Annotated in this window: 57 protein-coding genes (2 of these 57 cut by a window edge); 30 read left to right on the forward strand and 27 right to left on the reverse strand. The window is 37.7% G+C overall.

Annotated elements, in window-relative coordinates:
- Together FHR28_RS20540 and FHR28_RS20545 are read left to right on the forward strand one after the other, a co-directional pair.
- Positions 1-907 carry the 3' portion of an alpha/beta hydrolase family protein gene (locus FHR28_RS20540; RefSeq protein WP_166783433.1) on the forward strand. The gene continues 320 nt to the left of window position 1, outside the view, so the window shows 907 of its 1,227 coding nt (coding positions 321-1,227); the start codon falls outside the window, past its left edge; the stop codon is at positions 905-907.
- A gap of 461 nt (positions 908-1,368) precedes the next feature.
- Entirely contained in the window at positions 1,369-2,613 is a 1,245-nt protein-coding gene (locus FHR28_RS20545; protein ID WP_166783434.1) for a lipase family protein, read from the forward strand.
- A 102-nt stretch (positions 2,614-2,715) separates the two neighbouring features.
- Here the strand turns inward: FHR28_RS20545 and FHR28_RS20550 are convergent, their stop codons facing one another.
- The 3 genes from FHR28_RS20550 to FHR28_RS20560 all read right to left on the reverse strand — a co-directional run bounded on the left by FHR28_RS20550 (position 2,716) and on the right by FHR28_RS20560 (position 6,431).
- Positions 2,716-4,074: a nucleobase:cation symporter-2 family protein gene (locus FHR28_RS20550; RefSeq protein ID WP_166783435.1), complete on the reverse strand. Its 1,359-nt coding sequence runs from the start codon at positions 4,072-4,074 to the stop codon at positions 2,716-2,718.
- Between the two features lie 334 nt (positions 4,075-4,408).
- Positions 4,409-5,593: a YbfB/YjiJ family MFS transporter gene (locus FHR28_RS20555; RefSeq protein WP_166783436.1), complete on the reverse strand. Its 1,185-nt coding sequence runs from the start codon at positions 5,591-5,593 to the stop codon at positions 4,409-4,411.
- A 262-nt stretch (positions 5,594-5,855) separates the two neighbouring features.
- Positions 5,856-6,431, reverse strand: a complete 576-nt coding sequence (locus FHR28_RS20560; RefSeq protein WP_166783437.1) for a flavin reductase family protein — start codon at positions 6,429-6,431, stop codon at positions 5,856-5,858.
- A 196-nt stretch (positions 6,432-6,627) separates the two neighbouring features.
- Here FHR28_RS20560 and FHR28_RS20565 point away from each other — a divergent pair, with 196 nt between their 5' ends.
- Positions 6,628-8,019 carry an L-cystine transporter gene (locus FHR28_RS20565; RefSeq protein WP_034612245.1) on the forward strand — a complete coding sequence of 464 codons (1,392 nt, stop codon included), beginning with the start codon at positions 6,628-6,630 and terminating at the stop codon, positions 8,017-8,019.
- Positions 8,020-8,217: 198 nt separating this feature from the next.
- Here the strand turns inward: FHR28_RS20565 and FHR28_RS20570 are convergent, their stop codons facing one another.
- Positions 8,218-8,547: a hypothetical protein gene (locus tag FHR28_RS20570; RefSeq protein WP_004721915.1), complete on the reverse strand. Its 330-nt coding sequence runs from the start codon at positions 8,545-8,547 to the stop codon at positions 8,218-8,220.
- A gap of 187 nt (positions 8,548-8,734) precedes the next feature.
- Between FHR28_RS20570 and FHR28_RS20575 the strand changes: the two genes are divergently transcribed.
- Entirely contained in the window at positions 8,735-9,565 is an 831-nt protein-coding gene (locus FHR28_RS20575; protein WP_166783438.1) for a PhzF family phenazine biosynthesis protein, read from the forward strand.
- Between the two features lie 150 nt (positions 9,566-9,715).
- Positions 9,716-12,490: a M16 family metallopeptidase gene (locus FHR28_RS20580; RefSeq protein ID WP_166783439.1), complete on the forward strand. Its 2,775-nt coding sequence runs from the start codon at positions 9,716-9,718 to the stop codon at positions 12,488-12,490.
- Between the two features lie 174 nt (positions 12,491-12,664).
- Here FHR28_RS20580 and FHR28_RS20585 read toward each other — a convergent pair whose 3' ends face one another.
- Positions 12,665-13,444 (reverse strand): ferredoxin--NADP reductase, encoded by a 780-nt coding sequence (locus FHR28_RS20585; protein WP_004721908.1) that lies wholly within the window; start codon positions 13,442-13,444, stop codon positions 12,665-12,667.
- Positions 13,445-13,543: 99 nt separating this feature from the next.
- Here FHR28_RS20585 and tsaA point away from each other — a divergent pair, with 99 nt between their 5' ends.
- On the forward strand, positions 13,544-14,272 hold the full coding sequence (gene tsaA / locus FHR28_RS20590) for a tRNA (N6-threonylcarbamoyladenosine(37)-N6)-methyltransferase TrmO (protein WP_056516030.1): 729 nt from the start codon (positions 13,544-13,546) through the stop codon (positions 14,270-14,272).
- 91 nt (positions 14,273-14,363) lie between these two features.
- Here tsaA and FHR28_RS20595 read toward each other — a convergent pair whose 3' ends face one another.
- Both FHR28_RS20595 and FHR28_RS20600 read right to left on the reverse strand, forming a co-directional pair.
- Positions 14,364-15,833 carry a CHAD domain-containing protein gene (locus FHR28_RS20595; RefSeq protein WP_166783440.1) on the reverse strand — a complete coding sequence of 490 codons (1,470 nt, stop codon included), beginning with the start codon at positions 15,831-15,833 and terminating at the stop codon, positions 14,364-14,366.
- A 177-nt stretch (positions 15,834-16,010) separates the two neighbouring features.
- A complete protein-coding gene (locus tag FHR28_RS20600; protein WP_166783441.1) occupies positions 16,011-17,471 on the reverse strand; it encodes a CYTH domain-containing protein in 1,461 nt (486 codons plus the stop codon).
- Between the two features lie 310 nt (positions 17,472-17,781).
- Between FHR28_RS20600 and FHR28_RS20605 the strand changes: the two genes are divergently transcribed.
- The 4 genes from FHR28_RS20605 to FHR28_RS20620 all read left to right on the forward strand — a co-directional run bounded on the left by FHR28_RS20605 (position 17,782) and on the right by FHR28_RS20620 (position 20,837).
- Positions 17,782-18,165, forward strand: a complete 384-nt coding sequence (locus tag FHR28_RS20605) for a DUF962 domain-containing protein (RefSeq protein ID WP_004721901.1) — start codon at positions 17,782-17,784, stop codon at positions 18,163-18,165.
- 125 nt (positions 18,166-18,290) lie between these two features.
- Positions 18,291-18,917 carry a thiamine phosphate synthase gene (gene thiE / locus FHR28_RS20610; protein ID WP_056516021.1) on the forward strand — a complete coding sequence of 209 codons (627 nt, stop codon included), beginning with the start codon at positions 18,291-18,293 and terminating at the stop codon, positions 18,915-18,917.
- A 62-nt stretch (positions 18,918-18,979) separates the two neighbouring features.
- Positions 18,980-20,275 carry a glutamate-1-semialdehyde 2,1-aminomutase gene (gene hemL, locus FHR28_RS20615; RefSeq protein WP_166783442.1) on the forward strand — a complete coding sequence of 432 codons (1,296 nt, stop codon included), beginning with the start codon at positions 18,980-18,982 and terminating at the stop codon, positions 20,273-20,275.
- A 145-nt stretch (positions 20,276-20,420) separates the two neighbouring features.
- Entirely contained in the window at positions 20,421-20,837 is a 417-nt protein-coding gene (locus tag FHR28_RS20620) for a GlcG/HbpS family heme-binding protein (protein WP_034612206.1), read from the forward strand.
- Positions 20,838-20,918: 81 nt separating this feature from the next.
- Here FHR28_RS20620 and FHR28_RS20625 read toward each other — a convergent pair whose 3' ends face one another.
- The 3 genes from FHR28_RS20625 to FHR28_RS20635 all read right to left on the reverse strand — a co-directional run bounded on the left by FHR28_RS20625 (position 20,919) and on the right by FHR28_RS20635 (position 23,030).
- Complete coding sequence (locus FHR28_RS20625) at positions 20,919-21,983, reverse strand: amidohydrolase family protein (protein WP_166783443.1); 1,065 nt, start codon at positions 21,981-21,983, stop codon at positions 20,919-20,921.
- A 217-nt stretch (positions 21,984-22,200) separates the two neighbouring features.
- A complete protein-coding gene (locus FHR28_RS20630) occupies positions 22,201-22,605 on the reverse strand; it encodes a DUF3144 domain-containing protein (RefSeq protein ID WP_004721896.1) in 405 nt (134 codons plus the stop codon).
- A gap of 53 nt (positions 22,606-22,658) precedes the next feature.
- A complete protein-coding gene (locus tag FHR28_RS20635; RefSeq protein ID WP_056516013.1) occupies positions 22,659-23,030 on the reverse strand; it encodes a DUF3144 domain-containing protein in 372 nt (123 codons plus the stop codon).
- An 88-nt stretch (positions 23,031-23,118) separates the two neighbouring features.
- On the opposite strand from FHR28_RS20635, the gene FHR28_RS20640 reads away from it, so the two are divergent.
- Positions 23,119-23,751, forward strand: coding sequence for a hypothetical protein (locus tag FHR28_RS20640; RefSeq protein ID WP_166783444.1), 633 nt, complete (start codon positions 23,119-23,121; stop codon positions 23,749-23,751).
- Positions 23,752-23,983: 232 nt separating this feature from the next.
- Here the strand turns inward: FHR28_RS20640 and FHR28_RS20645 are convergent, their stop codons facing one another.
- Complete coding sequence (locus tag FHR28_RS20645; protein ID WP_166783445.1) at positions 23,984-25,243, reverse strand: MgtC/SapB family protein; 1,260 nt, start codon at positions 25,241-25,243, stop codon at positions 23,984-23,986.
- Positions 25,244-25,417: 174 nt separating this feature from the next.
- Between FHR28_RS20645 and FHR28_RS20650 the strand changes: the two genes are divergently transcribed.
- From FHR28_RS20650 to FHR28_RS20665, 4 genes are all read left to right on the forward strand, one after another.
- Positions 25,418-27,175, forward strand: coding sequence for a GspE/PulE family protein (locus tag FHR28_RS20650; RefSeq protein WP_166783446.1), 1,758 nt, complete (start codon positions 25,418-25,420; stop codon positions 27,173-27,175).
- Positions 27,176-27,276: 101 nt separating this feature from the next.
- Complete coding sequence (locus FHR28_RS20655; protein ID WP_004721890.1) at positions 27,277-27,636, forward strand: NirD/YgiW/YdeI family stress tolerance protein; 360 nt, start codon at positions 27,277-27,279, stop codon at positions 27,634-27,636.
- Positions 27,637-27,799: 163 nt separating this feature from the next.
- Positions 27,800-28,465 carry a response regulator transcription factor gene (locus FHR28_RS20660; protein WP_004721888.1) on the forward strand — a complete coding sequence of 222 codons (666 nt, stop codon included), beginning with the start codon at positions 27,800-27,802 and terminating at the stop codon, positions 28,463-28,465.
- Between the two features lie 41 nt (positions 28,466-28,506).
- Positions 28,507-29,841, forward strand: a complete 1,335-nt coding sequence (locus FHR28_RS20665; protein WP_154130670.1) for a sensor histidine kinase — start codon at positions 28,507-28,509, stop codon at positions 29,839-29,841.
- A 189-nt stretch (positions 29,842-30,030) separates the two neighbouring features.
- Here the strand turns inward: FHR28_RS20665 and hemP are convergent, their stop codons facing one another.
- Complete coding sequence (gene hemP, locus FHR28_RS20670) at positions 30,031-30,201, reverse strand: hemin uptake protein HemP (RefSeq protein ID WP_004721884.1); 171 nt, start codon at positions 30,199-30,201, stop codon at positions 30,031-30,033.
- Between the two features lie 140 nt (positions 30,202-30,341).
- Here hemP and FHR28_RS20675 point away from each other — a divergent pair, with 140 nt between their 5' ends.
- Entirely contained in the window at positions 30,342-31,253 is a 912-nt protein-coding gene (locus FHR28_RS20675; protein ID WP_154130671.1) for an NUDIX domain-containing protein, read from the forward strand.
- A gap of 26 nt (positions 31,254-31,279) precedes the next feature.
- Here FHR28_RS20675 and FHR28_RS20680 read toward each other — a convergent pair whose 3' ends face one another.
- Positions 31,280-31,864, reverse strand: coding sequence for a tetratricopeptide repeat protein (locus FHR28_RS20680; RefSeq protein ID WP_004820161.1), 585 nt, complete (start codon positions 31,862-31,864; stop codon positions 31,280-31,282).
- A 51-nt stretch (positions 31,865-31,915) separates the two neighbouring features.
- The gene (gene mrcB, locus FHR28_RS20685) at positions 31,916-34,309 is read right to left on the reverse strand and encodes a penicillin-binding protein 1B (protein ID WP_154130672.1); all 2,394 of its coding nucleotides are present in this window, start codon (positions 34,307-34,309) and stop codon (positions 31,916-31,918) included.
- 195 nt (positions 34,310-34,504) lie between these two features.
- Between mrcB and FHR28_RS20690 the strand changes: the two genes are divergently transcribed.
- The 3 genes from FHR28_RS20690 to FHR28_RS20700 all read left to right on the forward strand — a co-directional run bounded on the left by FHR28_RS20690 (position 34,505) and on the right by FHR28_RS20700 (position 36,326).
- Positions 34,505-35,407 carry an NAD(+) kinase gene (locus tag FHR28_RS20690; RefSeq protein WP_004721877.1) on the forward strand — a complete coding sequence of 301 codons (903 nt, stop codon included), beginning with the start codon at positions 34,505-34,507 and terminating at the stop codon, positions 35,405-35,407.
- A gap of 2 nt (positions 35,408-35,409) precedes the next feature.
- Positions 35,410-35,676, forward strand: coding sequence for a YeaC family protein (locus tag FHR28_RS20695; RefSeq protein ID WP_004721875.1), 267 nt, complete (start codon positions 35,410-35,412; stop codon positions 35,674-35,676).
- Between the two features lie 203 nt (positions 35,677-35,879).
- Complete coding sequence (locus FHR28_RS20700; RefSeq protein WP_166783447.1) at positions 35,880-36,326, forward strand: hypothetical protein; 447 nt, start codon at positions 35,880-35,882, stop codon at positions 36,324-36,326.
- A 27-nt stretch (positions 36,327-36,353) separates the two neighbouring features.
- Here the strand turns inward: FHR28_RS20700 and FHR28_RS20705 are convergent, their stop codons facing one another.
- A complete protein-coding gene (locus tag FHR28_RS20705; RefSeq protein WP_105714491.1) occupies positions 36,354-37,349 on the reverse strand; it encodes a glycosyl transferase family protein in 996 nt (331 codons plus the stop codon).
- Between the two features lie 419 nt (positions 37,350-37,768).
- Here FHR28_RS20705 and FHR28_RS20710 point away from each other — a divergent pair, with 419 nt between their 5' ends.
- Both FHR28_RS20710 and FHR28_RS20715 read left to right on the forward strand, forming a co-directional pair.
- Positions 37,769-39,130, forward strand: coding sequence for a dicarboxylate/amino acid:cation symporter (locus FHR28_RS20710; protein ID WP_004721869.1), 1,362 nt, complete (start codon positions 37,769-37,771; stop codon positions 39,128-39,130).
- 117 nt (positions 39,131-39,247) lie between these two features.
- Positions 39,248-39,607 carry a hypothetical protein gene (locus FHR28_RS20715; protein ID WP_166783448.1) on the forward strand — a complete coding sequence of 120 codons (360 nt, stop codon included), beginning with the start codon at positions 39,248-39,250 and terminating at the stop codon, positions 39,605-39,607.
- 5 nt (positions 39,608-39,612) lie between these two features.
- Here the strand turns inward: FHR28_RS20715 and prfH are convergent, their stop codons facing one another.
- A complete protein-coding gene (gene prfH, locus FHR28_RS20720) occupies positions 39,613-40,215 on the reverse strand; it encodes a peptide chain release factor H (protein WP_166783449.1) in 603 nt (200 codons plus the stop codon).
- 301 nt (positions 40,216-40,516) lie between these two features.
- On the opposite strand from prfH, the gene cgtA reads away from it, so the two are divergent.
- Together cgtA and proB are read left to right on the forward strand one after the other, a co-directional pair.
- Positions 40,517-41,740, forward strand: a complete 1,224-nt coding sequence (gene cgtA, locus FHR28_RS20725; RefSeq protein WP_166783450.1) for an Obg family GTPase CgtA — start codon at positions 40,517-40,519, stop codon at positions 41,738-41,740.
- 61 nt (positions 41,741-41,801) lie between these two features.
- A complete protein-coding gene (gene proB, locus FHR28_RS20730; RefSeq protein WP_151957982.1) occupies positions 41,802-42,935 on the forward strand; it encodes a glutamate 5-kinase in 1,134 nt (377 codons plus the stop codon).
- Between the two features lie 47 nt (positions 42,936-42,982).
- Here proB and FHR28_RS20735 read toward each other — a convergent pair whose 3' ends face one another.
- The 5 genes from FHR28_RS20735 to FHR28_RS20755 all read right to left on the reverse strand — a co-directional run bounded on the left by FHR28_RS20735 (position 42,983) and on the right by FHR28_RS20755 (position 47,973).
- Positions 42,983-43,504 carry a hypothetical protein gene (locus FHR28_RS20735; protein ID WP_151957981.1) on the reverse strand — a complete coding sequence of 174 codons (522 nt, stop codon included), beginning with the start codon at positions 43,502-43,504 and terminating at the stop codon, positions 42,983-42,985.
- Between the two features lie 608 nt (positions 43,505-44,112).
- The gene (locus FHR28_RS20740) at positions 44,113-44,721 is read right to left on the reverse strand and encodes a hypothetical protein (RefSeq protein ID WP_228722114.1); all 609 of its coding nucleotides are present in this window, start codon (positions 44,719-44,721) and stop codon (positions 44,113-44,115) included.
- Complete coding sequence (locus FHR28_RS20745; RefSeq protein ID WP_228722115.1) at positions 44,718-45,812, reverse strand: carboxypeptidase-like regulatory domain-containing protein; 1,095 nt, start codon at positions 45,810-45,812, stop codon at positions 44,718-44,720. Before FHR28_RS20745 ends, FHR28_RS20740 begins: the two co-directional genes overlap by 4 nt.
- 338 nt (positions 45,813-46,150) lie before the next feature.
- Entirely contained in the window at positions 46,151-46,798 is a 648-nt protein-coding gene (locus FHR28_RS20750; RefSeq protein ID WP_166783452.1) for an HAD-IB family hydrolase, read from the reverse strand.
- On the reverse strand, positions 46,765-47,973 hold the full coding sequence (locus FHR28_RS20755) for a DUF1615 domain-containing protein (RefSeq protein ID WP_166783453.1): 1,209 nt from the start codon (positions 47,971-47,973) through the stop codon (positions 46,765-46,767). Before FHR28_RS20755 ends, FHR28_RS20750 begins: the two co-directional genes overlap by 34 nt.
- Positions 47,974-48,056: 83 nt before the next feature.
- Here FHR28_RS20755 and dusB point away from each other — a divergent pair, with 83 nt between their 5' ends.
- Complete coding sequence (dusB, locus tag FHR28_RS20760; protein ID WP_166783454.1) at positions 48,057-49,079, forward strand: tRNA dihydrouridine synthase DusB; 1,023 nt, start codon at positions 48,057-48,059, stop codon at positions 49,077-49,079.
- A gap of 169 nt (positions 49,080-49,248) precedes the next feature.
- Here dusB and FHR28_RS20765 read toward each other — a convergent pair whose 3' ends face one another.
- Together FHR28_RS20765 and FHR28_RS20770 are read right to left on the reverse strand one after the other, a co-directional pair.
- Positions 49,249-50,310 (reverse strand): hypothetical protein, encoded by a 1,062-nt coding sequence (locus FHR28_RS20765; protein ID WP_166783455.1) that lies wholly within the window; start codon positions 50,308-50,310, stop codon positions 49,249-49,251.
- A gap of 299 nt (positions 50,311-50,609) precedes the next feature.
- Complete coding sequence (locus FHR28_RS20770; protein ID WP_166783456.1) at positions 50,610-51,203, reverse strand: DUF4291 domain-containing protein; 594 nt, start codon at positions 51,201-51,203, stop codon at positions 50,610-50,612.
- 206 nt (positions 51,204-51,409) lie between these two features.
- Here FHR28_RS20770 and FHR28_RS20775 point away from each other — a divergent pair, with 206 nt between their 5' ends.
- A complete protein-coding gene (locus FHR28_RS20775; RefSeq protein ID WP_166783457.1) occupies positions 51,410-51,916 on the forward strand; it encodes a DinB family protein in 507 nt (168 codons plus the stop codon).
- A 55-nt stretch (positions 51,917-51,971) separates the two neighbouring features.
- On the opposite strand, the gene FHR28_RS20780 is transcribed toward FHR28_RS20775, so the two are convergent.
- The 3 genes from FHR28_RS20780 to FHR28_RS20790 all read right to left on the reverse strand — a co-directional run bounded on the left by FHR28_RS20780 (position 51,972) and on the right by FHR28_RS20790 (position 54,292).
- On the reverse strand, positions 51,972-53,015 hold the full coding sequence (locus FHR28_RS20780) for an NAD(P)H-dependent flavin oxidoreductase (RefSeq protein WP_166783458.1): 1,044 nt from the start codon (positions 53,013-53,015) through the stop codon (positions 51,972-51,974).
- A 130-nt stretch (positions 53,016-53,145) separates the two neighbouring features.
- Positions 53,146-53,847 carry a VIT1/CCC1 transporter family protein gene (locus tag FHR28_RS20785; RefSeq protein ID WP_004721837.1) on the reverse strand — a complete coding sequence of 234 codons (702 nt, stop codon included), beginning with the start codon at positions 53,845-53,847 and terminating at the stop codon, positions 53,146-53,148.
- Between the two features lie 100 nt (positions 53,848-53,947).
- On the reverse strand, positions 53,948-54,292 hold the full coding sequence (locus tag FHR28_RS20790) for a hypothetical protein (protein ID WP_004721836.1): 345 nt from the start codon (positions 54,290-54,292) through the stop codon (positions 53,948-53,950).
- Between the two features lie 549 nt (positions 54,293-54,841).
- Between FHR28_RS20790 and FHR28_RS20795 the strand changes: the two genes are divergently transcribed.
- From FHR28_RS20795 to FHR28_RS20810, 4 genes are all read left to right on the forward strand, one after another.
- Entirely contained in the window at positions 54,842-55,252 is a 411-nt protein-coding gene (locus FHR28_RS20795) for a roadblock/LC7 domain-containing protein (protein ID WP_004721835.1), read from the forward strand.
- A gap of 366 nt (positions 55,253-55,618) precedes the next feature.
- Entirely contained in the window at positions 55,619-55,975 is a 357-nt protein-coding gene (locus FHR28_RS20800) for a hypothetical protein (protein WP_004721834.1), read from the forward strand.
- A gap of 99 nt (positions 55,976-56,074) precedes the next feature.
- Positions 56,075-56,290 carry a DUF1653 domain-containing protein gene (locus FHR28_RS20805; protein WP_004721833.1) on the forward strand — a complete coding sequence of 72 codons (216 nt, stop codon included), beginning with the start codon at positions 56,075-56,077 and terminating at the stop codon, positions 56,288-56,290.
- Between the two features lie 141 nt (positions 56,291-56,431).
- A complete protein-coding gene (locus tag FHR28_RS20810; RefSeq protein ID WP_166783459.1) occupies positions 56,432-57,025 on the forward strand; it encodes an O-methyltransferase in 594 nt (197 codons plus the stop codon).
- A gap of 60 nt (positions 57,026-57,085) precedes the next feature.
- On the opposite strand, the gene FHR28_RS20815 is transcribed toward FHR28_RS20810, so the two are convergent.
- On the reverse strand, positions 57,086-57,292 hold the full coding sequence (locus tag FHR28_RS20815; RefSeq protein WP_004721830.1) for a KTSC domain-containing protein: 207 nt from the start codon (positions 57,290-57,292) through the stop codon (positions 57,086-57,088).
- 229 nt (positions 57,293-57,521) lie between these two features.
- On the opposite strand from FHR28_RS20815, the gene FHR28_RS20820 reads away from it, so the two are divergent.
- A protein-coding gene (locus FHR28_RS20820) for an endonuclease V (RefSeq protein ID WP_004721827.1) crosses the window boundary here: on the forward strand, positions 57,522-57,671 show its beginning. It continues 354 nt past the right edge of the window; 150 of the gene's 504 nt are visible here — the first part of the coding sequence; the start codon lies at positions 57,522-57,524; the stop codon falls past the right edge of the window.

The following is a 57,671-nucleotide window of genomic DNA, read 5'->3' on the forward strand; positions in this document are numbered from 1 at the left end:
TAGAAATGAAATTAATGATCGATTTATAGGGATGGCACAGAGTCTATTAAAAGAAGGTTATGTGATTCTCGCCCCTGATTATGAAGGCTTGGGCACGCCAGGTATGCACCCATATTTAAATCTAAAGAGCGAAGCAAACTCAGCAATTTATGCAGTGAAAGCATATAAAGAGCGTTATGGTAATCAAATCAATGGTCAATGGATGTCAGTCGGGCAATCTCAGGGCGGACAAGCGTCTTTAGGTACCGCTGAGTTTTCCAATAGTGATGCCAACTATAAAGGTGCTGTGGCAGGCGCACCAGCCTCAAGTTTGGGGGATATCATTGCTGATGTTGCACCGAAAGCGATTCAAAAGCTACTTAAAGATGGAAAGGTGGATGCCGCAACTGATGTATCTGCTACATTATTGACCTATACGTCTTTTGCCGTTGTTGGCGTGACCGCTTATGAGCCTAAGTTTAACTATCGAGATGTGTTTAAAGAGCGTTCAAAAAGTATTGTTGCAGAGGCTGAAGGTTCAACAGGGGAGAACGGTTTATGCTTTACCGATTTAAAAACTAAATTTGTTGATGATATTAAAGGCTATCTCAAGGACAATAGCGGTAAAACTGTTTTAGATTATCCAGGATTAATCGATAATTTCAAAGAGAACCCGACCTTGAAAAAATTCTTGGCAGATAATCAACCTGCAACGAAAAGAATTAATACGCCTGTGATGATTATTCAGGGGACTGAAGATACCTCTGTGCCTTATACAGTCACAGATAAATTACAAAAAGACTTAAAAGCAATGGGAACTGATGTCACATTCTTAGCTGTGGAAGGTGCGAATCATACTGGAGCGATTATAGCGAAGAATACTGAACTGGTTGAGTTTATTAAAAAACATATGCCAACTACGAAATAAGTGTTTTTAGAAAATCATCAAATCACTTGGTTTTATCTATAGTTAAAATTGTCAGTGACCTTTTATAAAAAGCAGAGTTTCCATCGAAGCTCTGCTTTTTTGTATTTATATATGTTCATTTATACACTTTTATAGAAGATTTGATTGGCTTTTGATCAAGGCTATTTATAAAGCATGATCGTTATTTATCTCAACTGGCATTCGAGATCACATTTTTTTTAAGCTATTTCTATGATCCATAATGATGTATTTCTGCGTAATCCGTGGGATGGTTGAATGACTAATGCTGGCGTTTCTATTACATGGATTGGACATAATCGAATTTAAATTAAAGATAAACACTTGTATCTATATATTATTTTACTATTTGGTTAAAAGTATCCTAGCAAGATACTTTTTTTTATGCTTAATTAGTAGCTTGAACACGGAGTTGTTCAAACAATAAAAACTGAGGAATTTGAATGAAAACATTATTTAAACGAACATTATTGGCAATGACCTGCGGTTCAGTATTATTTTTAACTGCATGTAATGATGACGATAATAACTGGAATAACTGGGGTTCAAATAAGAATTATGTATCTGAAAATACATATAATTCAGATGTAATCAATGAGGCTACATCAGTCAAAGTCATGACTTATAATATGCCGAATGTACTGAATGAAACTAAGAAAGCTACAGCAATGGTTTTCATCCCTAAAACAACACGACCTGCAGATGGTTGGAAAGTTGTGGTTTGGGAGCATGGCACGGTTGGCGTTGGTGATAGTTGCGCACCGAGTAGAAATAAGTTTAACCCACGATTTAAAAATATGGCGCAAAGCCTGTTAAATGAAGGCTATGTGATTATTGCCCCTGATTATGAAGGCTTGGGCACACCGGGTATGCATCCGTATTTAAATCTAAAGAGTGAAGCTAACTCAGCGATTTATGCAGTGAAAGCATATAAAGAGCGCTATGGTAATCAGATCAATGGTCAATGGATGTCTGTCGGCCAATCGCAGGGTGGGCATGGTTCTTTAGGAACCGCTGAGCTTTCCAATAGTGATGCCAATTATAAAGGTGCTGTCGCAGGCGCACCTGCCTCAAGTTTGGGTTATATTATTTCTGTCGTTGCGCCACAAGCAATTCGAGATATCCTTCAAAAAGAACAAGCTGGAACAGCCCCAGTAGGGACTGCTGTTGAAGTTTATGCTGAATTATTGGCATATGCTGCTTATACCACAGTTGGTGTGACTGCTTATGAACCTAAGTTTAATTATCGAGAAGTTTTTAAAGAGCGTTCAAGAGATATTGCTGCAGAGGCTGAAGGTTCAACGGGCGAAAATGGCTTATGTCTAGATGAATTGCATAATAAATTTGCTGATGATATCCGTGATTATATTGTTAGGAATGGCGGAAAAACTGTTTTAGACTATCCTGGATTAGTCGATAATTTCCAAGAAAATCCGACAGTAAAAAAATTCTTAGCTGAGAACCAACCTGCAACTAAAAAAATTAATAGTCCTGTGATGATTATCCAGGGGACTGCTGATATGGCAGTACCTTATCCTGTGACGGAAGGATTGCAACAACGTTTAAAAGATATGGGTACAGATGTAACGTTCTTACCTGTGAAAGATGCCAGCCATACTCAAGCGATTGTTGAAAAAAATCCTGAATTGGTTGCCTTTATTAAAAAGCATATGCCAACCACAAAATAATGGTTTTAAGAGAAGCATGCAGTCATTTGCTTTTCTTGGCGGTTAAATAGAGCGTGGTAAGTAAAAAAGCAGAGCTTTTATTAAAGCTCTGCTTTTTTTATCTCAATGTATGGCCGTTTGTACATTTTTGACTGAAGATCCAACAGGTTTTTTACCAAATGAAAGGTGATTAAAGAAAATATTGAGTAATACTGCTGCTATACACGTCGCACTTATTCCTGAATGAAATAAAGTTTGGAATACTTTGGGAAAGGCATGAAAGAAATCAGGGCTGATTAAAGGAATTAAGCCGACACAGATCGACACAGCAACAATGATAAGATTGGATTGGGTTTGATAATCCACTTTAGATAATGTACGAATACCGCTTGCTGCAACGCTACCAAATAAAACAATACCTGCGCCACCTAAAACAGGCATCGGAATCGCAGCAATTAAGCGTCCGAAAATCGGTAATAAACCCAGTACAACTAAAATAGCACCACCCGTTGCTACGACAAAACGACTTTTAACACCTGAAATGGCAACCAGCCCCACGTTTTGGACAAAAGCACATTGCATAAATGAACCAAATAATGGCGCAATCGCAGAAGATAGCATGTCTGCTCTTAAACCATCTGCCAAACGATGACTATCCATTTTTGTATCAACAATTTCACCAATCGCTAATAGGCTGGCTGTTGTTTCAGTAAGGATCACGATGGTCACGATACACATGGTTAAGATTGCAGACATTTCAAAGCTGGGTAGACCAAAAGCAAATAGATGTGGGAAAGCAAATAAATCACCATTGCCCACTTTTGAAAAGTCAGCAACACCAAGCAGGATGGTAAAAATTGCACCAACAATAATTGAAATGAGTACGCCTAGGCGCGCCATTGTAGCTGAACCAAAGCGACTCACCACAAGTAGTACGCCGAGGGTAAAGGCTGCAATCCCTATATTTTCTAGTGAGCCCCATTCGGGTGCTTTAGGGTTACCGCCCATAATCCAGCGGATTGCAACAGGTAAAAGTGAAATCCCAATAATAGTAATAATTGAACCCGTCACAATCGGTGGAAAGAAACGCACTATTTTTGAGAAAAAGGGGGTAATCAATATCCCGAAAATAGAACTGACAATCACAGCACCGAAAATCGTTTGAATATTTCCCCCAGTTGTACCAATCGCGATCATGCTTGCGACAGCAGCAAATGAAGTGCCTTGTACAATTGGAAGTTTTGCACCAAACCACTTTAGTCCAAGCGTTTGTAGTAATGTTGCCAAACCACCCACAAGAATAGATGCTGTAATTAATAAGGCAATTTCAGCTGCATTTAGACCAATCGCCGTACCTACGACCAAAGGTGCTGCAATCAGACCACCATACATGGTGAGTACATGCTGTAAACCAAATGTCAGGTTCTTTCCTGCACTTAAAACTTCATCTTCAGGTTGAATTTTTTTAATTTCAGTATTCATCTTAAAACCTTTATGACTTTGCCATCCCTGCACTACAAAGAGCAATTTATATGCCAAATGGTCAATAACTGTGAGCAAAGTGCTTTAAGTGAAAGCTAAAACTTATGTGTTTGAGGTTGATATTTAAATTATTTCTTTGTGCAAAACCGTTACTTTACGATGGATAAGGCTTAGCGTGTTTAGATTGGCGCGATTCTAAAACGAAGCACTAGGCTTCTTTCATCTGTCCTTTTTTAAAGCATAGATTAAGATAAAGCACCCTCATCCTGATCTTTTTCGAAGGGGAGGAGAAGTTTTTAATAGCAATATGATTCACGCAACATGATCATTTATTTTAGCTTTTATGCAGTTGTGTTTGATGGGTTATAGAATAGATAAAAAATTGTGCTGTACCTACAGCGAGTACACCTGAGGCAAGTATAAATTGCTGATGATAGGAAACACCCCAATGTTGCAAGCTACTAAAACAGATTCCACCAACCAATTGAGTTACAGCAAAAGCTAATGTTGCTATGCTCCATAGTTTTTTATAGGCCACATGATAAAGATGTAAAATGGTATATGAAGTAAGGAAAACCACAGCAGGATTAAGCAAACCTGTAAAAAAGGATGAGGTATAGGTAAGGATTGGATGGGTTGAAAAAATCGCAATAAAGATCGCCAAGACATATAGGCTATATAATATTTTTAATGCGGTAAAATTGCCAAATTTTCGTGCCAGTAAGTAAGCACTGATTGCACCTAAGGCACTGCCTGAACCATACAAAATCCAATTCAAGTTAATTAGATATAGATTAAGATGTAGGGTGTTTTTAAGATAATCAATCCAAAACAATGAGTGGGGAACATAGGCAAAAGCGCTTGAAGCATAGACAATCAGCAAACTAAAATACATACCATTGACTGCCCCCGTTTGATTGTTTGTTACGCTGATATGATCTAGATGATCTTTAAACAGATTGAGTAAATAAACAATGATCAAACAAATAACAGCAGAGAATACAAATAAAATCATCCATGCAGATTGTGTGTTGATTCTGTCGAGATAAGGCAAAAACAGGGTTGCCAATAATACCCCAATGCCAATACCACTAAAGCCAATAAAGTTGATGGTTAAACGTTCTTCAGCTTTGCTGCAATGTGCAACAATACTCGGTGCTAGGATCATCAATAAGCCACCACTGATGCCTGAAATGACACGCCAAAAGACATACCAGCTTTCGGGAAGACCTGAAAAAGCACAACTGAGTAAACTCACCGTTCCAGAAAATGCCGCCAAAATGATATATCGAGGCATGGTAAAGTTTTGAGGCAGTTTCATTGCCCAAAATGCACCAATTAAATACCCCAACAAATTTGCACTGCTTAAGATACTGGCAAAACTGGAGTCCCAATGATAAGCAAGACGGGTAGAGGGCAATAATGCAGTATAGGAAAATCGGAGAATGCCAATGCCTAAACACATACACAGACATAGAAAAATACTCAGCTGAATTTTATTCGATCCGATCTTGGTCATTGTGCAGATTATCCATTTTCCGTTAATTCACCTTAAGGTGAATTTAAAAAAATGACAATAAATAATCAGTATTTAGTTTGGGAATAATCAGGGCTTATTCACATAACTTAACCAGTTGGTAAAATCGCAGCTTATTGCAGGATATGTATGATTAATATCAAGGGATCAGTCTGTTTAGATTATTGAACAATTATGAATTGAACATGATTTAAAATAGATTGGCCCATCGACAAGTAAATTTCTTGAGGATTAAGCCTATAGATTATAGATTGGCATCTACAGGATCTCCGATCGTATAGTAATGTCCACCTGCAACATGATGTAGGCTTTTCCATTCAGCTCCAACTTCATGATAATACCAGTGACCATTGCGGAATACGCGATCATCCGCATACGCAGCGACGACTTTGCCTATAAATAAATCATGGGTTTGTTGATTATGCGGTTCAGGAATAAGTTCACAGATCAACCATGCAGCGCAGCCTTCAACCGCAGGGAGATGAAATCCCTCAAATTGGAAAAGTGGCGTATGGCAGTGTGAGAGTTTTTCAGGATCATTAAACTGACTGATTGAGCCTAATTGTTGTACCAGTTTAAGTTGTTTGAGTGTCGGTACCTGTAGGATGAAATGACCTGACTTTTCAACTAATTCACGAGTTTTTGTGCTTTTGTCTAAAACCACACTCACTTTGGCAGGCACAAGTTCTAAGGCACAAGCCCATGCTGCTGCCATGACATTGTTTTCGTTTTCATACTGGGCTGAAACAAGCACGGTTGGACCGTGATTTAACAGGCGATAAGCCTTAGAAAGTTCAACAGTTTGGATGTGTGAATTCATGAGATGGCCTATATTCTGGGTGTTAGTCTTTATTTGTATAAGCTTATACAAAAAATTCATGAGTGCGCTAAAGTGATGTTTTTATTATTAATAGTGCATGTTGAGAAAACAACACTTAAATATCAAAAAATGCTAAAGACTATTGGATATTTCACAATAAGCTTATAATAAAACGATCAAAACTATTGGAACTCGAATGAACTATACGCTCATTTTGAATATTGTCATATTCATTGCCTTGATCATACTGCTGATGCAAACCAGAAAGACAGATTGGAGTCTGGCTAAAAAAGTGTTTGCCGGTTTATGTTTAGGTGTGGTATTTGGGCTAGGATTACATTGGGTTTATGGTACAAATTCTGAAATTTTAACCGAGTCTATTCAATGGTTTAATATCGTTGGAAATGGTTATGTTAAGCTTTTGCAAATGGTAGTGATGCCATTAGTGCTGGTTTCGATCCTGAGTGCTGTGATTAAGTTACATAATGCATCTTCATTAGGCAAGATTAGTATTTTTAGTATTGGTACATTATTAATAACCACATTTATTGCCGCTTTGGTTGGCGTGTTTGTGGTCAATCTATTTGGATTAAGTGCGGCTGGTCTTGTACAGGGGACACAGGAAACAGCACGTCTTGAAGCAATTCAATCTGAATATATTGGTAAAGTCACAGACTTAAATGTACCTGATTTTATTTTATCTTTTTTGCCGACAAATCCATTTGCTGAACTCACTGGGGCACATCCAACCTCAATCATTAGTGTGGTGATCTTTGCTACGATGCTCGGTTTGGCAGGGCTTAACCTGATCAGAGATGATGCCGAAAAAGGCCAACGTATCGTCACTGCAATTGATACTTTGCAAGCGTGGGTGATGAAGTTAGTTCGATTGGTGATGACGCTTACACCTTATGGTGTATTTGCCTTGATTACAAAAGTTGTGGCAAGTTCTAAAGCCGCTGACATTGTTAATCTCGGTGGTTTCTTGGTTGCCTCTTATCTGGGTCTAGCTATCATGTTTGCAGTACATGCAATTGTATTGCTGCTGACAGGCGTTAATCCAATCCGATTCTTTAAAAAGGTTTTACCTGTATTAACCTTTGCTTTTACCAGCCGTTCGAGTGCGGCAAGTATTCCATTAAATATTGAAGCACAAACTCGCCGTTTGGGTGTGCCTGAATCTATTGCCAGCTTTTCTGCTTCATTTGGTACAACGATTGGGCAAAATGGTTGTGCGGGTTTATATCCAGCAATGCTTGCGGTGATGGTTGCCCCAACAGTGGGGATTAATCCACTTGATCCGATCTGGATTTTAACTTTAGCTTGCGTGGTGACTTTAAGTTCAATTGGCGTTGCAGGTGTCGGTGGTGGTGCAACCTTTGCTGCACTGATTGTTTTACCGATTATGGGTTTACCTGTGACTTTGGTGGCTTTGCTGATTTCCATTGAACCTTTGATTGATATGGGGCGTACTGCGTTAAATGTTGATGGTTCGATGACTGCAGGTGTTGTGACCAGTCAATTGATGGGGCAGACAGATCAAAGCATTTTGCTTTCAGATGAGAGAGAAGAGTTAAAACATAGTTAACCCATTTTTCTATATTATTTAAATGCCATAAAAACACCTAAATTACATTTAGGTGTTTTTTTCAACTAAAGTTTATCAAACATACTCTGATTCATTAAACGCATATTCATTAAAACAAGGCAAAGTATTCACTACTCGAAATAGCAGTTTATCGATCACTTTCTTACAAATATGATGGCCTGCTGGCGCTAAAACGTTCTATTTTGCTGCTTGATTACACTCAGCCAATTCTTTTGAATTTTTTGTCCAAATTTTTCCAGCAGAATTTTTATAGAAGGTGATTTTCCCAATTCGGGAGACCAAACTTTGACATGAGTCTATTGAAAGTTGATTGCCCCAAGGACCAGACATCCGACATACAGTACCATCGCATTTCCAAACCACATTAGGGCCATTCTCTATCGGTACGGTAACTGTCCCTTTATGTGTGCTTCCAGCAATCCAAATGGTATCGGCTGCAAAAGTCAGTGGAGAACATAGGATTAGGCTACTTATAACGACGCTTCGGAGTTTTATGCTTATTTTCATCGTGCTTATTGCATAATTATTGATCTAGGAAAGGTTATAAACTTCAAATGAATCTATAAAACAGGTGTATTTTGAATGGTCAATACGATCAAGCTAGAGTTTTAACTGTAACCATTTTAAAACATAGACTGTATCTGTAATCATTTTTAGTATCACTTAGAATAGATTAAAATGAGGAGTTTTGACAATGAAAATGTACCAAGTTGATGCTTTTACACAACAATTGTTTAAGGGCAATCCTGCTGCTGTATTGGTCTTAGATGACTGGCTGGATGATGCTTTGATGCAAAATATTGCCTTAGAAAATAATTTGGCAGAAACTGCTTTTGTAAAACGCATTGATGATGAAAATTATCAAATTCGCTGGTTTACCCCACAGGTTGAAGTCGATTTTTGTGGACATGCAACCTTAGCTTCAGCTTTCGTTTTATTTAAAGATTATACCCAAGCGAAGACGATTCATTTTCATGTTAAAGATTTGGGTATTTTTATCATCCAGCAAGCTGAGGATGGAAAGATCCAGATGAATTTCCCGATTCGCCAGCCACAAAGAGTGATCGATTATCCTGAGTTATTGAATCATGTCATTGATCAGCCTTTTAAAGAAGTCTACCTCAATGCGCAAGCTTATATTTTAGTTTGTGAATCTGCACAAGATGTGATTAATGCAACACCAAACTTACCCAATATCCGAAAAATTGCAGAACAATATCATGTGAGTACCGCATTAACTGCGGAGTCTGCAGGCTACGATGTGACCATTACCGCAGCTTCAAACGATTATGATTATGTGGCTCGCTATTTTGCCCCGCATAAAGGGATAGATGAAGATCCTGTAACAGGTTCAATGCATACTGGTTTAGCGCCTTTATGGGCTGAAAAGCTGGGTAAAACACAACTTATCGGTTATCAAGCATCAGCGCGCGGTGGAAAATTGTTTTGTGATATTCAGGACGGTCAACGTATCGAAATTTCAGGCTATGCACAGTTATTTATGCAAGCTGAGATTTTTATTTAAATTGATTTTAAGCTAGACATGTTCAAATCATTACAAAAGCCGTTGAAATAAACGGCTCTTTTTTCAAAACTTTACTATAAATTTTGTTCAGAATTTCTTAAGATGTTTAGCTTATAACTGTTTAAAATTTAAAAAATTCTGGATTCTCCTATGCTCATGCAGTTGAAAAAACTCACCTTGTCGCTTTGTATTCTTGGTTTTAGTGCGTCTAGTTTTGCTCAAGCCATCCTTGTTAAATCTGAACATAATATCGAAGAATATAAGCTAGAGAATGGCTTTAGAGTTTTACTTGCACCGAATGATAAAGAAAGTAAAGTCTTTATGAATACGGTTTATTTGACTGGTTCATTAAATGATCCACAAGGCAAAGGTGGTCTTGCACATTTACTTGAACATTTAGCGTTTAAAGGCACACAAGATGTAAAAGGCGAAGAATTTCAACGCCGTTTAGATCAATATACGTTAATGACCAATGCCAGTACCGATTATTATTCGACTAAATATACCAATATTGTACGTCCAGACCAAAATACCTTAAATGAAGTGATTTATTTAGAGTCACAACGTATGGACAAATTGGTGCTTCAAGAACAATTCGTTCCTTCAGAAATCAATATTGTGATGCGTGAACGCGAAGTGCGTATGGATCAGCCTTTTGCTGTGCTGATGGATCAAATGTGGAAAGCAGCCTACGGCAATAAGTCATTAGGTCGTTTACCGATCGGTGATCTTGCTGAACTACAGTCAATTAAAATGAATGAATTGAACAAATTCTATAAAGACTGGTATGCACCGAATAATGCGGTGATGGTGATTGCAGGTAAATTTGATAAAGCAGAAGTTTTAAAAGCGATTGATAAAAACTTTAGTGCGATTGCTGCACGTAAGATTCCTCAACAAGCAACAGTGCCTTTACTTGATTCTTCAACTATAAAAAATCGTAATTTTGTGGTGAAAAAGGGCAGTGATCTTGCCAAATTCAATATTTATATGAATGGTAAGAATGAAAAAATTCAGCCAGTATTAGCACTTGCGCCATATTTATATACCTTACAACCGAGTGGTCATCTATATTCCAGCATGGTGGAAACTGGCGTCGCGACCAATGTCCAGTCGACAACATGGTTAGATGATGATTTTAACTTGGTGTTTATGGGGGCAATATATGCACCAAACCATGATGCCCAAAAAATTGACAGTGCGTTGATTGCCGGTGTAGAGAAAAATAAAAGTTTTGATGATGTTGAATTAAAACGGGTTAAAAATCTGATCCAGAACGCCAATGAGAGTTTATTGACCAGTGCAGCAGCTGTTGGTGGTATGTTGAGTGATTATGTGGTGTCATCGCATGGCAATTGGGCACAATATTTTAAAGATCAACAGGCCATTCAAAAGTTAAGCGTAGCTGAAACTAATGCAACTTTAAAAGCATTTTTAACTGAGCAGCACCGTTTTAATGGTGATATTCAACCGACACCTGAAGATCAGAAAAAGGCCTTGGAGCAAAAGCAAGCTGCTGAAAAACCAAAAACTTTAGATCAACAAGCTGCTGCAGTAGAACCGTTAAAAGATGTCAGTGTTTATCAAGCTGAAGTTGCTCAATATGTTGAAAAATCGAAACAATATTTAACTGCAACAGAGAAAAAGATTCAACGTGGCACTTTAAAAAATGGAATGAAGTATGCTTTATTCCCAACTTCGACACGTGATGATAAAACCTATGCAACCATTGAGGTCAATTTTGGTACAGCTGAATCTTTAATGAATAAGGCACAAATCCTCGATTTTACGGCTTATTTATTATTACGTGCTTCTGAGCAATATAGTTTACAGAACATTGCAGATAAAACTATTGAAGCAAGTGGTGGAGCAACTGCGACTGCATCGGATAACGGGATTACCATTCAAATTTCAGCGAAAAAAGAAAAATTTGAAGAGTTCTTTAAATATATCGTGTCGGTGATGAAGAGCCCTAAATTTGAACAATCACAATTTGATTTAATTAAATTACAAAGCTTATCTAGTTTGGATCGACCATATACTGAGCCTGAAACAGTATCCTCTTTAACCATTGCACGCTTACTTGAAACTTATCAGCCGGGTGATTTACGCTATCATTTTGAACCAGAACTGGCGAAAAAACAGATTCAAGCAGCAACCAACCAACAAGTTGTCGATTTATATAAAACATACTTTGCAATGGATCATGCCTTTATTTCTATCACTGGGCAGTATGATGCAAAACCAATCAAGAAGTTACTTGAGCAACAATTTGGAAATTGGTCAGCTAAACAACCTTATCAGCGTCTATCAACAGAATTTACCACTTATAAAGCGCAGAAAGTGCATGCCCTTTCAGAACAACGTGAGTTTGGCAGTTATCAAGCTTTGCAGACCTTGCCTGTAGGTGTGGACAATAAAGATGCCGCAGCACTGATTGTCTTTAGTTATATTTTGGGTGACTCGCAATTGTCTTCTCGTTTAGGACAAGAGCTTCGTGAAAAAAATGCGTTAGTTTATGGCTTTGGTAGTCAATTAAACTTGGACTCTTTTAATGAAGCAGGCGCATTGTCGATCGAAGCCAATTACACAGCAGGGAAATCTGCTGAAGTATCGCAAGTGGTGCGTAAAGTGCTGAATGACTTATTAGCGACAGGAGTAACCAGTCAGGAGTTGGAAGCGGCTAAAGCCAATATCATGAAGCAACGTGTGACGTCTTTAGAAGATGAGCGCGTAATTCATCGTATGTTAAACAGCCAGCTTGAACGCAATAAGAAAATGGATAGTCGTGCTTTAAGAGATCAAGAGTTTGCTCAATTGACCAAAGCAGATGTGGATGCTGTGATTAAGAAGTATATTAAACCTGATCAATTGGTTGAAGTGATGGCTGACCAATATGGTCAAGCTCAGAAAAATCTAAATTGATGATTTAAATTATTGAATCACTCAAGGAAAGCCATACATTTGTATGGCTTTTTTTATCACTATACAAGATCTATAAAAATGAGCTATCAAGCTGTACTAATTTATATTGATTAAATTCAAAAAAACCGAGGTATTTAACCTCGGTTTTCAATTTAACGCTGCTTGAAAAATAAATTATTTTTCAACAAAAGCTCGTTCAATCACGTAGTCGCCTAAAACACCCATTTTAGGGGATTCTTTCAGACCGTGTTGGTCAAGCAGCTCGACAACATCGTCAAGGAATGCTGGGCTACCACAAAGCATTGCGCGGTCAGTTTCAGGATTAAAACGTGGTAAGCCAATTTTTTCAAATAATGCACCAGATTCAATCGCAGTAGTTACACGACCTTGGGTATGGAAATCTTCACGGGTTACAGTTGGGTAGTAAACCAATTTGTCTTTAATACCCAGCTCTTCAAAAAACTCATTGTTTGGAAGTTCATTGAGAATCAGGTCTTGGTAAGCCAATTCAGAAATAAAGCGTGTACCATGTACCACGATGACTTTCTCAAAACGCTCATAGGTTTCTGGATCACGAATCGTTGATAAGAATGGTGCTAGCCCTGTACCCGATGAAAGAAGGTATAAGTTTTTACCCGGATTCAAATCATCAAGCACTAAAGTACCTGTAGGTTTTTTAGAAATTAGAATTTCATCACCAACTTTTACTTTTTGCAAAATAGAAGTTAAAGGACCATCAGGCACTTTAATTGAGAAAAACTCTAATTCTTCTTCGTAGTTAGCGCTTGCAATAGAATATGCTCGCATTAAAGGCTTACCATTGACTTCAAGACCAATCATCACAAATTGACCATTTTTAAAACGTAATGCAGTATCACGTGTGGTCTTAAAACTGAATAGAGTGTCATTCCAGTGGTGTACGTGAGTAATCTTTTCGACGTTGAAAGCAGCCATTAAAGGTCTCAATAAATTATCAAATTAGAACAGCCTGCTATTCTAATCTAAAATCATTCTCGATAAACTGAATATATTTAATTGAACTTATCAGAAAAAATGATTATGACTGAGTTAAGTCTCCCGATTATTGGGATTATGCGTTCTCCTTATGTTGAAAAATTTGGTATTCCTCGACAACCAAATCTGGTTCAGGTGGAGTCTTTTATCGAAATGCATGCACCCTACAATGTCTTAGAAGCATTTGAGGGAATCGAAGAATTTAGTCATTTATGGTTGATCTGGCAGTTTCATGGCAATAAAAATCAACAAGATAAAGATAAGTTCCGTCCTCAAGTGAGGCCGCCACGTTTAGGTGGAAATAAAAAAATCGGTGTATTTGCAACACGCAGTATGTATCGCCCAGCACCGATCGGTTTATCTGTAGTACAACTTAAAGCTGTCAAAAAAGAGGGGAATGCAGTTCGTGTATATGTGACAGGCAGTGACCTTTTAGATGGTACGCCGATTATCGATATTAAACCTTATATTCATTATTCTGATGCTGTGGATGCGGCGCAAAGTGGTTATGCCCAGCATGAGCCTGTTCGTAAACAGGTTATTTGGTCTGAGCATGCTCAGCAATTAAAAAGTAAATTTCTTCAAACAGCTGACATGGACCCAAAATATATCGCTGAACTTGAGTCGGTACTGGCTTTAGATCCTCGACCAGCTTATCAGCATGATGATGCGCGTATTTATGGAATGCGTTTTGGGCAATTTAATATTAAATTTAGCTGTGCAGAAGAAGCGATCCTGATTCAGGGCATTGAGTCGTTCAATTATTGAAAACGTGATTCCATATCCTCCGTAAAATTTATGCGCTTTTGTCCGCTGTGATCGGATCATCTCGGTTTAAAGAGCAGGATAGTAGCTACAATTACTCTAAAACGGCTGTCTTGGCAAACTGCAGCAAATCTTGTTGTGATTTCAGCAAAAGCCGTTGCTGTTCTGCGGCAATCCAGCCCAAAGCAAACCAGACTTGGGGTTCTGTTTTTACCAATTTTTTTAACACATCTTCAGCAACAATCAGGTCATTGTAGAGACCTAAACTTTCTTGAGCAGGCTTTATAGCTTTTAAATATTTTTTGACTTGGCTTTTATCCGATAATGATGCAACAAACTCAATACTATAACGCAAACGCTTTAAGTTTTTACGAGTACGGTGCCGTGCTTCGATGTCTAAATTTAAATAGTTTTCTGCGTCAGTTTGAATTTTGCTATGTAATTGTCTAACTTTTTTAAATGCTGCTTTATGTACAGCTATTTGAGATTTTTCACTTGATTCTTGGGCAATAAATTGAATTAAGGATAGGACCAAATAATTAAAATTAAAAGATCTAAACAGTTTGGTTAATTTTTGCGAATCGACATCTTGTGGTTCTGGAAGTTTAAACTTAGGTGCACCAGCAGCCTCAAGCTGAGGTAATAACTCCTCTCGAATCATATCTAAATCACGAGCAGAACCGAGTTGTCTAAATAGTTCGGTTAACTGTGTTTGCCAAGTGGGATCGATATGCAAAGACCAATTTGAAAAGGTTTTTAAAGCACTTCTTAAGCGACGAATTGCCACACGTGCCTGATGGATATGTTTGGAATTAAAGTTTCCAGATGCAATTGCTGTAGTGTTGGGGAGTAGATGAGATAGACAATTATTCACGATCTTTTTTAATGCATTCTCAGGATGATCCTTTGAATCAAGAACAAGTGGCGTTTGCAACTGTACGGGATTGTCTGGAGAGTTTTGTGCAAGCTGAAAACCTTGCTGTGCTTTGCTACGGGTATCAAGCCATAAGTTATAGCGTTTCATCCGAGGTAAGATAAAAGAAATGAGATCTTGAACAGTGCCTTGTTTCAGTTCAAATTCTAATTCACGTAATGCGAGACGCTGTTGAAGGGCGATGATATGACCATGATCATAACTGACTTCAATTTCACTATTTTGAAATTTAAATAAGCTGAGCTTTCTTTCGATGTCTGTTTGAAACTGAACTTCTAATCCGTCTTTATGTTGCTCTAATAAGTGTTTAATATTTTTAGCAATATGCTTATTGCTGAGATAATTTTTTAGATCTAATCCTGTTTCCGCGCTTTCGATATTTTCCTCAAATTCAGCACGTTTAAGCCTTTGTTCTGTTGGAAGTTTGAGGGTTTGTACCCATTGCTGCTTTTCTTGATCATCTTCAAGGCATTGACGAAGCGAAATGGAATGCTCAGACAAAATAAATTGTGCCGTATCATAGTATTTGGCTTGTAAGTGCTGAATATTGGTATCTTTTCTTTGAAACGCCTTGATGAGCATTTCTTGCTTTTCTTCAGGTATTTGGAATTTCAATTCAATTTCAAACATGCTTATCGTTCCATTCTTATTTTCTCGATTTTAATCCGATAAATTGTTTTTTTTGAGTTTTTAATGAATGATTACAAATTCGCAACGTGAATACTCACGCGACTACAAATATTCAATTTTATGCAGTATTTAAAGAGATGATTTTATTCAATAAAACCATCTCTTCTCGCTGCTGATTTATTTTAAAAACTTACGGCTAACCAAGAACTGTTCCGTCGCTTCAAGCAGTTTTTCCGCATAAGCTTCTTGTTTTGCGGTAAGCCAGCCTAAGGCAAACCAATCACTGGCTTCTAGGTCGGTTTGTTGTAGGTAAGATGATGATGAAGCAAGCACTTGATATTGCTCACAAGCTTGTTGAGCATCATTTAAAGATTTCGCATATTTTTGTAAGTTTTTAACATCATAGATATTGGTTAGGATTGGAAAGCTAAATTTTAATTCATTTAAATGCTGAGCCAGCGCTTCTAAACTTTCAAGGTCAGATAGATCGGCTTCATTTAAACTTTCTTGTAGTTGTCGATACTGATTTTGCAATGTATTTTGCGCAAACCATTTTAAGTCATGGGTTGGCGCTTTCGCAGACTGTCCTAAACTGAACATGAGTAATTCTAAATAGTGCTGCACATTTTGAGTCGATTTGACCAAATTGATGAGTTTTTCATTGGCATACAAAATATCCCGATCTAAACTTTGCGCCGTTTTCGGATTTTGCAGTAACGCACCTAATGTGCGTTGCATATGTTCAAAATGCTGTAAGTTTTTAAAGTGACTCTCAAACGCTGAAAGTTGATGTGACCATTTATCCGTTTTGGTATCTGTCCAATCTTTAAACAGAGAAAGACTTAAATGTAAATGGTGTAGGGCAGTCTGTGCTTGAATAATATGTTCAGGCTGGGCAACCTGTGCAGAAATCGCGGCAATATTTGGCAATAAATGTTGTAATTGACTGGCAATAAGCACACGTAAATTTTTATCTGCAGTGTCTTTTTTATTTAAAATGGTTTCTTTGCTGAGCTGTGCTGGACTGACTTTTTGATCCACAGTCAATAAGTGTCCAAACTCAGCTTTGCTACGTACATCGAGCCATAAGTGATACTTTTTAACCCATTCAAAACTAAAGGCTAAAAGTGATTGAATTGAGCCACTTTTTAACTCAAATTCTACTTCATGAATTTCTTGTTTGGCGGTTTCAGTTCTGACTTCACCAATATCGAGGCTGATTTCAATTTCAGCATCTTCAAACTGAATCACACGGATGGTACGTTGGATGTCAGTTTCAAATTGTAATTGAAGTTCGTCAAATTTATCCCCCAATGCATTTTTTAAAACAGCAAGTGCTTCGGGTTTATTCTGGTAAATATCAAGATCTAAATGTGGGGCTTCAGCAAGTTCACCTAAATCAATATTGTCTTCAAAGCGTTGTAAATGGCTTTTGGTGGCGGCTTTTAATGTTTGTACCCAACGCGTTCCTTCTAAGCGTTGACGTAGTGCAGCGCCGTGTTGGGACATCTGACGATCAAGTGTGTCGTAGTATTTTGCTTGTAATTGAATAATTTGGGATTTTTTAGGATCTAATGCTTTGAGGAGTGCATTGCGGCGGGCTTCCGGAATTTGAAACTTTAATTCAACTTCAAGCATGTGAGGGTCCTAAGTGTTAATCATGGTTATTAGAGAGTTAAACATTCTTGAATGTTTAATCTGGCATTGTAACTTAAAATGTGTCATCAGAAGACTTGTATAGCATGCCATTTGAGTATTTTTTACCGCTATATCGTTACTAATTAAATATTTAGAATGACAAAATTTCCTATTTCGTGACTTGTATGGTCTAGGCAATACTTGAAGTCGCAAATATAGATGAATTGTCAACAGACTTAATATTGAATTTGGCTGTTATTGCAGCATAAAATAAACTAAGCTGATTAAAAATAAAACAGGATGATTGATCATGAACGCGTATGTTGAGCCTAAATCGGAATTAGAGCAAAACCCTAAGTTTGAATTACCAATTAAAAACTATTCAGAATTTTATCGTTTTTATTTAACTGAACACCGTAGCATGATGAGTCGCCGTTTGCATGCAGCTGGAAGTAGTGTCGGTATTTATTTCTTTAGCAAAGCAATTCGTCAACGTAAAGCAAAATACGTGGTCTATGGACTGCTTTCAGGCTATGCGTGTGCTTGGGTGGGGCATTTTGTATTTGAGAAAAATAAGCCAGCAAGTTTTAAGCAACCACTTTATAGTTTTATTTCGGACTGGCGTATGCTTTCCGATATTGTACGTGGCAATTTAAGTTTAAAAGACCGTAGTCTAGATAAAATTGAGAGCTAATCTTGTCAGTAAGGTAATAAATTAAACAAAAAAGCTTAGAGATTTCTAAGCTTTTTTGTTTTTGTCACGTCTTCGCTGAGAAAACTTGCTTATAATCCATTTATTTGATTGTTTGAGAATATTGAATGCGCGGTCTTTACCTGATTACCAACGACGATCCAATCCAATTATTATTAGAAAAACTCGAAGCTGCTTTAAGCACTAAGCAAGTCGCTATTCTTCAGTATCGCCGTAAAAAAGTAGCTCAATCTGACCAAGCCAATGAAGTGAAGCAGATCAAGCAATTGTGTGAAAAGTATCAGACACCATTTTTGATTAATGATGATTTAGATTTAGCTGAACAATTTAGTTTAGGTGTTCATCTTGGGCAGTCTGATGGTGAAATTTCAGATGCAGTGCAACGTTTACCACAAGGTGTCATCATTGGGCGGACTTGCTTAAACTCAATTGAGTTGGCTGAAAAAGCAATCGCTGAAGGGGCAAGCTATGTGGCCTTTGGCGCAATTTATGCAACATCGACCAAACCTGAAGCAGGTAATATTGGCCTAGCAACATTACAGCAGGCATCTGAAAAGTTTGATTTACCTATTTGTGCTATTGGCGGTTTAACAGTTGAAAATTCTCAAGCTGTGATTGAGGCTGGTGCTGACCTTTGCGCTGTGATTAGTGATATATTAGCTTTATCAGTTGAAAATATTCCTGCCCGTATCGCAGCTTGGGCACAGTTATTTGCAGAAACTGCAAAATCTTAATTTGTATCGTGATTTTTTATATCATTTTGAAATTTTAGTATTCTACAGGATTGAGTCGATTTATGAGCCTATCTCCAAAACAAGAGCAATTGTTTAAACAAGCCAGTAAACATATTCCAGGTGGAGTGAATTCTCCAGTACGAGCGTTTAATGGGGTGGGTGGTACGCCAGTATTTATCGAAAAAGCCAAAGGTGCTTATTTATACGATGTCGATGGCAAGCGCTATGTGGACTATGTGGGTTCTTGGGGGCCGATGATTTTAGGTCATGCACATCCGGATATTATCCAAGCAGTACAAGAAGCAGCAGTTGATGGTTTAAGCTTTGGTGCACCGACAGTACATGAAACCACACTGGCTGATTTGATCTGTGAAATCATGCCATCAATTGAATTGGTTCGTATGACCAACTCAGGTACTGAAGCAACCATGACGGCTATTCGTTTGGCGCGTGGTTATACAGGTCGTGACATGATTGTGAAATTTGAAGGTTGCTATCACGGACATTCAGATTCTTTATTGGTTAAAGCGGGTTCAGGCATGTTGACCATGGGTGAGCCAACATCAAAGGGTGTACCTGCTGATTTTGCCAAGCATACGGTGACCTTGCCATATAATGATATTGAAGCTGTTAAAGCTTGTTTTGCGAAATATGGTCAAGAGATTGCAGGGGTAATTGTTGAACCTGTTGCTGGAAATATGAATCTGGTTAAACCAATCAAAGGTTTCTTAGAAACGATTCGTGAGCAATGTGATCAATACAAATCAGTATTTATTATTGATGAAGTGATGACAGGTTTCCGTGTAGCACTCGGTGGTGCGCAAGCATATTATAATGTAAAACCTGATTTAACGACTTTGGGTAAAATCATTGGTGCTGGATTACCAGTTGGTGCATTTGGTGGAAAACGTGAAATCATGGAATGTATCGCGCCTTTAGGCGGGGTTTACCAAGCAGGAACCTTGTCGGGTAATCCTTTGGCTATGCGAGCAGGGATCAAAATGTTTGAAACCCTTCGCCAACCTAACTTCTACACCGATTTGTCTGCAAAATTAGATCAATTATTACAAGGTCTACAAGCGGCTGCAGATGAAGCTGGAATCCCATTCTTTACTCAACAAGCTGGTGGTTTGTTTGGTCTTTACTTTACTGATCAAATCGAAATTAGCAGTTTTGACCATATTTTAAAATGCGATATTGAAGCATTCCGTAAATTCTTCCATGGGATGTTAAATCGTGGTGTAAACCTTGCTCCATCTGCATTTGAGGCAGGCTTTATTTCAGCTGCACACAGTGATGAAGATATTCAGTTTACCATTGATATGGCCAAACAAGTCTTTGCTGAAATGCAAGCTTAAGGGGATTTAAGACCACTTCGATTGCTTGAATAAATGAGCAGAATGGACAGTCTTTTTGAATCAAGTTTGATTTAGAATAAAAGCCTGTAGTCCTTAGACTACAGGCTTTTTTGTGATTTTAGACATTATAATTCAGGAAGAAAATATGCAAACCAAACACTATTTAACCTTATCTGATGCAGAGTTTTTATTGAATAAAGCACATCAATATGCAATTGATCATGCTTTTAATGTCAGTATTGCTATCGTTGATGAAACGGGCAATTTATTGGCAATGAAGCGTATGGACGGCGCTTCTGCATTGACGTCGAAATTCTGTTTGGACAAAGCCAGATGCTCTGCATTAAGTCGTAGACCGTCGGGATCATATGAGACACTTATCAAAAATGGTCAAATGGGATTTTTAACCATGCAGAGCGGTTCAGGGATGTTGGAAGGTGGTGAGCCTATTTTGTATCAAGGTCAGTTGGTTGGTGCCGTGGGTATTTCTGGAGTGAAATCATTTGAAGATGCTGAAATTGCACGACATGCAATTCAAGCCTTTCTTTCGCAGTTCAATTAAACCTCTATACTTAAAAATTATGTGTATCGGTAAATAAGTTTAAAGAGGTGTTTAAATAAACACCTCTTTTATCTTGTAAAATTACAAACGATAGAATTGTTTGGCATTATGGTGGAAGATCTTTTCCAGTGCATTTTCATCATATTGCATCACGATATCACTAAACGCATCAATGATATTCACTAGACTGGTATTGACCCGATCCATTGGGAAATTAGAAGCAAACATCACCCGATAGGTGCCAAAACTTTCTAAAGCATGCAGAATCAGTGGTGCAACAAGATCAATGATTTGTTGTTTAGAAGCCAGTTGTTTTTTCTTATAAAATTGATGACCAAGCACTGGCATAAATAGACCAGACATTTTGGTATATACATTTGGATAAGCGGATAATTCAGCAATAGCGTCTTGCCACTGATAAAAAATATTTTCACGCGCTGTTTTAGACAAGCCTGTATTTTGTCCAATTTTACCAAACAGACCTGCTGGTGTACCAAAGTGGTCTAAAACAATCGAGGTTTCTGGGAACTTTTTTGCCAGCTCAATTACATCGGGAATTTGATGAGAATACACCCAAGCATCAAAACTCAGATTATGTTGCGCGAGTTGTTCAAAGCCTTTTAAGAACTTTTTCTCGGTATACAGGTGCGGGATATCTGTCCAATTATGCACGCCTTTATCTTCATGAAAGGCAGCCATGCGGCGTATACCGCGCAAACGTTTAGATGCTTTTTGGTGTAACTTTAAAATCTTCTTGAAATTAGGATCACAAGGGTCTGCGGTAGCCACGATGCCACCGAGCTTTACGGTGTTTTCATTAAAGGGTAAGGATTCAATAAATTCTGTTTCACCTACGACACCTTTGCCTTTATTTTTTGCCCAACTGGCTTCAATATGCACCACTTGTTCGACCGTATATGAGCCAAGATCATGTTTATAGTCTTGTGGTAAATAGGGGCGGGTAATGTGTTCCGTCAGTCCAACCGTTTCAATCAAATCTTTGGTTTTGACTAAACGCACCATTTTATCGAGTAGGAATGGGCGCTTGCCCAAAAGCTTTACCGCAAATGCTGCTGCATGAGGGGTGTTGTAGGGATCCCACTGGTGAATATGTGGGTCAATGATTGGAAAATTCAAATCTTGCATATAACGTCCAAATTGTTATTTATTATCAAAATACAATACATGAATTTTATAAAAGGTGAATATTGTCACTTGGTAAATTTATGGGATAAGGTCATTGGGAGGATCAGTTGATTTTATTGTTTTAGGGATGACTGCCGAAAGATTGTTATAAAAAAATAACCTCATTGAAGAGGCTATTTTATCAATGCTTAGATCAATCTAAGATGATTTATCTCAATCAGTGTTGATGATCATGGCCATCTTGATCATGTTTGTGGGTATGAAAATCTTCGTTTTTACGGAAACGGAGATAATTTTCAAACTGCTCACAATACTCATCATAATTGTCTTCAAGCATCATTTGGAATTGTTGCAATATATAAGACATGACTTGTTCTTTGGCGTCACGCATTTCATCACCATCTTTAAAGGTGTTTGCAGCAACCCAGGTATTAAAACGTGCAGTAGCGAAGAGCATTGCTGAGCTGACTTGTCCACGAAGTTCTTCTGGCTTAGGTTGCTGTCCTTTCGCTGGGCGGCAAAACTCATTGGCTTGTTTGATAAACTCATCCGCACGCTCAAAAAAAACAGCATTTAAAGCTTCTTCTTCGGTGACATCAGTAGCATCGATTTTTTGAGACATGACTTTTCCACATAGCGTATTTCATTGGTGGGCTATTATAGGCAATCCAAGAGTTAAACGAAACGCTTTACTTCTTCTGTATCTGAATTTGCAAAATAGCTGTCAAAATTTTCTTGATATTCATCGAGATGATCTTCAAGCATGAGTTTAAATTGTTCCACATAATAGTCTAAGATGACTTGGCGATCCGCTTTAAAATCTGGTGCTTGATTGTAGGCACAAGCTGCATGCCAAATACTATAACGGGCATTGGCATACATAAATGAAGCACTGATCTTTCCAGGATGTGCTGTTAGGTGTGAAACTTGTTGATTTTGATCTGCAAATTGATTGGCGAGAGCAATAAATTCATCAGCACGCTCATAAAAGTATTCGTCAGATTCAACTTCTTCAGTTTCTTCAAAAAAATCATTATTTTCGGACATTATCATTCCTTTTCATAGACTTGTTTCATTGATATAACTATAGCATACTCAAATAGCCTAAGCTTAATAAATACTCAAGGAGTAGATAATGCAAGATGCGATTGCCATACAAAGCTTGAAAAGTGATATTGCATTATTACGCCAAAATATTTGGCCGCCTGTAGACTTGAGCAATGTTGAAGGTTTGCCAATTTATTATGGAACCCAATCCGCAGTAGAGGCTTACTATAAACAGTGGCTTGGGTTGCTTGAAAGGGCACAAACCTTGTATCAACCTTTTATGCAGGATGAGGCTTTAGATGTGGCTCAATTACCCAGCCATTTAAATTTACCTTTGTTCTTTTTTCATGTAGATCGGATTCGAATTAATAAAACCCGTGCCAAAGAATCAAAAACTTTTCGTGGGATAGCTTCACTGGTTGAGAAATGTGGGCAATTTGAACCCAGCCAAATTAAAAATATGTCGCAGTGGTTAAACAGTGATGATACCGCAGCCTTGGTTGCGCATCGTGAGTTCATTGATTTAAGAACCTATATTTTTCAGTATGGACAAAGAGAATATACGAGAACACGATTTTATGTGAATGGTTTAATCTTGAGCACTGAAAAAGATTTTAAATTGGTGGATGCCCGAGATAAGCCGCGCAAGCCACGTAATGATAGCTATGCTGATCCTTTAGCGGATAACAATCTCTGGAAAGTATTTGGCAAATATCGTTAGGCTATTGTGAAATAGATGGTTGTAGATTTTGTTAAATAGGCTGTGATTTTTAACTTTGTTGTTTTTCTATCTACAAAATAAGATGAGTAAAATATTTTGATGGATTGGAATGATTCAGACGCTGGTCTAAATAAAGATCAGCGAAGTTTGTATTTGTTGATGAGAAATTGATCTTAAATACGTTGATTCAGAAGGGAATGATTGACTTTTTCATCCTTGCAAAAAAGTGCTTCTAATATTGAAGAATCCAAACAAAAACGATGATAAACATCGTCATATGCAAAATTTGAATTGGAGCAAAGATCAAGGCATAGCGGCTGCCACCACTTAAAAATGCATTGATCGATTTCGCAATGGCATGTGCTGCTAAACCTAAAACAAAGGCGAGAGATAAGATATGATTACTCGGTTCTCCCTGAATGACAATCGTGGCCAAAGCGCCATGAATTTCAAATAATGAGGCCAAAAGCGTACCTGCAATTAAACCCGCATCACCCAATAAAAGATTTAGCCCATATACACCTGCCTGAATCAAGGTTAACGACGCTGCAATAATGGCTGCTTCTTTTAGACTAAACATACGACTATCTACAAGCTGATTATTTTCAATCGGTTGTGTATGACGCATAAACCATAAGGCAAAAATAGTCAGGATCGCAATAGCGATTAGACTGGGCAGTACAATGAGCTTGAACCATGTAATACTGACACCAATTACAATAATCATGAGTTGTAGTAGGGTCGCGACGCAAGACATTAATGCAGCCCCTGCATTGGCTTTGGCATCTGCACGTCCATTTCGGACTTCTAATCCTAAGCTGGCAATGGTTGCGGTACTGGAAACAAAACCAGAAGCAAGCGAAGACAGCAGCATAGCATTTTTTGATGACAATAATCGTTTGGCAATATGTGCAAGTGCTTGCACAGCCAAGATTAAGGTGAGTAATTTTAAAATAACATAGGGGTTAAGCACAGCACCCCACAAAGCTTTGTTTGGTGTCAGTGGCAATGCAATTAATAACAATGCCAGTAAGAAAATTCCATCTTTAAATTCAGATTCTGTAATCCATTTTCCAGCAATGCCATGCATAGAATGTTTAGTCATCAACAAGACGGTGAGGATGACCGATAAACCTGCAGCAAAAGAAATATTCCAAACGCACATTCCACCGATAAAATAAGTGAGGATAAATGCAATTTCAGTGGTTACACCAGGATCATCAGTTTGATTCTTTAAAGAATAAATGACGATACCCCCTGTAATGAATGCACCCGCAATGCCAAAATAGGGACCAAATAAAAAACAAACAGCACCTAGTAAAGCGCAAATGGCAAATGACCTTAAACCGGCAAAACTATTTTGATTTTCACGTTGCTGACTTCGTTCACGTTCAAGGCCGATAAGTAGACCACAACCCAATGCAGCCGCAATGATGGTGAGGAAATCGGTATAAGAGCCAAATGAAAATGGATATAGCGATATAAAATTCATAGTGCTCTCCAAATAGGACCATGAATTAATAGAATGATTTCAATGTATCGCAAAGTTTTAGAAAAACAAAAGTTTATTTTTTAGCCATGCGTTAAATACATTGTTGAATTTAGAAAATCCAAGAAATACAACAATTAATTTTGTTATAGTAGATTGAGTTTCGGGGATATAACAATGCAATTTAATTTTGAAATCGATACAGCTTGGTGTTTAGAACAATTATTAAAAGATGGTCGTATTACAGAACGTGAAAAACTATTGGTACAAACCACGCATCGACAACGCGATCAGTTGAAGTGGCATCCTCTGCAATGGATTGCCAGCTTTAAGCTCGTCGATGCTAAAAACCCAATAAAAAGACTAACATTGACCACGCTGACAGAATGGTTAGCTGAAAAAGCCGAACTCAATTCATTTACGATTGATCCGTTAAAGGCCGATGTGACTTCACTAACCAATGTCATGTCGCAAGAGTTTGCAATAAGAAATAAAATTTTAGCAGTTGAGGTCAGTGCCGATAAAATTCTGATTGGTACAGCACAGCCTTTTATGACGGATTGGGTACATAATTTAGAGCGTAGTTTAAGCCCAAAAAAAATTGAAAAAGTAGTATTAAATCCTGAGTTATTACAACGCTATTTAACTGAGTATTATCAAGTCAGTAAAGCGGTCAGCAATTCGCAAAAATCCAGTGCCTATGATAAAGAAAATAAAGGTGTAGAAGCACTTTTACAATTGGGTGATACCCAGAATCCTGATGCCAATGATCAGCATATTGTGAAACTGGTCGATTGGGTTTTACAGTTTGCTTTTGAGCAAGGCGCGAGTGATATTCACTTAGAACCGCGTAAGGAAAAAGGCAAAATTCGTTTTCGTATCGATGGGGTACTGCATACGATTTATAATATGCCAGCCAATACCTTAACCGCAGTTATTTCACGGATTAAAATTTTAGGTCGTATGAATGTTGCAGAAAAACGTAAACCGCAGGATGGGCGTTTAAAAACACGGACACCGAAAGGGCAAGAAACCGAGCTACGTCTTTCAACATTGCCGACTGCTTTTGGTGAAAAGTTAGTGATGCGTATTTTCGACCCAGAAGTTTTGGTACGAAGTTTTCAACAATTGGGTTTTGATGAACATTTATTGGCACAGTGGCATGCTTTAACGCAACATAGTCATGGCATTATTTTGGTGACTGGTCCCACAGGTTCAGGTAAAACCACCACGCTTTATTCTTCGTTAAAACAATTGGCAACCGAACAAGTGAATGTCTGTACCATTGAAGATCCGATTGAGATGTTGGAGCCAAGTTTTAACCAGATGCAGGTCAATCAAGGGATTGAGCTTGGTTTTGCTGATGGTATCCGTGCGTTGATGCGTCAAGATCCAGATATTATTATGGTCGGGGAAATTCGTGACCAAGATACTGCCAACATGGCGATTCAGGCAGCATTAACGGGTCATTTAGTGCTCTCAACTCTGCATACCAATGATGCACCATCAAGTCTGACACGTTTGCATGATTTAGGCGTGCAGCCTTTTTTAACCGCTGCAACGATTTTGGGAGTATTGGCTCAGCGTTTAGTGCGTAAGCTTTGCCCTCATTGCAAACAAGAAACCTTTATCAATGAACAAGAGTGGAAGCATTTGACATTTGGCTATCAGACCAAAATGCCTAATTTTGTATATAAAGCAGTTGGGTGTGAGGAATGCCGTCAAACAGGTTATAAAGGTCGTGTCGGGATTTACGAGTTTATGCCGATTAGCCTTGAAGCAAAGCAGCGAATTAGTGCGGGCGTGACTTTAGATGATTTAAAAATGCAGGCAAAAAAAGAGGGTATTGAACCATTAAGAATTGCTGGTGCACGTAAAGTATTGGAAGGCGTAACAACGCTGGAAGAAGTCCTTAGAGTTGTGCCTTTAAATTAATTTTGACTTAAAATAGCAAATGAAGAAATCCTAAGATTCACCTCATGTTGGTTTGTTTTAATGCTTCTATCGAAACAATGAACCGATATGAGGACACAACAATGAACGTCATTGCGAAAACAATTTTAACCACAAGCTTGATTGGTTTAACAAGTTTTGCTACTGCAAACACAGCGGTAAATCAATCAGCGCTTACACCAAGTTTAACCACAGTAAAACAAGCTTTAACATTGAAAGATGATACTAAAGTGCAGCTTCGTGGCAACGTGGTCAAAGCAATCGGTGATGAAAAATATCAATTCCGTGATAGCACAGGTAGCATTACTGTCGATATTGATGATGAATTATGGCAAGGTAAACCGATCGCGGCAAATGCTACAGTGACATTGTTTGGTGAGGTCGATATCGACTATAAACCGACGAAACGTGTAGAAATTGATGTGGATGCCGTGAATTTTTAATTGTTTTATTTGTTAACAATAAACCACAGCAGATTCTCGTTATATTCGCTAAGACTACATGTGTATGCATGTGGTCTTTACCCATGTTCAATAAGTATGAATAGTAACAAACTGCAGATTTTATTTTGATCAAGGCTTTATCTGCCTAAAAGAGAGATGGTCTATGCGAATTTTGCTCGCTGAAGATGATAGTTCACAAGCTGAAAGTATTAAATCTTGGTTGGAAATGGATGGCTACAATATAGATTGGGTCGAACGTGGTGATCATGCAATTTTAGCCATTGAACAGCATCAATATGACTGTATCTTATTAGATCGTGGTTTGCCCAAAGCCACTGGCGATGAAATTCTTAAACTGTTAAAACGTCAATTTCCAGAAATTCCAGTGATTTTTCTTACCGCAAGAGATAGTATTCAAGATCGTGTGCAAGGTTTAGATCTCGGCGCAAATGATTATTTGGTAAAGCCTTTTAGTTTAGAAGAATTATCTGCTCGAGTACGGGCACAACTCAGACAAACCCAAGTCACAAATTTACATGAAATAAAATATGAAAATTTAGTATTAGATACTCAAGCGAAAACGGTATTTCAGGATCAGCAAGTTGTTCATCTCACCGCAAAAGAATTTCAAATTTTATATAAATTGATGCAAAAGCCTGAACATATTGTGACACGTGAGCAATTGGAAGAATCACTTTATGCTTGGGGAGATGAAATTGAAAGTAATGCGATTGAAGTTTATATCTATCAATTGCGTAAGAAGATCGGTGGACATTTGATCAAAACAATTCGTGGCTTGGGCTATCGTATGAATAAAGAGCAAGATTGAGTATTTCACCGAGTACTTTTAATGATTTCAATAGGATGAATATGACCCAGGCAGTATCACTACAAACTAAGCTGATTAAGACTTCAATGCTCAGTTCAATTGTGGCAGGTATTTTTGCGCTGGTACTTCTGGTGAGCCTTTCGATTTATCACAATATGAACGTACAAGATGAAATCATGGATGAAGTTGCAGATATGCTTCTGATCTCAGATTTAAGTGCGACGTCTGGTTTTCAATTGGATGAGTTAAGTGATGAATTTGATATTCAATATCGATTGATGAATGGTGAGGTGATGCTGACCCAATCACCTGAATTTGATTTGCAACAGGGGCATGACAATCTTCTGGCGAAGGGTGAAGACAATGGGTATGCATTTATTTGGGCAGAGAATAAGTTGTTACGTAGCTACCGAGCGATTGATCAGGATTCTCAGTTAAGCGTCTATGTTATACAGCCCTTAAGTGTCCGTTTTAAAGACTTATTGCAAAGTTTTATCAGCTATTTATTGGTTTTATTGAGTCTCTGGTTGGTGCAATGGTTGATTTTACATTTCTCAGTTAAAAAACAATTTAAATCTATTCAACTGCTTTCGACAGAAATTGCAGAGAAAAATGCCAATGATCTCAGCTTAATTCAGCAACAGCCTGCATTTAAAGAACTTGAGCCGATGGTCAATCAGCTCAATCAAATGCTTGCGCGACTGGATCAAGCTTTAATTGCTGAACAACGCTTTACCGCAGATGCATCACATGAATTACGTTCGCCACTTTCTGCGATACAAATGCGTTTGCAGTTATTACAACGCAAATATGCCGAGGTCCCTGAGATTTATCAGCAACTCAATAGTATTCAAAATGATGTGAATCGAGGAACGCTAGTCCTTGAAAATCTTTTGCTTTTGGCCCGATTAGATCCAGCGGATGCCAGTGAATTACCGAAGACTTGGATAAGTCTGGAGCAAATGACTCAGCATGTGTTAAATAGTTTAGATCCTTTTATAGACGAAAAGCAGCTTCAGATTCATATTCAAAGCGAAGATGTTCAGGTCTATGTAAATGAAGAATTACTTTTTATTTGTATTCGCAATCTTGTAGATAATGCGATTCGTTATACGCCAGTACAGGGCAATATTTATATTCAGATTGGACCTTTAAACAATAGCAATAGCTTTGAAATTCAAAATGATGGTGAGGGTATTCCTCAAGACATCTTAGATCGTTTAGGTGAACGTTTTTACCGAGCGTTGGGGACCAAAACACAAGGTTCAGGCTTAGGTTTATCAATTTGTAAAAAGGTGATCGATCTGCATCATGGACAGATTCAGTTTGCTGCTTCCGAATATGGCGGTTTGAGCGTTTGTGTTTATTTACGTTAAAGCTGTACGATTGAATCGGTTATTTTTATTGAGTGTTTAGCATTTCATTAGATCGTTTTATAGAGATAGGTTGTTGTATAAAAATCTATAGATAAGCATTAAAAATCAGCTGACAAAATTAAAAAGCAGTATGCGCTGATTCATACTGCTTGTTCCCACGTTTTTTGTTTTAACTTAATGTTTTTATAGTTATTTGGTCAAAATTAGACGATTGTTACGTGTTAAACGTAAGCGATATTCTTCTCCAGCATGCATGATGCGAATTTCGCGCCCTAATGCAAATAAGTTATTTGAATGTAACATCGGAAGAGATTGGTGAGCTTCAGTGTTACGTGTGAATAGGCTAAAAGGTGCGTTCATTATTGTTACTCCGTGTGGGGTGCTGTCTAAGTGATTTAAATGATAATCATTATCGAATAGGTCTGTCAACGATAATTTTTATCATTTATAAAATTTCTATAATTGCTTACAATTCATTAAAAATTCAGGTGTCGATTTTTATGTCTAAACCCAGTATTCATGTGGCTATCGCTTTATTACTTTATCGTGGGAAAGTGTTGGTCGGTTGGCGCAATGCGGATCAGCATCAGGGCAATAAATATGAATTTCCTGGCGGCAAAATTGAAGCAGGGGAAACGCCTGTTGAAGCATGTCGTCGAGAGATCTTTGAGGAAGTGGGAATTGGCATCCAGCAATGGCATGCTTTTGATGTAATTCATCATGTTTATGATGATGTTGAAGTGTTTCTTCATCTTTTTCATGCCACGGTTCCTGAACAATATTTACATGATGTTCAGAAACCTTGGACATGGTATGGGCGTGATCAACTATTCGCGCTGAATTTCCCTAAAGCCAATCAAGCGATTATTCAACGCTTGTACTGGGCGCATCAAATTAAAATCTCCGACAATCTTTCAGTATTGAGCATAGAAAAAAGTCTAGATGACAACGCGCAATTTTTTTATTTTAGAACGACTGCAGATCAGGTTGCTGTAACACAAATTTCGCAGTTAGCTGCAAATGCCTTATCTCGCTTGATCATCAATATAGAGCTATGGCAACAGTTGCCTGAACATCTTCAAAAAAGTATAGCTGCTGTACATTATAAACAGCATCAATTGATGGATTTACACATCGAGCAGTTACCAATCGGTCTACGTTGTATAGCAGCATGTCATGATCTGGTATCTTTACAGCGAGCACAGACATTGGGTTTTGATGCTGTGATTTTAAGTCCAGTATTTGCAACCCAGACCCATCCTGAAGCCAATGCACTTGGATGGGAAAAATTTGCTGAATATGCCAAGACCTGTGATTTACCCGTCTTTGCATTGGGGGGATTAAGCCAAGCTGATTTAGTGATTGCACAACAGCATTATGCATACGGGATTGCTGGGATTCGAAATTTTTAATCGAGCAGAGATATTGGCTTAAACAGTTATAAGCGTTGTAACTGTTTTTGCGCTTCTGCGATGGTCTGTTGATTTTTTAATTGCTGAGCAGCCTGCAAAATAACATTCCAAAAGGTTTTCTTTTGGGATGGGCTTTGCGCATAACTTAAACCACGTCGTGCTAGAGATTCAGCATTCGCATATTGTTTCTTCTGATTGGCAATTTGAGCCAAATAAGAGAACACTTGTGCTGATTGTGGTGCAATACGTTGTGCATGGATTGCATAACGTTCAGCTTCATCCCACTGGCCCTTTTGATATGCAGTTTGAGTTTGTTGGATGAGCTGTTTAAAGGCTGGGATATTTTCTCCATCCTCAAATTTTTGCGTTTGAGGCTTGGATTGTGGTGCAATTACGACAGGAACTTTTTCACGTTTAATTTCAGGGCGTTCATAAGGGGTAATTTTTACCCCATCTGGTGTAGCAACCCGATGGTCAGGCTGTTCAGATTTTGGCTTTTCAACAGATTTGCTTGGTTTAGAATTTTGTTGGGGTGTTGTTTGACACCCAGCCAAAGTTAATATTCCACTTAAACTTAGAATATAAGCGATTGTGCTTACATTTCGTTTCATCACAAATTCCTATTTAAAAGCCAATTTACCCGTATATCCAACATGTTTAGATTAGTTGTTATAACTACCACTTGAGATCACATGACCTCTTGAGTCCTGATCTAAACTGTCTTCACTTTCGCGAATATAGTTTTCTATACTATCACTTGAATGCGGCTGTGAAGTGTTTTGTTGCGTATCAGGCGTGGATTGAGGATCAACTTGATAATATGGCATTCCGCACTCTGTCGCACGATTAGGAACTGTGTGACGTAATAATGGAATATATAGTGCGCCTTCACAGCCTTGTGCTGAAAGCTCCCCAGTTCGAGAGTCAATCCATTGCCATGAAATATCATCTGTTTGACGTAAATTCACTGGTTTTTGGCGTAATTGCTTCATGACATTGATCCAAACAGGTAATGCACCTGATGAACCTGTAAGTCCAGTGATTTTATTGTTGTCTAAACCTAACCACACCACTGCTAAATTATTGCCTGAATATCCAGCAAACCAAGAATCACGGGTATCGTTGGTTGTACCAGATTTGCCCGCAAGTTTGAGATCAGCTGGTAATGTGTTGTAAGCCGCTTTACCTGTACCTGCAGACATGACTTGTTGTAAGCCAAAGTTCAATAAGAAGGCAGCAGAAGGGTCTATGGTCTGTTGTACATTTAAACCAAAACGCTCCAATAAACGACCATTAGAATCTACAACAGTACGAATGGCTTTGGTTGGATATTTAAATCCACCTGTTGCAAAGTTACCATAAATACTCATCACCTCCATTGGTGACATATCTACAGCACCAAGGAAAATAGACGGGTAGTTTGGAATCTTTGAGGTCACGCCAAATTTAGACAAGTTGTTGCTAAATGTAGAGATCCCAAATTCGTTCCCTAAACGTACAGCAGACAAGTTATATGAGTTTGCTAAGGCTTGAGACATCGGAACATAGCCATGACCTGTTCCACTATAGTTCTTTGGTGTCCAGGTTTGATTACCACTGACAGGTAAACTAATTGGCGCATCTTCAATTGGTGATGCCCAGTTATAACGACCTGATTCCAACGCGCTTAAATAAATCACAGGTTTAAGCAAAGAACCCACTTGACGTTTAGCATCTACAGTACGATTAAAGCCAGTAAAGTCTTGGGTTGAACCAACAGCGGCAATCAATTCGCCATTTTCAGGACGGGTAACTAAAACAGCGCCTTGTAAGTCTTTTAGTCTTGCTGGGTTCGCATTGGCTAAACGGCTCACCGTTTCTCTAAAACTCTTTTGCACTCTAGTTTGTGCAATTGGATCAAGTGTTGTAAAAATTCTTAAACCTTGATTGGTTAAATCTGATTCTTGGTATTCGGTTTTAAGTTGACGACGTACAATATCTAAGAAGTCTGGGAAGCTTGCTGTACCTAATGTTGGTTTACGCACCACATTGAGCGGACGTGCAATTTCTTTTTCATATTGTGCTTGGTCTAAGTATCCCATCACCAGCATATTGTTCAGCACAATATCGCGACGTTTTTTTGCGCCTTCAGGATTTTTCCAAGGGTTAAATAGGGTAGGGCCTTGAACTAAACCAACCAAAAATGCTTGTTGTGAAATATTTAATTCACTGAGTGGTAAACCAAAATAGAATTGTGAAGCCAAACCATAACCATTGACAGAATAGTTACCACTTTGACCTAAATTCACTTCATTTAAATAGGCTTCTAAAATCTCGTCTTTGCTGTAATGAAGCTCTAATAACAGCGACATCAGGGCTTCATTCACTTTACGTTTTAAGGTCTTTTCAGGGGTTAAGAAAAAGTTCTTAACCAACTGTTGCGTCAGTGTTGAACCACCTTGACGTTTACCACCAGTCACATTACTAAGTAAAGCACGTGCTGTACCACGGAATGAAATACCATGATGGCGATAAAAGTTTCTATCCTCTGTGGCGATTAATGCTTCAATCAAAGGTTTAGGAACTTTATTTAATTTGATGAGGACACGGTCTTCATTGTGTTGCGGGTAGATACCACCAATCAACATCGGTTCTAAACGTGCGATTCCAGTATTGGTCGGTTTGGTGGCTTTTACATCTGTAACTGTATCGCCAGCAAAGGTCACTTGTAGGACTTGTTCTGGATCTACACTGTCACCAAAGTCAAAGCCACGTGTATGCACGTAAATTGTATTCGGTTGGGTAATATAGGTTCCCGATTTGGTATAACTATCACTGTTTTTATAACCGAGTAATTTGAGCTCTTGTTCAAACTCTATTTGGGCAATTGGCGCAGTTGCATAAATTTCTAATGGACGAGCGAATACTTTCGCAGGAATATCCCAACGATTGCCTTCAAACTTATCTCGAATAACATTGTCGAGGCGAATTAAGTAGACGCTAAATGCGAGAAATACTGCAATAATTAATACACAAAAAATCAGTGCAATTAAGCCTATACCACGTTCGGTCTTCATATACAGATAATAATACCCAAATTTATTTTCGCTAATCATGCGAAGCTTTTCTTAATTTTGCAATAATAAATCTGTGAAATACACAAATTTAAAGGCTTTTTAAACATTCTCGTTATTTTTCGTATATGAATGATTTTATAAACATATACTGAGAGTGTTATTATATCTCAGAATTTCAGTGGAGCTACCGCGTCTGTGCAAATTTCACCAAAGACCTTTCGTAATATCGGTTTAATTGGAAGACCAGATAAATCATCTGTGGTTGATACGCTTTGTCTTATACACGATCATTTATTAAGTTTGGGTCTGCATCCAGTTTTTGATACAGCTACAGCACAACTTGTACCTTATACCAATACACAAACTGTCAGTAAGAATCTGCTCGGTGAAGTGGTTGATTTGGTTATTGTCGTGGGTGGTGATGGTTCTTTATTACATGCTGCACGTGCATTGGTAAAATACAATATTCCTGTACTTGGGGTGAACCGCGGTCGTTTAGGTTTTTTAACAGATATTAAACCGACTGAAGTGTTGTTTAAGTTAGATCAAGTTTTAAAAGGTGAATTTCAGCTTGATCGTCGCTTTTTATTGGAAATTGAAATTCGCAGTAAAAATGAAATAATTTATGATGCAATTGCTTTGAATGATGTGGTACTTCATTCTGGTAAATCTGTACATATGATTGATTTTGAGCTGAACATTGATGGGCAATATGTTTATCGTCAACACAGCGATGGTTTAATTGTATCGACTCCGACAGGTTCAACGGCATATGCCTTATCTGGTGGTGGACCGATTTTACATCCAAGTATGGATGCAATTGCTTTGGTTCCAATGCACCCACATACGTTGTCATCAAGACCGATTGTGGTGGGTGGGCAAAGCGAAATTAAGATATTGATCCGTGAAAACCGTGTGTTGCCGATGGTCAGTGCCGATGGACAGCATAGCGTTTCATTAAATGTCGGTGATAGTTTGCATATTCGTAAACATCCCTTCAAACTAATACTTTTACATCCACCAGGTTATGACTTCTATATGGCTTGTCGTACTAAACTTGGCTGGAATCAAGATTTTGATTCTTTTCAGCGGGATTGACCATGAATATTGAACAGATGCTTTCTATTTTAGATGCTGACATTGTTGAGCGTTTAAAAACTGCGGTAGAAATTGGTAAATGGCCAAATGGTGTGGCGTTGACTGCTGAGCAACGTCAAACCTGTATGCAAGCAGTGATTGCTTGGGAACATCAGAATATACCTGAAAAAGAACGTACAGGTTATATCGATAAAGGGCATAAAGAAGAAGGTGAGGAATGTGATTCGCATGTGCCTGAGCCAGAATTTAAACCGATTCGTTTTATCTAACTGAGCAAAAGATCCCTTGAATCATAGAGTAGCTTTACTTTGTGATTCAAACACTCAATTTAAAAAACAATAATATTTAAACTGTTTCAATCATGATGCTATTAAAACGATAACTATGTTAAAACGATAAATACGTTCAAACGAGAAGTGAGTAATAAGGTGATAAAGATATTCAGCATGATAAAAACGATAAAGAGGTTAAAATGCTCAAGCTGTTCAAAACAATAAAGCTTGCTCGACTCAGTTTAGTCTGTATCACTGCAATTTCGACCAGCGCATTCGCTGAGCGAACAAGTGATGCAAGAAGTATTCAATGTTTATTAGATGTTACCGTAACCGCAAGTCAAAATTTCCAAACGCCAGTCACACAATATACATCAATTAAAAATGATGGCTATCCCATACTGTTAATTGGTATCAAGATCCGTAATGCTTATACAGCCGACGCATCAAAAAAGATAAAAACCCATCATCTGTATTGTTCAAGTCTGATTGGAAAGCAAAAAGATGCTTATTTATCTGGTCCTTATCAACCCAATAATATCGATGTCAAAATGGGTGATCAGTTGCAACTTATCAATATTCATTCTTCAGGGAAAAGTTATCCCTATTGGGCTGATTTTTATTTTATCCAAAAGCGTGATCAATAACGTTCACGCTTCTGTTTGAAGATGAAATTAGAAACGTGTGTTCCAAAGATGCTTTGCTTTACTCATGGCTTCTGGATAGTTATTTACAATACCCATGGTATATAAAGCAATGCCCATTGTTTCAGTGATGGCAATTTCACCATACTCATGTGCTTGTTGGCCTTCCCAAACTGCTTTAAAAATAGCGAGATCAAGTTGTTCTTCTGTTGGGCTGCGGTTATCGGTTAATTTAGGTAATTCATGTTCATAAAGTTCACCATTTTGAATACCACAGATAAGGGTTTTGGCATCTGGATTGCGCTCAAACTCGCCACCTTCACCTTTAATCACAGCACTATTTTTATAACCTAATTGAAAGGCAGCTTGTTGATGTGAACTACGATAAGCAGGGTGGAAAATTGCCTGTAAGGTTGCTTTGGCATTGAATGGATTAATCAAACGAGCCAGTGTGTGAATCGGGGAGCGTAAACCCATCACATTCCTAAGATTGATCAAATCTGCCAAGATCGGAGAGACCACATTTAAAGGCAAATAGGCAAAATTTTGGGTGTCTAGTTGCTGTTTGACTTGTGCTTCATTTTGGCAAATTGGAAAGCCTAAGTATTCTAAGACTTGTTCAGTATACACACGGTTCATGGTATGGCCTGATGCACCATGCATCACGATCTTATAGCCATGCTTTGAAAGTGTTAATGCTGCCAATAAAAACCATGGGTAATGTTTGCGTTTACCTGCATAAGATGACCAATCTAAATCCACAGCAAGTGGCTGAAAATTCAATTGGTCTTTGGTCGCTTGGACAAAGCCTGTCAGTTCATCTACAGACTCTTCTTTGACCCGAAGCAACATTAAAAATGCGCCGAGTTGCACATCTAAGACTTCATTTTTCAAAATCATTGAAAAAGCTTGATAAGCTTCATCATAAGTTAATGATCGTGCACCATTTTTCCCTTTACCGACAATTCGCACAAACTGCGCAAAAGGATGTTCAAAGTCTTTATAAAGATTGCGTTTTGTATTCATGTCAAATGGATCAAGGGAGAGGAGACAGTGGAATACACTATGCCATAAATGGATCTGAATCGTATAGATATAGATGATATTAGACTAAGGTCTAAGCATAAATTGCACAGATGTTAGGCGAAATTAACATTTGCATAGAGATTGATCATCAAAAATTAATTAAAATAGACTTGAAGAGCGTTTTATTTTTTATCTCCTGTTCTGTATTTATTCTTTTGGCCAAGGTGCTAGAGAGAATAAATCTTAAACATCGTCATTCGTTGTCATTGTTTTGGAAAACTTTCGTTTTCTGAAGGGATTTTTATTTGCTAAAAACCAACTTCTCAGAAATTTTTATCGAGATTTTGGACTGTGTCAGCAAATGGTAGCATTAACATTGGATATTTCTTCAAACAGAAATATAGAAAGAAGTAATTATCATGGCTAAGAAACCGCTGTATAAGTCACTCTATTTTCAAGTGATTGTTGCCATTATTTTGGGTGTGATTGTAGGGCACTACTTTCCAAGTGGTACTCAATTGATCAATGGTGTAGAGAAAAGTGTTCCAGGTTTAGGCGAACAACTCAAACCTTTAGGTGATGCTTTTATTAAGCTCATTAAAATGATTATTGCCCCTGTGATTTTCTGTACCGTGGTCAGTGGGATTGCGGGCATGGAAAGCATGAAATCAGTAGGTAAGACTGGTGGTATTGCACTTTTATACTTTGAAGTCGTTTCTACCATTGCCCTGATTATTGGTTTGGTTGTTATCAATATCGCCAAACCGGGCGTTGGTATGAATGTTGATCCTGCGACTTTAGATACCACGGGTATCAGTAAGTATGTGGAATCAGGTGCATCACAGTCTACTGTTGATTTCTTTTTGCATATCATTCCAAATACGGTTGTGGGTGCATTTGCAGAAGGTGAAATTCTACAAGTTCTTTTATTTGCCTTATTGTTTGGTTTTGCATTACATAAACTTGGCGATGCTGGAAAACCAGTATTAAGATTGATTGATCAAATTTCGCATGTGTTCTTTAACATTGTGAATATGATTATGAAACTTGCGCCAATCGGTGCCTTTGGTGCGATGGCATTTACCATTGGTAAGTATGGGATTGGTAGCTTAGCGCAACTTGCACAGTTAATTCTTTGTTTCTATATCACATGTTTGTTGTTTATCTTTATTATTTTAGGTTCGATCAGTCGTTTCTGCGGATTTAGCATTTTAAAAATGATTCGTATGATCCGTGAAGAGTTGTTGATTGTATTGGGTACATCATCTTCAGAATCTGTATTACCGCGTATGCTGAAAAAGCTTGAAATTGCTGGCTGTGAAAAGTCTGTGGTTGGTTTGGTGATTCCAACAGGTTATTCATTTAACCTTGATGGTACCTCTATTTATTTGACTATGGCGGCGATCTTTATTGCACAAGCAACCAATACTCAACTGGATATTTGGCATGAAATTACCTTGCTTGCAGTCTTGTTGATTTCATCAAAAGGTGCAGCAGGTGTAACTGGTTCAGGCTTTATTGTAATGGCAGCAACTTTGGCTGCTGTAGGCAATATCCCAGTTGCTGGTTTGGCTTTGATTTTAGGTATTGACCGTTTCATGTCTGAAGCACGTGCATTGACTAATTTGGTCGGTAACTCTTTGGCAACGATTGTGGTTGCGAAGTGGGTTGGTAAGCTAGATGTTGAGAAGCTAAATGACGCTTTAAATAATCCGGCTGAAGTGGATCGTAAAATGCTTGAAGAATCAAATCAACCTCAATTGGATTTGCAGAAGTCTTAATTTTGTTGTGTTGTAAATCAAGGAAGCTCAGGCTTCCTTTTTTTATTGTTGTGATAAAATCGTGTTTCGATTAGAAATCAATTTCTATAATCAAAACTATTTTTAATTAGGTATTCAATGGATAAAAATATTCAAGATATTGCATATCAATTATGTGCGGAATTTATACAAGCAGTTTGTCATAAAAATTTTAAACAACTTCATTTAAAATTTGGAATATCTCAAGCCGTTTGGGATGAAATTCAAGAAGACGTTTTACATTACTATTTTGATCAAAACATTCCTGAACTAACAATTTCAAATGAAAATTTTGAAGTTTTTCAATATTATCAAGGTGGTTATGGAATAGAGGCCAAATTAGAAACCACGTTAAATGATGAAACAGGAAAATGGGCAGATTTAACATTAAGTGCTGAGCTAATTGAAAAAGAAAATAGTACGTTTCAATTTGCATATCGTTTAATTGAAGTGATGTAGAAACATCACTTTTTAAATGCTCGGACGGCATTGCCTCGCTCTATCAACGCGTGTTGTAAATGTTGAGCGTGTTTCTGATGGGCTTGCTGGCTCTCCATCTGTTGTTGTAGTTTGAGTGCAATCAACTCTTTTGCCACACGTTTATTGGCATGTTGGCTTCGTTCAGACATGACCTTTACACTTATTCCAGATGCAACATGAGTTGCATGGACAGCAGAGTCTGTCGTATTGACATGCTGCCCTCCAGCACCTGAAGCACGACAGGCCTGAAAAGTGATGGTGTCATCTGGGGGGAGTTGCAACGGTGTATCGAAAAGCGTAATGCCTACAAACCAGTTTTTACGTTTATGTTGTGGGCGAATTGGACTTTGGAAAGTCCATTGAATTGTACCGAGCCAAGTATTGAGCCAAGTATTGAGCCATGTTCGGGCATCCTCATCGACACTGAGCAGTACCGAGGAATAACCATATTGAGTTGCATGGCTTTCAATTGTTTGGAGATGGATCTTTTTTGTTTTGGCTTCTTTGCGTATTTCTTCAAGCGTATATTTTACAGCGAGTTCACATTCTGCGGGTCCAAGCGCAGCACTGAGTTGGACGATAGACAATATGAGTGTTCCTTAAAATTAATGTATAAGTTTGAAAATCAAAAAAATGCATGCGAATAAACAGAAATTGTGAGATTCATTAAAATAAGCGTGATTTAATTTTGAATTATTGATTTTCAGCGAACTGATTATAGAAAAATATGTGAATAAAAAACAATCGAAATCGAATAAAAATATGCATTATCAAGCCTCTCACAATAAATGTTTAAGAAAATTCATGCTTAGCTGAATAATACTATTCGAGAAATTTTTGAAAATATGGCAGAATATGGGGTTTTAAAGATTTTAGAGGATTGGCAGCATGCGCTTTGTTGATGAAGCAGTCATTACCGTAGAGGCTGGCGACGGTGGCAATGGCGTAGCCAGTTTTCGCCGTGAAAAATTTGTACCATTTGGTGGCCCAGATGGTGGTGATGGTGGTCGTGGCGGCAGCGTATATATTCAAGCTGACGACGATACCAGTACCTTAGTAGATTATCGTTATACCCGTAAATTTCGCGCTGAACGTGGTAAAAACGGTGCTGGCGCAAACTGTGCTGGTCGTGGTGGTGAATCAGTTATTCTGAAAGTTCCAGTAGGAACAACCATTGTAGATACAGAGTCTGGCGATATTATTGGTGATTTGGTTGAAGATGGCCAAAAGGTTTTAGTTGCACATGGTGGCGATGGTGGTTTGGGGAATACTCATTTTAAATCATCGACTAACCGTTCTCCGCGTAAATGTACACATGGTATCAAAGGTGAATACCGTGAAATTCGTTTAGAGTTAAAAGTTCTAGCGGATGTAGGTTTATTGGGGATGCCGAATGCAGGTAAATCTACCTTTATCCGTGCAGTATCAGCAGCTAAACCAAAAGTTGCAGATTATCCATTTACAACAATGGTACCGAACTTAGGTGTGGTCGATGCGGATCGTCATCGTTCATTCGTTATGGCGGATATTCCTGGATTGATTGAAGGTGCAGCGGAAGGTGCTGGTTTAGGGATTCGTTTCCTTAAGCATTTGGCACGTACACGTATTCTTTTGCATATTGTCGATGTACAACCGATTGATGGTTCAGATCCTGCCTACAATGCCAAAGCGATTGTGGAAGAGTTGAAAAAATTCTCACCAACATTGGCTCAATTACCGATTGTTCTTGTTTTAAACAAACTTGATCAATTAACTGATGATACTCAAGAAGAATGGTGTAATCATATTCTTGAAGAATTACAATGGGATGGTCCTGTATTTAAAACTTCAGGCTTGCTTGAAGAAGGTACCAAACCTGTTGTGTATTACCTCATGGATCAAATCGAGCAACAACGTGAGTTGGAAGACGAAGATCCAGAGTATGCAGCGAAAATGAAAGCATTCCGTGATCAGCTTGAAGCTGAAACACGTGAGCAAACGATTGCTGCAAAAGAAGCTTATCGTGAAATGCGTCGTCAACAACGTCTTGCTGGTATTTTGGCAGAGGAAGAAGAAGATGAGGATGACGATGGCGAGGATGATGGCGAAATGGAAGTGTACTACGTACGCTAATTTCTAAGGGTATCTATAGTCTCTAAAGATACCCATTTAGAAAAGAAAGACCGAGGACAAGATGATAGAAGTGGTAGATGGGCAACGTCAGCTCAAGGCTTTAAAACGTATCGTTGTTAAAATCGGATCATCTTTACTCACAGCAAATGGGCAAGGTTTAGATTTGGATGCAATTTCGCATTGGGCGAAACAAATTGCAGATCTACACAATGCAGGACACGAGATTATTCTTGTGTCTTCAGGTGCTGTGGCTGAAGGAATGGTTCGTATGAAGCTAGAGAATCGACCCACCGATTTACCCAGTCTACAAGCTTGTGCTGCCATTGGTCAGATGGGGCTAATTCATACGTGGTCAAGCGTGTTGGAAAAGCATTCTATCCAAACGGCGCAAGTCTTGTTAACTCATGATGATCTTGCGGATCGCCGCCGTTACCTTAACTCATGTGATGCACTGCAGAATTTAATTGATTGGAAAGTGATTCCTGTAATCAATGAAAATGACACAGTGTCTACTGATGAAATCCGCTTTGGTGATAATGATACGCTTGCAGCAATGGTTGCAGGGCAAGTTCATGCAGACTTACTGATTATTTTGACTGATCAGCAAGGGATGTTTGATTCAGACCCGCGTTCTAATCCAAATGCAAAATTGTTCCATACTGTTCGTGCAATGGATGAAACCTTGTTTGATATGGCCGGTGGTGGTGGTAAGTTTGGTCGTGGTGGTATGTTGACCAAAGTTCGCGCTGCTCGTCTGGCTGCCAAGTCAGGTTGTCCAACGCTGATTGCCAGTGGTGAAAGTGACAATGTATTGGCTCGTTTAATGGCGGGTGAATTATTGGGTACTTTATTTATTACTGATGATGATCGTGTTACAGCACATCAACAGTGGTTAGCTGCACACCTTCAAACTGCAGGGCGTTTGGTTTTAGATGATGGTGCTGTCAAAGCCATTAAAGAAAACCATCGTAGTTTATTGCCTGTAGGGGTAAAAGCTGTGGAAGGGCATTTTGATCGCGGTGATGTTGTGGAATGTGTTGATCAGAATGGTCATCGAGTCGCGGTTGGACGAGTGAACTTTAGTTCGCGTTCTGCTGAAACTGTCAAAGGTTTAGCTTCGGATAAGGTGTATCAGGTGTTAGGTGAAGCACGTTCTTTAGAAATGATTCATCGTAACCATATGTCGATTTATTGATTGGTTTTAAGATTTCTAAGAAATATAACCTCGCTTTGGCGGGGTTTTTATTTGGGTGTGATTAATGGTGCTTTTTCGTTGTATAGATCGGATTTAAAAACTTTATGACCAACCCATGATTTTAAGTAAAAGTGTTGATCATGGAAGCGAGATCCTCCTTGTACACCTTTGCCAAAATTTTCATCGCTATTTAACTTACGTTTGATCGCATTAAAAAAGCTTTTAATATTTTTATCGGGTGTTTTTGATAGCATTCTTAGATTTATTTTTTCTAAAATATCCTCTGTTGCTCTACCACCTTCACCTGCAATGGCATATATACAGTATTCATCTTTGTAGATTTTATCTTTACTGATGTTTTGAGCTTGATCGAGAAAATAGAAGCCAAGATTTTTATGATAATACTGGCGAAGTTGTTCTTGAAAACCATCAGGCGTAGTAATTTTCATTTGAATTTTATGATCTGAATCAAAGTATTCCATCGCCATTTCAATTTTATATTTCTCTAACTCGTGTTGAATATAAGGATAGAATTCAGTGAGTGGCATGATGATATTGATATAGGACATTGTAAAATCTCAGCGTTAGTTATGTTCATTCTTATTTTTTATAGAGGCTTTATCTATAAAGGTTACATAGGAATCCTTCTATTTAACTCGTGGTTTCAGACTCAGCTCAATAGATAATACAAAGGTTTTTGCCACTCTCTATTATATTCATTATCTCTCCATCTCCAAGATGGCTTAAAGATTGATAAGGTATAAATATTCATTGAGGAATACACTGAGCTTCAATGGAAAATAAACATTATTCACTGAACCATTCTTTCCACAATATGAGAAATAACTATCTGGACTCATTGCTGTTTTTGTAAGCTCTCTAGACGTTAAGCCAACACATCGAAGGCAGCGCTTAACTTACCATCCGTCAATTTCAGGATCATACTGTTTAGAACGCCATCATTTAATTTTACTTGTGCATTCAAATGACAGACCCAATGTGCAGTTTATAGATCTACAGCATTCAGATTTACTTTATAGATACCACTACAAATGAAACAAATGTCTAATCCTCCTAATTTAGTGACTGATGTGTAACAGTATTTAAAGTGCGATCTGCTATGTACAGATGATGCATCATCAAGCTTTTATCTCATTTATTTGAATTTTCAGTTAGTTCAATTGGATAGCCGAACACATCGATGTGTGACTGCTTTTGGACCTGAACCAAAGGTTTTTTCTATTTTTCCAGCACCCGTGGTTGTCAGCCGAAATGGTATGGAACTTTCTTTACCAATTCTTGCCTGAAAACTTTTCGCAATAGTTTCAGCACAATCTTCCGCCATACGATCTATTTTTGCTCCAAATTGTGAGCGAGCTGCAGCTGGTGCATTTTTGCCTAGCATACTGGTAATAAAATCTGCCCGTTCTTTAGGAGCAATACGTCCTTCACGTAATTCCCAAGTTAAAACAAGAAGTTTTAAAGTATCACCTTGTAAACGATATCGCGCTTTAGAATGGCTAATCACCTCGATGGGCATTAACTTTTCCCCTGAGGGAAAGTAAAAAATAGTTGAATCATCTCCTTCACTGATTCCATCTGCAGTCGTCATCACGGTATAGGTCTCAACCATTTTAAGTGGCTTACCTGCGTTAATAGGCAGTGCAATTTCAGCTTGAGCCGTACATTGCCAAGATCCGAGCATTGGGGCAAGATCCGAAGCATAGAGGGAAGGAGTTGTTATCATCCAACCCAGTAACAACAATATTGGGATATGCTTCTTCATTTAAATTGCCACTCCGAACAAGACAAGCCCATAACGCCAGTGCCTTTTTGCTTTCCACGATTAATTAAACCACCAATTAGCCCCTGAGCACGAAAGGGTGGGGTTAAACTGATTTTGACAATCTGATCTGGTTTTGAAATTGTGACACGATCTTTAAGGATATCGTTCCAGTTCCGAAAAAATTCACGTTCTGAATAGAAATGAGTAGTGGTAATGGTATTACCATTCTGTGAAGTATTGGCACCATCATAATTCATATAACGGCCTGCACCAGCAGAAGCATGTTCAGCAACGATTAGATACTTGCCTGGTTTGAGTTGCGAAAAACGAAACTCACCATCGCTATTGGTGCGCCCTTCAATACGCATCTGAGTAATCAGTGGAGAAATAATTACTGTATCTTCAGGACGAGATTTTTCGTACAGACTGAGAATTTCCTCAAGATAAGGTGTCACTGGATACAAAAACACTGCTTCGTTACGTAAATAATCACGGAAAGTTTGTCCATGTGATCTATTTGTAGTACATGCTTTACCCATAATTGTTGCTGCCCCTGGTTCAAGAGCCAGTTGTGCTACACGCACATCCAACTCAGATTTAGGTCGTATTTCTCGACCAATATTTTTAGTGGCAGGAGGTGCGCCACGACCAGATGAGGTTTGTGCGGCAACCATATTTGAAGACTTAGCACTCGGTAAACTGGCGAGAAATCCACACATCGCTGTACGCATCTGTGGCGTACTTTGTTGTTTTAAGCTGCTATCTCCTAAGCTGCGTAATCCAACCATGTGTTGATTCTCTGTCTTGGTCACGACAGCTGTCATTGCAAGCCAAGCATCTCTAGCCTGTTTGTTTGGTAAGAAGGTAATCTCAGTCCCTGAACGAGTTGTTTCCTCACTATCGATACGGAAACCTGACTGTTCAATTGCTTGTTTGATCTGCTGTGAAATATCGTGCTCGTTTGACGAAGAGAGCAAAACGGTTGCTTGATAATCGACCATGCCATTTTGGCGATTGACAACAAAATTATCTTCACAGCTTGCTGGACCAGCCATTACTGATGATGTTGTTAAAATAGAGAGCGTGGTCAAAATTATATGAAGTCCATTAATTTTCAAAGTAAAATTCCTTTTTGTTGGTTTGTTTTTTTAAGTCTTAATTTAATGTATATAGTTTGATTTTTTTATCTTTATTTGTCTAAAGTGAGTTTTATATCACAATATCCCAATGAAGTAATAATTTTTTTAACGTAGACTTTAAAAGTACGTTTGAAATAAAAAATTCACAAGGATAAAAGGAAGGAAAATTAAGTTTAAGTTTAAGTTTATTTTAAATTTTATGGTAATACTTTGATTATAAAATAATTATCAAGAAATTTTACCCAATTTATTTAGATCATATATATTTAGCAAGTCATTGATTAAATCTTTTAAGCAAATTTTTTTTCATCTTCTAAATAGGGTAAAACCTGATCCTTACCAACCATATATTGATAGTCAGCCAAATGAAGCATATCTAAATCTTCTTCACTGTTCCCATAGGCGAATATTTTGTCATATTGGTCTAAATCATATTTTTCTAAGATGCGTAGTCGTTTTTGTTCACAACTACAATCAGGCGTGGAATAGTTGCCAGTAAATTTGCCATCTATGACTTCAGTACCGGTACAGATCAAGTCGATATCTAAGATTTGGCAAATGATTTTGAGGTAAATATCTACAGATGCCGAAACCAAAACAACATCATCGCCATTATTTTGATGTTTTAATAACTGCTGATAAAGATTTTGATCCAGTTGTCGAACTAAACGTTGAGCATATTCGTTTGCAATATCTTGAATTTCATTGGCATCGGCTTGTTTAAACATTGCATTAAATAATTTGATACGCATGGAGTTGGCAGGATAGATGTTTAAATAATAGGCCTGAATCCACGGTAAAATTTTGATGCCTTGCTTTACGATATGTCTTTTTGATAAAGCATAGAAAATAAACCCTGTGAAACTGTCTTTTTTACACAAGGTTCCGTCAAAATCAAATAATGCTAAATTTTTAAACGTTTTGCTCGGTGCATACATGTTTCATATCGTCCGTTTACGCGGCTTGCGTACCAGTTAGTATTATAATCACGACTCAATTTAGGCCCAGAAATGACAACTTCTGGCATTATGGCATACATTGGATCTTTACCTGTTTTATTCTTATAAAGTTTAGATACAGCGATATAAGTTTGAGTTTTTTCAAAGTCTTGCTGTTTCTCGTCTTTTAAATCACTACGTAACTGTCTAGGCGTAACTAAAATATTATTTTTTGAAAATAAAGCAGTGAGAGCTTTTTCTGTATCAGTTATCGCTGGACGTGCGTCGCCATTTTTGTCATACGAGAGTAAATCACCATCGAGTGCCAGATCAGCTTCAGTGAGCTTATCAATCATTTTTTGAAAAGCGGCATTTCTGCTCGAATACATCCCAGAGTTATAGTCAGCAAAACGATAAATCGGTTTATCATAATCTGCTGGATACATCATTAAACGATGGATTCCATAGTATAAACCACCAAATTCAGTATATAGATCATCACGTAATTCATTGATGTTCATACTGGTGCGTTTATGCTCTTTGGCATAATTGATATGAACCTGCATTGAACCTAATGTTGTGATTGGGTTCATTTTTTCAGCAATATCTTGACCAACAAATTTTGCCGCACCCGTCAGCGCACTCACATGATAATGCTTTGCCATATAATCAAAGATTTCACGATAAAGTACGTCTAAATCTTTTTCAGTGCGGACACGACTCATTTGTTTTAAATAGTTATCATCAGGCGAGGGCTGATTTTTTAAAACATTCTCAAAATATGAAGCAACAGTGCCACCAATTGTGGTTCCAAGTTTATCTTCAAATTTTTCATTTAAACGTGTGGTGACTTCTTTTACCGCTTTATCACCCAAACCTGGCACAACAGGATTGGCAACAAAGTTAGATTCTTGATCAACCACTGCAATGATAGTGCAGATATTTTCTTTGTTGGTTGGGATTTTTAATTCATTGGAAATATCGTAGATGTCTTTTGCCCACGAGTCACGTTGATTGACACGATTTGGAATCAGTTTTCTGATTTGCTCTTGTTTTAATTGTTCATCATCTTCATTGGCAAACCATGAACCTTTACCACAAGCGACTAGGCTTAAAGAAAGAGCTAACACGCTGAAAGATTTAAGAAATGCGTGATGTCGAACTAATTTATTCATATCGAAGAAAACATACTCAGAAAATGATGAGCCACTATGGCAGATGCAGTATACTATGAAGGTCTAAAAATGTATGAATATATATGTATATTGGTCCTTATCAACTGTCAAATAATTTAATCGTTGCGCCTATGGCCGGAGTCACAGACCGTCCGTTTAGGACACTGTGTAAATACTTTGGCGCTGGGCATGCGGTAAGTGAAATGATGACCTCTGATCAGACCTTACGTATGACCAAAAAGAGTCTATATCGGGCAAATTTTGATGGTGAATTAGCGCCGATTTCAGCACAAATTGCAGGCTCTGAACCAGATCAGTTGGCTGAAGCAGCACGTTATCAAGTTGCAAATGGTGCGCAAATTGTTGATATCAATATGGGATGCCCAGCAAAAAAAGTCTGTAATAAATTGGCAGGTTCGGCATTGCTGAAAGATGAAGATTTGGTTGCCCGAATTTTAGATGCAGTGGTAAAAGCAGTTGATGTGCCTGTGACGTTAAAAACGCGGTTAGGCTTCTTAAATGGTCATGAGAATATTATCCGTGTGGCGAAACGAGCAGAAGAAGCGGGAATTGCAGCCTTAGCTTTACATGGTCGAACTCGTGAGGATATGTATTTAAATACGGCACGTTATAGTTTGATTAAAGAAGTCAAACAGATGCTCACTATTCCTGTGATTGCCAATGGTGATATCGATAGTCCAGAGAAAGCCAAATATGTATTGGACTATACTGGTGCTGATGCCGTCATGATTGGACGTGCAGCCCAAGGGCGTCCGTGGATTTTTCGTGAAATTGCTCATTATCTAAAAACAGGTGAATACTTAGCGGCGCCAGATATACAAGAAGTAAAACACGTATTATTGGGACATTTGTCTGAACTTTATCAGTTCTATGGTGAATACTCCGGTTGTCGAATTGCACGTAAACATATTGCTTGGTACACCAAAGGTTTGCACTCAAGTAATGAATTCCGTCAAAATATGTACAAAGTGGAAAGCACCGTAGCACAAGCAAAAGTCGTTGAGGATTACTTTAATCACTTGCTAGAACAAGGCAATACGATGAGTGATGTACAGGTTGAATCGCTAAATTTATTGAATGTGTAATCAAAAAAGTGTAATTAGTATGGGAGAAAACTCCCATACTGAATCAACCAATTACCAAAAAAGTCTTTTAACAAGTATAAGTGTGAAAAACTCTCTAAATTACTTAAAAAATGCAGATAAAAAAATTCCTGCTAATCTTCTACATGACTTGGCAGGTTTAATCAATAGACTACATTACCTTAAAAATCATATCAGCGAGTATGATATTACTTGCTTTATTAGGGTGTATCTCATCATACCAATTCGATACATTCTTTAATTTTCCTCGAAAATCCATTAATGTAATTTTTGATGAAAATTCAGGGAGTTGGCTTATTTTAAAAAGAATTGAATGGATATCGTTAATAACCTCTACAGCAATCGCTTTCTGTAGTTCGTGGTCTGTAATATTTCTGTTTTTTGAGAGATTTTTTGCGATCCAGTGCCCGCCTCGGCTATCTCCACTTTTTAAAGGGATAGGGTAGTCATAGCTATGAATGATAATTTTGGTTATGTCCGTACTGTAATGATTTATGTTGGTGAAGATTTCTTTGTACCAATGTTCAAGCTGTTTTAATTTATCGTAGTATTCTTTGTTTAAATGCTCTTTTGCTGTTTTTTTAGGATCGTAATCATAAGTAAATATAGAGACATCATCTAAAATATCATTTCCACCAGCACTCAGTAAAAAAACAGAGGCTTTTTCCGTTTTTAGAGGTGATACGTATTCCTTTTTAGCGATAATTTCGCGGAGTTCCTGACCTGCACGAGCAATACAATAGATCGCTAAATTCTCATGTTTTTCATCGAGAATATCAATAATATCTTTATTTAACGGATGTTGAGTCCATGAGTCACCAACAGATATAATAATCTTGTCATATTGCCCTGACTGTTTTTTATTGAAAAACTTTCTAATACGTCTTCGTCTTTCAAAGTCAATTACCAAGTCAGCGATTGGGTTGAATATAGCACCAAAATTTAGACTCATTGGTATCAGTACATTGTTAAAGCCAGCAGACCATTCTTGATTAGGGTTTACCAGATAACCTCTGCGATCTTTGACAAGTAGCTTTTCGCTATCTTGATATAGCTCAGAACCATCATTATCGATGATCTTGATATTTTTCTTGGGAAGGTAATCAAATCCTTTTTCTGTATAAATAACCTCAACATATCTGTTGAGTTCCTTTTTATAATCCTCAGCATTTTCTAAAATGGTCTGAAGTTCATTGATATGAATTGTTTTCATCTTAATCACCTCTCACTATTAAAATTGTTATAAAGCTTGTAAGGTATAGTTAATAAAATAATTTAAATTTTGTTCGTTGATCATAAAAAATTGTAAGCAATTAAAACAATATACAGATATATAAAATTGATATTTCACTGTCTTAAACAAGTCATCTCCAGTTATTAAAATATTTCTGAATAATAACCACATACTGAAAAAATATATGGTGAAGACTTAGGTTACCGAATTGCAGGTAAATTTATTGGATGTGTAATCAATAAGGTGTAATGAGTATGGAAGCGAACTCCCATACTGAATCAACCAATCAGCAAATGTTTTTTTAATGCGTCGTTCAAAGGATAAATACGTTGTTTAGGCAAGAGTTTTTCAGCGTGTTTATACTGTCCTAAACGTCGAAATTGCGCCATCTTAGTTACAAGAGGGGTAATATCTTGGATTGAGTGAATCGCAGTGTTGTTAAACGCTTGAATTAAAAAACGACTAATCCCAATTTGAATACTACGCTGTTCAAGCTTAGTTCCCTTTAAATTCCGTTCAGGATCCCATTGAATATGGACCTTGGCATTTTCAAAAGACTCAAACCAGTGTTCGCCATTTTTATGCGCAGAGAGTGTCGGGTCGGTATGGATACTTTGCTGGAGTAAATATTCCCAAAAATCACGTTTGATACGGATTGCCAAAATATGATTTTGGTCGGATTTTGTTGCCCAATGACTTCTTTCCATTAACCATAAAAATGAAGGTTTTATCCATGTCATTCTGTGAAAGGAAAAGGGTGAAACAAACTTTTGTTGTTGTACCGCCAATTGTGCAATTTGTTGGTTATAGGCTTGATAAACTGTAATCGTGTCGCGGTCATATAGCGCACGTATTTGATGATATACAGACATGATAAATCTCACTTGTATTTTGAATAAGTTGTTAAAAATTTAAAACTTAATCAAATAAGTGGAAAATGATTCACCGATTGGCAAAAAATTTGATTTAACATGAGCATCAAGCTAGCTTTATTGATTTTGTCGCTATTCTAGTCAAAACGGCATTTTTATCAAGCTGATTATATTTTATATACCCACAATGATGGTTTATTTAAGTCATGAATAAAGACTCTTTCAGAATACTGGCACAATACAATATCTGGGCAACCCAGCGTCTTTGTGAAAGTTTAAAAGTTGTATCCGATGATGATTTTAACAAGGATGTTGGTCTTTACTTTAAAAGCATTGTTGGCACCTTGAATCATCTATTGTTGGGTGAGCATTATCTCTGGTATTCACGCTTTAAGCAGGGGGTATCACCTACAATTGCATTAAATACAATGATCCAAACCGGAAAAACACTATTACTAGATGAATTACAAAAGAAGTCGAAGAATTGGATTGAGTTTCTAGAGCAGTTAGATGAAAAAACCTTAAATGCAGATTTAACCTATAAACGCGTTTCTGGACAACAACTGACTTTGCCTTATGCTGCGACACTTATGCATGTATTTAATCATGGCACACATCATCGTGGGCAAATTACCGCTGCAATGACAGGATTGGGGTATGCATGCCCTGAACTAGATTTGGTGTATATGTTGGTTGAACAAAGCCAAGCCTAATCAATATAAATAGAAGCTGTTGCAGTTCAGCTTCTATTGACAGCTGAGTTGAGCATTAAGAATGGTTCATTTCCACAACCAATTGATTAACCAGATCCTGAGCCTCTAATTCACGAATCTGTCCAACATTACTTCCAGCCCAGAATGCACCAAAGCCAGTATCACCATGTCGCACCGCGAAAGCATTTAGCTGTTTTGCCAAATCATAGGCATAAGGGTAGGCGGCTACATGTGGACGGTCGGGCTGATCAATCCTCGCTTGCCAATGATTGATGATGCCGCGTGCTGGGCGGCCTGAAATGCTTGAGGTAATTTGAGTGAGTGGGTGATCAAATAAGGCTTTGCGATATGCTGGATTGGCGTTTGATGTTTTACATTGCACAAAAGCCGTTCCCAATTGTACGGCATCAGCACCAAGATTTAACATGGCTTTGGCTTGTTGCCCATTCATAATACCGCCTGCTGCAACGACAGGCAGTGAGCTATGTTTTTTGATAAGCGTGACTAGATCTGCGGTTTTAATTGCACCATCAATTTGAGCGTTAAAAATACCGCGATGCCCACCTGCTTCGATACCTTGAGCCACAATAATATCAATCCCAGCTTCTTCAATAGCCAGCGCTTCAGTCAAATTGGTTGCAGAAACTAGAGTGATAATACCGGCCTGTTTTAATTTTTGAATTTGATATTGATGCGGGATACCAAAATGAAAACTTACCGCTTTGGGTTGAGTGTCTAAACACAGGTTTAAAAAATCATCATTGTCTTTAAAGCTCGGGTAGATGCATTTTAATTCTGTGGGAGGATTTGCGCCAAATTTTTTAAATTCAGCTGCTAAATGTTGACTCCACAGCGTATTAGATTCAGTGTTTAATGCTGTTGATTCATGACAGAAAAAATTTAATTGAAAAGGATGTGGTGTTAACGCTTGGGTTTCTTGAATTTGTTGAAGTGCAGAATCTAAGGTATTTGCACCGAGCCCTAAAGCACCTAAAGCCCCTTGATTTGATACTTCTGCTGCCAATAGTGGGGTAGAAACGCCTGCCATTGGTGCAAGTAAGATAGGATGTTTTATCCCTAATTGTTCTAATAAAGACATACTTAAGCTCCTTGAGTTTTAAGTTACTTTGCCCAAGCCAATTGGAATAAGCAAATTATGTTCGGTATTTATTATAAAAATATAATTCAAATACACCTTTAGAGTGTAGCTTATTTTATAGAGGCTTAGATCACATCGGAGTGACTTGAAACAGAGAACCAATCCAGCTTGAGAACGCCATTGCGATAATTCCCCATACCGCCACACGGAAACTACCCTTGAGTATTGATGTACCCGCAAAATAGCTGGATAAAGCACCGAGTATGACCAGCGATAAGATACCAACTACTAAAACAATTTTTTCTAAATATGCTTCAGGGCTAAACAGAATCGACAATGTTGGAAATAAGGCACCTATTGAAAACGATAACGCTGAAGAACCAGCAGCCTGTAATGGTCTTGCTGCAGTTGCTTCATTGATCCCAATTTCATCCCGTGCATGCGCTTCTAAGGCATCTTTTTCTGTGAGTTGAACAGCTACTTGATGCGCCAATTCGGGATCTAAACCGCGTTGAATATAAATGTGAGTCAGTTCTTTAAGCTCTAAGTGTGGGTTTTTTTCTAATTCACGAGCTTCGACTTTTAAATCCGCTGCTTCGATATCTGATTGGGATTTAACGGAGATATATTCACCAGCGGCCATTGAGGTTGCACCTGAAATCAATCCCGCAATACAGGTAATCAATAGCGTGTGACTAGACGCACCACTTGCTGCCATTCCCATCACTAAACTAGTCACAGAAATAATGCCATCATTTGCACCTAAGACTGCTGCCCTTAACCAGCCTGTACGTTGTATAAAATGCTGTTCTAGGTGATGAGAATGTGGCATAAACAAAACTCCAAGTAACTGAAAGCTGATTCATTGATAATCTAAATATATGACAAATATAAAAAAGCTCCTATATTTAGGAGCTTTTTTCAGATTAAAACTATTGGCTCGCTTTTTCTTTAACGTCCGCAGCACCTTTTTCAACAGCACCAGCTGCAGTTGCAGTGGCATCTTTAGCAGCATCAACTGTTGCATCGGCAGCATGTGCTGTTGCATCAGCGGCATGATCTACAGCAGTCGCAGTTGCATTTGCTGCATTATCCGCAGCTTTAGCAGTTGCATCAGCTGCATTTTGAGCTGCATGTTCTGCATCATGTTTTGCTTGTTCTACCGCATTTGCAGCATGTTCACCTGCGGTCGCCCCTGTTTCTGGAGCTTTATCTTTATTACAACCAACAAGTGCAATCGTTGCAATCAGACCAAGAGAGAGTAGAAGTTTATTCATTGTCTTGTACCTTTTTTGAATTAATTTTTGGCATCCAGCAGTTGGATGAAATAAATATAAACACAAAAAATAACCAAATCAAAAAATAAAATGTAAAGTTTTTATAAGATCAATTTATCTTATATCAAATAATAGTGCACAAATCTGGTTTTAATAAAAGCTTCATATAATATCAATAGACTCACTTTATATTTGAACTTCCAGTATCAATAAAATAACCAATGATAAAAAGTAAGTTTTTTAATACTGTATTGTTAAAATTAAATCAAGATAAGGTTTAAGATCCACTCAATTTATGATATTAGTTATTTGAAAGTGACCTTGTTGAAAAAAATCTGACAATTTGAAGCTTTGTGGCACAATATTAGTGCTCAAAAAATTAAATTAAAAGTAAAAAACATGTTTACAAGCCAATAAAAACAGATAGAATTGAATGTAAAATGTGAAGTATATCAAATAATTCTGTTACTGGAGAAAGTCTGAAAAACCTGTGTTTTCGGCTTTTGAAAATGCTGAATTTACAAATTAATTTATGGGGCTTTCTTGAATATGCTTGACCTAAACACATCTCGAAAAGTACCTGATGATTTTGTAGCATATGCTGAAAAACAAATCAGGCAGCTTTTGAACTCTGTCAGTGGTGTCGAGTTCATCATGTTGTGTACTTCTGATGGGTTTGAAATTGCTTTAGTCAACAAGAAAAATATTAGCAATTCTGGAAAGATTGCCGCAGTGAGTAGTTCGATTTTGGCCCTAGTGACTGCATTTGTTTCAGAAATCAATCTCGTTGGATGTCAAACAATTACCCTTGATGCTGAGAACGGAAAAGCACTTTTGACAGCCATTCCTCATCCAAAGCACCCACTGGTTTTAGTGGCGATGACCAACAAAGATATTTTATTGGGACAGATGCTCTATGAGCTCAAATCTACCTCAGAATTACTTATGAGAAATATATAGATAAGCCATTGTAGAAAATGTAACATAAGTTGCATTTTTTTTTGAAAAAAGAGATCTGTACTGGATTTTTTCTCTCTGGTATTTGTTGAATTTTTTCGAAAGTTTTAAATAGTCAAATTAGTCATTTATTTTTTAAATTTCTATTGAATAGTTAATATTTTTTATGCTATTAAAATGAGTGTGGGAAATAATTAATTAAAATTGATTATCAAATAAAATTAAATGGGTATTCAAAAAAAGAATACTAATTTATCCATGTTAGTTAGGAATGAATATTTTTAGCTAAATAGTAAAGTGTTTTAGTAAAGCAAAATAAAAATTGAATTACTAAAGCGAACAACAATGTTGAAAGAAACGGGGATGCTCATGGCTCGTATTACACTAGATCAATTAACTGATATCGATGGTTTCGTTTGTGCTGCATTAGTAGATAGCGAAAGTGGTTTATCTTTAGCGACTGCAGGTGCAGGTTTAGACTTAGAATTAGCAGCAGCAGGTAATACTGAAGTTGTTCGTGCTAAGCGTAAAGTAGCAAAAGCACTGAAATTAGATGATGTAATTGAAGATATTTTAATTACATTAGGTAAACAGTATCATTTGATTCGTCCACTTGATTCAAATGAAAACTTATTCCTTTATCTTGTTTTAGACCGTTCTAAATCAAACTTAGCAATGGCTCGCCACGAGTTAAAAGCATTTGAAAAAGGCTTAGACTTTTCTTAATTTAAAAAATTGAAAAGCATAAAAAACTCGTCTACGGACGAGTTTTTTCTTTGGCTATCCTGTATAACATAGATATCGTATTTAGAGTGTTGAGTGTAGATGTTAAAAGCTGGAATTTATAAACATTATAAAGGTAATTTATACCAAGTCTTTCATGTCGCAACGCATAGTGAAACCCGTGAAAAAGTTGTGGTTTACCAATGTTTATATGATGATTATTCAATCTGGGTTCGACCTTATGAAATGTTTTGTGAGCAGGTCACATTAGAAGATGGTCAAGTCCAAGCGAGATTTGAATTTTTACATGAGGTTTGAGTTTTACTTGATAGATTTTACCACCTGATAAAGTCACGTAATAAACCGTAACGATGTAACTTGTCAAAAGCTATGTATTGTCATAGCAATGACGTAAATGATTGAAATAATAACAATGATAGTGAAAAGGAAGATCTAAACATGAGTTTAAGTAACCCATTTTTGCAACGATTGAATGAACTATATCAATCCTTTATTAAGTTTGATGCTACACAGTGTGATCGTATTAAACGCTATCGAAATATCGAACCTGAATCAGCATTGTTTTTAGCCATGCAAGTGCGAATTCAGCAGTCTAAGAAAATTTTAGAGATCGGGACATCAACAGGTTACTCTACATTATGGCTTGCGGATGCAGCCAAAGTGACAGGTGCCAAGGTGACAACGCTAGAGATCGATGAAAAAAGAACTCAGCAAGCGCAACTTCATGCTCAAGAGTTACAAGTTGATGACGTGATTGATTTTTGGGTAGGGGATGCGCAAAAATACTTAGAACAGTGTGAGGAACAATATGACTTTATTCTACTTGATGCTGAACGCAATGCTTATTTAAATTACTGGGTATATCTACAGAAGATGCTTGTAGAACATGGTGGGGTACTGATTGTTGATAATGTGATATCACATGCTGCTGAAGTAAAGAGCTTTATTACGGAAGTTAAACGAGATGAAAGGTTTATGACCACAACCTTGTCGATTGGGTCTGGTCTGTTTGTGGTGACTTTTAAAAACTAACAGAGTTTTACATCAGGGAGAAATCTCCCTGACTTTGCTCTAAAGACAGAGTTCTAAAAACTATAAAATTGAAAGTCGCTTAAAATGTAAATCGTATTCTAGATATTTATGCACGAATGCTGTTTTATCACTACATCGTAGTAAATTATTGTATATAAATTCTGGGACAGGATGGTAAAGTTCACCAGAACCATTGTTATAAAAAATTTTTAAATACCGTGAAGAAGCATTGTACTTCCAAGAAGTCACGGTAATCATTGATCCCATAAGCAACCCCTTAAACTTTTGATTGTTTTACAGAAAAATATATTCTGTATCTTTTGAAATTAGTCTATTCACTTGAAGAAATGTATAGTGGTTTTGTAAATAAAGCTGTTTATATTTTGCTAAAGATATTCATATTTTGACATTACAGATTTTGGGCAAGATAAACACTTAAAAAATCATCAGTAAATGAGAAAATTGCTATTTTATTTTAGTCATTAAGAGGTGGATCATGATTCTTGCAATAGACGTTGCCTATACAGATAACTCTGCACAAGTTGCTGGTGTAGTATTTGAGTCTTGGGGGAGTTCAGTTGTATTGAATCATTACCTTATCACCATCAAACCAATTGCTGACTATGAATCAGGTCAATTTTATAAA

This window comes from Acinetobacter sp. BIGb0196 (assembly GCF_011759595.1).
In the GTDB taxonomy this organism is placed as follows: Bacteria; Pseudomonadota; Gammaproteobacteria; order Pseudomonadales; family Moraxellaceae; genus Acinetobacter; species Acinetobacter guillouiae.

Coding starts and splice junctions, on each gene's coding strand:
- FHR28_RS20545 (WP_166783434.1), top strand. CDS start 1,369: ATGAAAACATTATTTAAACGAACATTATTGGCAATGACCTGCGGTTCA.
- FHR28_RS20550 (WP_166783435.1), bottom strand. CDS start 4,074: ATGAATACTGAAATTAAAAAAATTCAACCTGAAGATGAAGTTTTAAGT.
- FHR28_RS20555 (WP_166783436.1), bottom strand. CDS start 5,593: ATGACCAAGATCGGATCGAATAAAATTCAGCTGAGTATTTTTCTATGT.
- FHR28_RS20560 (WP_166783437.1), bottom strand. CDS start 6,431: ATGAATTCACACATCCAAACTGTTGAACTTTCTAAGGCTTATCGCCTG.
- FHR28_RS20565 (WP_034612245.1), top strand. CDS start 6,628: ATGAACTATACGCTCATTTTGAATATTGTCATATTCATTGCCTTGATC.
- FHR28_RS20570 (WP_004721915.1), bottom strand. CDS start 8,547: ATGAAAATAAGCATAAAACTCCGAAGCGTCGTTATAAGTAGCCTAATC.
- FHR28_RS20575 (WP_166783438.1), top strand. CDS start 8,735: ATGAAAATGTACCAAGTTGATGCTTTTACACAACAATTGTTTAAGGGC.
- FHR28_RS20580 (WP_166783439.1), top strand. CDS start 9,716: ATGCTCATGCAGTTGAAAAAACTCACCTTGTCGCTTTGTATTCTTGGT.
- FHR28_RS20585 (WP_004721908.1), bottom strand. CDS start 13,444: ATGGCTGCTTTCAACGTCGAAAAGATTACTCACGTACACCACTGGAAT.
- tsaA (WP_056516030.1), top strand. CDS start 13,544: ATGATTATGACTGAGTTAAGTCTCCCGATTATTGGGATTATGCGTTCT.
- FHR28_RS20595 (WP_166783440.1), bottom strand. CDS start 15,833: ATGTTTGAAATTGAATTGAAATTCCAAATACCTGAAGAAAAGCAAGAA.
- FHR28_RS20600 (WP_166783441.1), bottom strand. CDS start 17,471: ATGCTTGAAGTTGAATTAAAGTTTCAAATTCCGGAAGCCCGCCGCAAT.
- FHR28_RS20605 (WP_004721901.1), top strand. CDS start 17,782: ATGAACGCGTATGTTGAGCCTAAATCGGAATTAGAGCAAAACCCTAAG.
- thiE (WP_056516021.1), top strand. CDS start 18,291: ATGCGCGGTCTTTACCTGATTACCAACGACGATCCAATCCAATTATTA.
- hemL (WP_166783442.1), top strand. CDS start 18,980: ATGAGCCTATCTCCAAAACAAGAGCAATTGTTTAAACAAGCCAGTAAA.
- FHR28_RS20620 (WP_034612206.1), top strand. CDS start 20,421: ATGCAAACCAAACACTATTTAACCTTATCTGATGCAGAGTTTTTATTG.
- FHR28_RS20625 (WP_166783443.1), bottom strand. CDS start 21,983: ATGCAAGATTTGAATTTTCCAATCATTGACCCACATATTCACCAGTGG.
- FHR28_RS20630 (WP_004721896.1), bottom strand. CDS start 22,605: ATGTCTCAAAAAATCGATGCTACTGATGTCACCGAAGAAGAAGCTTTA.
- FHR28_RS20635 (WP_056516013.1), bottom strand. CDS start 23,030: ATGTCCGAAAATAATGATTTTTTTGAAGAAACTGAAGAAGTTGAATCT.
- FHR28_RS20640 (WP_166783444.1), top strand. CDS start 23,119: ATGCAAGATGCGATTGCCATACAAAGCTTGAAAAGTGATATTGCATTA.
- FHR28_RS20645 (WP_166783445.1), bottom strand. CDS start 25,243: ATGAATTTTATATCGCTATATCCATTTTCATTTGGCTCTTATACCGAT.
- FHR28_RS20650 (WP_166783446.1), top strand. CDS start 25,418: ATGCAATTTAATTTTGAAATCGATACAGCTTGGTGTTTAGAACAATTA.
- FHR28_RS20655 (WP_004721890.1), top strand. CDS start 27,277: ATGAACGTCATTGCGAAAACAATTTTAACCACAAGCTTGATTGGTTTA.
- FHR28_RS20660 (WP_004721888.1), top strand. CDS start 27,800: ATGCGAATTTTGCTCGCTGAAGATGATAGTTCACAAGCTGAAAGTATT.
- FHR28_RS20665 (WP_154130670.1), top strand. CDS start 28,507: ATGACCCAGGCAGTATCACTACAAACTAAGCTGATTAAGACTTCAATG.
- hemP (WP_004721884.1), bottom strand. CDS start 30,201: ATGAACGCACCTTTTAGCCTATTCACACGTAACACTGAAGCTCACCAA.
- FHR28_RS20675 (WP_154130671.1), top strand. CDS start 30,342: ATGTCTAAACCCAGTATTCATGTGGCTATCGCTTTATTACTTTATCGT.
- FHR28_RS20680 (WP_004820161.1), bottom strand. CDS start 31,864: ATGAAACGAAATGTAAGCACAATCGCTTATATTCTAAGTTTAAGTGGA.
- mrcB (WP_154130672.1), bottom strand. CDS start 34,309: ATGAAGACCGAACGTGGTATAGGCTTAATTGCACTGATTTTTTGTGTA.
- FHR28_RS20695 (WP_004721875.1), top strand. CDS start 35,410: ATGAATATTGAACAGATGCTTTCTATTTTAGATGCTGACATTGTTGAG.
- FHR28_RS20700 (WP_166783447.1), top strand. CDS start 35,880: ATGCTCAAGCTGTTCAAAACAATAAAGCTTGCTCGACTCAGTTTAGTC.
- FHR28_RS20705 (WP_105714491.1), bottom strand. CDS start 37,349: ATGAATACAAAACGCAATCTTTATAAAGACTTTGAACATCCTTTTGCG.
- FHR28_RS20710 (WP_004721869.1), top strand. CDS start 37,769: ATGGCTAAGAAACCGCTGTATAAGTCACTCTATTTTCAAGTGATTGTT.
- FHR28_RS20715 (WP_166783448.1), top strand. CDS start 39,248: ATGGATAAAAATATTCAAGATATTGCATATCAATTATGTGCGGAATTT.
- cgtA (WP_166783450.1), top strand. CDS start 40,517: ATGCGCTTTGTTGATGAAGCAGTCATTACCGTAGAGGCTGGCGACGGT.
- proB (WP_151957982.1), top strand. CDS start 41,802: ATGATAGAAGTGGTAGATGGGCAACGTCAGCTCAAGGCTTTAAAACGT.
- FHR28_RS20735 (WP_151957981.1), bottom strand. CDS start 43,504: ATGTCCTATATCAATATCATCATGCCACTCACTGAATTCTATCCTTAT.
- FHR28_RS20740 (WP_228722114.1), bottom strand. CDS start 44,721: ATGAAGAAGCATATCCCAATATTGTTGTTACTGGGTTGGATGATAACA.
- FHR28_RS20750 (WP_166783452.1), bottom strand. CDS start 46,798: ATGTATGCACCGAGCAAAACGTTTAAAAATTTAGCATTATTTGATTTT.
- FHR28_RS20755 (WP_166783453.1), bottom strand. CDS start 47,973: ATGAATAAATTAGTTCGACATCACGCATTTCTTAAATCTTTCAGCGTG.
- dusB (WP_166783454.1), top strand. CDS start 48,057: ATGTATATTGGTCCTTATCAACTGTCAAATAATTTAATCGTTGCGCCT.
- FHR28_RS20765 (WP_166783455.1), bottom strand. CDS start 50,310: ATGAAAACAATTCATATCAATGAACTTCAGACCATTTTAGAAAATGCT.
- FHR28_RS20770 (WP_166783456.1), bottom strand. CDS start 51,203: ATGTCTGTATATCATCAAATACGTGCGCTATATGACCGCGACACGATT.
- FHR28_RS20775 (WP_166783457.1), top strand. CDS start 51,410: ATGAATAAAGACTCTTTCAGAATACTGGCACAATACAATATCTGGGCA.
- FHR28_RS20780 (WP_166783458.1), bottom strand. CDS start 53,015: ATGTCTTTATTAGAACAATTAGGGATAAAACATCCTATCTTACTTGCA.
- FHR28_RS20785 (WP_004721837.1), bottom strand. CDS start 53,847: ATGCCACATTCTCATCACCTAGAACAGCATTTTATACAACGTACAGGC.
- FHR28_RS20790 (WP_004721836.1), bottom strand. CDS start 54,292: ATGAATAAACTTCTACTCTCTCTTGGTCTGATTGCAACGATTGCACTT.
- FHR28_RS20795 (WP_004721835.1), top strand. CDS start 54,842: ATGCTTGACCTAAACACATCTCGAAAAGTACCTGATGATTTTGTAGCA.
- FHR28_RS20800 (WP_004721834.1), top strand. CDS start 55,619: ATGGCTCGTATTACACTAGATCAATTAACTGATATCGATGGTTTCGTT.
- FHR28_RS20805 (WP_004721833.1), top strand. CDS start 56,075: ATGTTAAAAGCTGGAATTTATAAACATTATAAAGGTAATTTATACCAA.
- FHR28_RS20810 (WP_166783459.1), top strand. CDS start 56,432: ATGAGTTTAAGTAACCCATTTTTGCAACGATTGAATGAACTATATCAA.
- FHR28_RS20815 (WP_004721830.1), bottom strand. CDS start 57,292: ATGGGATCAATGATTACCGTGACTTCTTGGAAGTACAATGCTTCTTCA.